The following is a 57,671-nucleotide window of genomic DNA, read 5'->3' as shown; positions in this document are numbered from 1 at the left end:
GTCCTTTTTCGTTGAGATGTCCATCATGCTCATATATCATCGAATCATCATATTGGAAATCCGGAGAAATAAAAGAGATATTATTTTCTGTCAGATGTTTTGCTATTTCATCATCGAGTCTCAATGGCCATACAATCAAATCAATGTTATCATTTTTCAGAGAAATACGTAAATCGGATAAAATTTTGATTGACGTTTGTAAAGAGTAAGAATAATCAAGTATATCCGGGGTGCTGGCACAATTGTTTCTATAAATGCCAATACTTTCAGAGAATTCACCCCAATGGGTTTCATTATACCTTTTGCAATATGCCCGAAAGATGTAAGAGATGTCATAAAAAAATCTAAATGACTTCTCCCCATATATTTTTTCTACTTTTTGAATAGCGTCTTCTCTTGATCCCTTTGTATCCTTTGCGTAGCGAATCATATAACCACGATAATTCTCGCGCACTTCATTATCGTTATGAAACGGTATTCTGACATGGAACAAGATTACATCTGGATGAAACTTTAGAACATTGTGCTTAATATGTAAATAGTTTCTATAATCTTTATTTTCACCACCCATAGAACAATTTATCAAGTTTACATTCCTATAGCCATTGCTTTCAAATTGTTTTTGCAGCTTCATTACATAATTTTCCTCTGAATTATACCAAATACTTTCGGTGAGTGAATTTCCAACTATCGCTATCCTTAGTTCACCGCTTGGTTTAATGATGGAAAAGTCCTTACCAATAAAGCCGTGATTATTTAGATGAAAGCGCTTGTTTATGCTGGGCCGGCGAATGTGTGAATCGATATTGGGAATATGTGAGTATCCCATAATCGAATCGCTTCTATATATTAACGGGTAGATCTGTGTCTCCAACTGTTCATTATACCCCACCCTCAAGATTATTTCAGCAAGTGCTATTATGCCCAATAAGAATACAATCAAATATTTAATAGTCGATTTGAACTTGAAACGGGACAATGGATTTCTCATAATGTTATCTCGGTAATCCTCGATGTGAAATGAGTTCAAACACGACAACGCTATCGAAAGGATTCGGGCATTTCATTCTTGGCGGGATGAGACCGATCGTAAAAATTACTCAACTCTCACTGCTTTAAGAGGATTACCTCTCGCAGCTTTTAATGTGTGGTAACTGATGGTAATCAATGCAATGGCCAGCGTGATACCGGCTGTAAGCAGAAATAACCACCATGATATTGTGGTTCGGTATGCAAAATTTTCAAGCCACCTGTTCATCGCAAAATAAGTTACAGGGCATGCAATGACGAAGGCAATCAGTATCCATTTTATAAAATCCTTGCACAATACAAAGGTTATTTCTGTTACGGAGGCGCCATGAATCTTACGGATACCGATTTCTTTAGTCCTTCGCTCCATAATAAATAATGTTAACCCATAAAGCCCGGAACAGGCAATGACAATGGTTAGTATTGTGAGCACTGTTAAAACTTTGCTCAATCCGATTTCTGCAGTATACAATGCATTTATCTGATCATCTACAAATGTATATTCCAGTGGAGCCTCAGGAGCAAATTTTCTCCACGTATTGTCGATAACTCCAAGTGCACTACTGATATCGCCTGATACTCTGACATTAAAAAGCTCGCCATCTCCGGTAAGAAACAGCGCTACCGGCCTGATCTTTTTATGAAAGGATTCGAAATTGAAATCTTTCACGATTCCGATAATCTCGTATTCAGCTTGATTAACGGTTAACCCACTGAGATTTTTAGTAATAATTCTGTCATTGACGGGGTTTTTAAGTCCAAGCTCCCGCGCTGCCGCTTCGTTCAGGATCACACGCTTTACATTGATAGAATCCAGTTCCTTCATAAATCCTCTTCCATCAGCAAGCTGGATATCAAAAGTTTTCAAGAAGTCATACCCTACTTTAAAATTTGTTAATATATGATCACTGCTCTCTCCTTTTTTAGAAGCTACTATAGGCAACAGATAATTTCCACTTCCCGGGTAGTCGGTAGCGACATTAGCACTTATGACGTTGGTATTTTTATACAATTCATCGATAAACTCCTGCGCTTTCCCCCCGATCCGCATAGAAGGATCTTCAACAACAACTATATTCTCTTTATGAAACCCGGGAGATTTCTCTCGCAACAACCTGAGCTGCTGATATACGAGTATAGCACTTATAATTAATCCCGTGGAAACTGTAAATTGGGTAATAACAAGTATGTTTCGAAGCTTTATGGTATTATGCCTGGATTTAACTTTCCCCTTTAACGCCTCAACAGGGATGAGCGATGATAAATAAAGACCGGGATATAAACCGCCCAACAATACAACCAATACAAAGAGCAGAAGAAACAGAAGAATGGAAAAACCGCTCCTGATAATGGAGATGTCTGCGTCAATCCCCATCACTGAATTAAAGTATCCACTTACAAAATATACCAGAACACTGGCTACAATAAATGATATCAGGGTGATGATGAATGATTCAGTAAAGAACTGTAATTGCAGGAGTTTTTTACCGGAGCCAAGTGTAACTTTCACACCTACTTCCTTTGAACGCTCTTTAGCTTTCGCAGTGGAAATATTCACATAATTGATGCAGGCAATCAGCAGGATAAACACCGCCACAATACTGAGAATATAAATGCTCCTGATGCTTCCATTCGGTTCTATTTCTCTTTCATAATTAGAGTAGAGATGGATATCTGTAACCGGTTGAAGATAATAATCCCAGTAATTGCCATTTGCTTTTAGCTCATCATAGCTTGTGCTGTAGTTAGACCGGAGCTGAGGATCCAGAAAAGGTTTGACCAGAAGCGGGATTTTCTTTTCAACAGCCTTCGGATCGGTTCCCTGCCGCAATAAGATATAAGTATAGTATGTATTGTCTGTCCATGTTTGTGATTTACTCCAGGGGTCTGATAAACTTGAAAGAAGGATATCAAAATGAAAATGTGTATTGGGAGGAGTATCTTCGGCTATTCCAGTTACACGACATTCTATTCCATATCCACCGAGGGTAAGCTTCATTCGCTTGTTAATCACTTCTCCGCTTTCTACTTCTGATTTAGTGAAGTATCGAAGAGCGGCCTTTTCGCTTAACACAACGGTCCATGGTTTATTGAGTACCGTCTCTGCTTTTCCCTGTTTCAGTTTATAGTGAAAGAAATAAAAAAAGTTGGAGTCTGCTTCGAATACTCTTTTTTCATTAAATATCTTTTGAGTCTTACCATCATCGTAGCTCATGGATATATTCGCCCAATTCCATATTCTCGTGCTGGCCTCTACTTCCGGCAATCCGCGATCGAAGGCTTCTGCCAGTGGCGGGGGCGCCATACTGGAGCTGAAGTCGTGACCGCTCATATTTATTTTTGAATTCACCCTGAAAATTCTGTCTGCATATTTAAGATCGCGATCATAGCTAAGTTCAAACTGCACCCAAAGAAATATGAGGGTAGCACAAGCCACACCGATGGCCAGCCCCAGAACATTCACCACAAAATATACTTTATTCTTTAAAATACTTTTTAGAAAAATCTTAAGGTTGAGCTTGAACATAGCTGGTGTAATAGAAATTATTTAAAATTTTACTAGTTCTTGAAAGAGTCCGTTTTCTTGTCTTTGTGCGTACCCTGCATGTCTTGTATACCAAGTTCAAAAAGCACCGGGAACACTAACTAAATGAATTCATATTTTCATCATTTCGCTTACCGCGTAAATGTGCCCATAAGTTCGCCTTTTGCAAGAATATGTCCTTTCATGGCGGCTTCCAGTTTTTGTTTCGTCATATCAGAAGCACTTTCCAGCACGGTATCCAATGCATAAAGTTTAAATATATAGCGATGCTGCCCGTTAGGCGGGCAAGGACCTCCGTAACCAGCAGAACGCCAATCATTCAATCCATATATAGCTTTGATATCTGCGATCTTGAGATCTTCTTTCAGGGTCGTGACATTCGCTGGAATATTATACAATACCCAATGTACCCAAACGCCCATAGGAGCATCCGGATCATCCATAATGAGTGCAAAACTTTTAGTACCCGCCGGTGCATTACTCCAGCTGAGCGGTGGTGATATATTCTTCCCTGCACATGTAAACTTTTCAGGTATTGAATTACCTTCTGTAAAGGCTGTACTTGCAACCGTAAGTTTACCCTGACTGATAGCGTTGATATTGATGGCCATAAGAATAATGAGATAGAGAAATTTGAGAAGTCTTGTAATAGCTTTTTTCCTGATATTCATAATTGAAATTTATATGTTTGGCATTAATAAATCCTGAATACTTTCTTTTTCAGCTACACGTATGTTGCTGCTATGTGGAGTCACCTCCCAGTTATTTTCAAGCAGCCATGTTTTTATTAACATGATGAGATACTCCTGCGACCACACCAGTGTGCAGGTATGATCGGCATCTCTGATCAACGTATAACCTATCTTTCCGGATTGTATATAACTTTGCAGGCGCATAGCGGCTGTAAGCACGAAGGCGTCATACGCATCGCTGCCTTCAGAAAATATGTGATATAGTTTTGTGTTTCGCTTGAGCAATATGTCCCAGTTATCTATTTTAAATTCGGGCTGATTCTTTCTGACTATACCTGATCCAGCGTATGCTGCAGGCTTAAACTTCTGCTTTGCAATGTTAGTAATGGAATTCAGTATTCGGGAAAGATTTTTCAGGCTTAAAACGCTGCTCCTCCCACGCACGATCTTTTGCCACCGCGCTATACTGAACATATTCTTTTTGTAATATCGAAGAGCCACTGCCTCATTTGCTTTTTTCACAACGTCATACATTTCTTCAAGTTCATAGAAGTATCCGTTAATCGGAATTACGCCAACAACCCGGGTATCCTTTAGTGCTGTATGAAAAGCAACGTCTGCCCCGGAGCAAATTCCCATCAGGATAAATTCATGTATTCCATACGTCAGTGCAATAAAATCCATCGCTTCCTTTGCATCATGAACGTCATTTCCGGATTCTGACTGCTGCCATGCCGTTGCACTATCTCCAAGACCTGACAGATCGAATCGAAAGGAAGTCCATCCGGCTACACCCAATGTCCTTGCTAATTTAACGTATAACCTGTTTGGTCCAACGCGATGAATAAGCCCCCCGTTTATCATGATCATCACCGGGTAATGTATATTCGCGTGCGCTGGCCTGTGAATAATACCCACCAGATTTTTTGCTTCTCCAAATATGAAAGCTTTCTCCATACTAATCCAAGGTTGCATTTTTACTGAAGACGCGCTGCATTGCTGGCAGCCGTATATCCTGTGCTATCAAATCTGTAATCATTTTAATGGTTGCTGCAGGCACCATACTTTGATCCTTGACACCTTTTACTTTAAACCAAAATTTATACCCCTCACCTTTTATAAACTTTGCATGCATGCGCAGCTTTGCTTCTAATGGTTCAATTCCATCACTATTTTCTCCATCAACCACATAGATAGCTGTATTCTCCCTGTATTGGAGATTAAGAAGGTTCACCGCATTTATCTGGTTTGCCAGTGAGTCTGAAATAACAAACCCCATATTCTCAATCTCACTTTTATCCTTCTTTCTGCAACGGGCAAAGGCTTCGCTTAGCCATTTACGCTGAAGCCGTTCAAGCTCTTTCATATACATCTCCCCATGGATAACCGGGCTCCAAAGAATAAGTCCGTCAATATAGTGTTGGGAAGAATATATAGCTGCCAGGGTACCTCCTAACCGCACGCCAGCGAGATATACTCTATCTATACTAAAACTGCGTTTCAATTCAGCTATAGCGGTGTGGATGTTCGCAAGCCAATCTTCCATGCTGGCATCTTCCTGGTTTCCTGCTGAATCGCCTGATCCATAAAAGTCAAATTTGAGTACGTGCAATCCGGCTTGCGAAAGTCGCGAAGCCAAAGCGCTATAAGCGCGATGACATCGGATATATTCCTGACCGAAAGGGTAACAAAGAATCACTCCGGCATTAAGCTCATGCATACGATCGGCTGGATAGATCATACCAAAAAGTTCATGCCCGGCACTTCCAAAATACAGTGGTTCCATCATGCAGACTTTACTCTATTCACTTTTTCTGAATTTATTTTCTTTTCAAAAACTCTTGCAAATTGACCGAACGGGAGATTCATAAAATCCAAAAAAGATGGTTCTTCTCCAAAGACCTGTTTTAGTTTGAACCTGGTTTTAATAACCAACAGCGAGTGGCCGCCAAGATCAAAAAAATTATCTGCCAGACCAACCCTTTCTATACCGAGGCTCTCTTGCCATATTTCCGCCAGCTGCTGTTCAAGTTTTGTTGAAGGCGGTATAAAATTATCGCTGGAGGTAATGTCTTTCAGATCCAGCAGTGCATTTCTGTCTACCTTTCCCACTGCGCTCAGAGGAAATTTTTTCAATTGTAAAAAATGCGCGGGTACCATGTAATCAGGAATAAGTTCACGCAGATACTTTCTCAGATCATTGATTGATATCGTTTCTTGTGCAATAAAATAAGCTACCAGTCGCTTATCAGATTCTGAGATACTTTTTACCATAACGATCGCTTCTTTAATCCCATTATACTTTAGCAACAGGCTTTCAATTTCTCCAAGCTCAACACGATAGCCACGAATTTTTACCTGAAAATCTTTCCGCCCTAAAAATTCCATATTCCCGTCCTCAAACCACCTGGCCATATCGCCTGTTCTGTATAGCTTATCCCCATTCAAAAATGGATTGTCTATAAATTTACTTGCCGTAAGCGCTTCGTCATTAATATACCCCTCCGCAAGACATTTACCACCTATATACAGATCGCCGGGTATACCGATAGGGCTAGGGAGTAAATGATGATCGAGTATATAATATTTCGCATTTTGAATCGGTTTGCCATAGGGAATGCTTTTCCAGGAAGGATTTACTTTCTCTACAGGATAATAGTTAGACCAGATTGTTGCTTCCGTTGCTCCACCAAGGCTTATAACTTTTACATTGGCAAATGTATCTTTAAGTGCATCCGGCAGCATGACGGGGATCCAGTCGCCACTTAGAAAGACGAGCCGGAAACTAGTACCCCTTCCTTTTACTTTGTCGAAGTAAGGCGTTACTTGCTGAAGCACTTCAGGGGCAGAGTCCCAGAATGTGATGTCTTCATCAAGAATAACATTCAGTAAATATTCAGGCTCCCGGATCTTTTCACCGGAAATTATTCTGATCGTTCCTCCCGCAGCCAGTATCCCGAAAATATCATAAACTGAAAGATCGAAACTCAATGAAGCCACAAACAGAATCTTGTCAGCCGAACTTACGTGGAAGGTCTTGTTTACCCATTCGATCACATTGATAACGGGACGATGCTTTACAACTACACCCTTAGGCGTCCCTGTTGATCCTGAAGTAAAGATCACATAGGCTATATCATCGGAAGATAATGCAAGCGATGGGTTTGTATTCTGTTTGCTTTCAATATCCTCATAGGTAACAATTCTTTTGCCGGATTTCTGTGCACGCAGATTACCATCCACACGTGACGTCAGGCAATAGATGGTTTTTAGTGAAGGCAATTGATCACCAGCAGTATATATTTTATCAAGTTGCAGGCTATTTGTTACCATGCTGCCGACTTGCAGGGAATCTAAAATATAAATGAGCCTTTTTTCAGGAAGATATGTCTCCAGTGGTATATAGATGCCTCCGGCTTTGAGTACTCCCATCACGGCAATGATCATCTCCTGAGATCTGTCTATAAAAATGCCTGCGTATTGTCCTCTTTTAAATCCATTTTCGATCAATGCATTCGCAAGCTGATTGGCACGTTCATTCAACTGAGCATAACTTAATTCGCCACTGTCGTCAATCGCGGCAATAGCATTAGGAGTTAACACGACCTGCTCCTCAAACAAACGAGACAATGTTTTCTTGTCTTCATAAGCTGCATCTGTATTGTTAAACGTCTCTAAAATTTCTCGCTGATCTTTTTCATCAAGTATCGATACCTGTGAAACAGGTTGTTCAGGATTTTTGTGAATACTTTGAAAAAAAACAACAAACTGGCGCAACATTCTATTGATCAAACCCCGGGTGAACAAACTACTATTATACACACACACCATTTCACTCCCTTCTTCCGGTATAATCAATTCAAGTTGCAGCTTTTCATTTTCATGATTATGGGAAACATTTTCTATACGCTTCACCAAAGCAACGGATAAAGAAAGTGCGTCAGCCAGCGTGCTTACCTTCTTAGACAACTGCGGGTATCGGGCCAACACATCGCGACTATATGTTTTATGTTTACGCACTGTATCTATAACTTCACGTGCAGAAGCCTGAAATACATTGAAGTTTACCGTTTGATTAACGTCAATATGCAGAGGTACTTTATCAGCAAAGACCGATTCGGCATACTGTGTTAAAAGCTGTAAAGATTCATCACGGAATCCTATATTAAACAAGAATGTATTGGTAAGCCTCGCCAGGTATGCTAAAAATGAAACAAGGAGAACCTCGCCTTCAGGCTTCTTATCTTCTATAAAAAATTCTTTTATACTAATCGCGATTTCATCACGCTTACACACCGTGGTATTCAATGCGTTCAAGGTGGTATAAGGAAGAATAAGCGGTTGCAGGTCATGGAGCCTGTTGACCCAAAACGCTTCACTCTTGTATGTATACGTGTGTATCTGGCTTATCTTTTTGATAAACTCTTCATCGGGGTCTTTGAGCTTCATTCCTTTGAACAACGCTAACTCGTCAACCACAGAACGGATTGACACATCCTGTCCATCAAGGGATTTTAGCCTGGTAATTCTTACGTCATGGGTCCGCGTGGATACCATCAGCGAATCCGTTACCGAAGAAATTGTGCCCGGAGGCAAATCAGAATGATTCTTTTCTATAGCGGCATCACTTACGATAAACAGTTTTTCATTGAGCAAAATTTTGGAAGTGACAAATGGATTCTCATAGTTACCAAAGTTTGCCGCCCGTACCAGTGCATCAATTTGCTCTGCGTTACTATTCCATGAAATTATATCCTGAAGCTGCGCACGTTCGGAAAAACCAAAATAGGTACGCTTATTCAAATCTTGCTTTGTAATTGTAAGAGGTCGATCAGACGCAAGATGATTTACAAACTCTTCGAAAGATTTAACGGCAGCTTCGTAGCATTTAATATTAAGTGAAAATGCAGTTTCGTCTTCATCAACTGATACCCGGGCCTGCTTTACAATATCACCTGTATCGAATGATTCATTGAGTAAGTGCCAGCTGACACCGTGTTCATTCTCGTGATTGACAAGCGCCCATGATGTAGCAAACCTTCCTGCATATTTAGGTAGCAGCGCGTCATGGTAATTTATGGCGTATTGCTTGGGAAGCGATAGTACTTCCTTCGATACATAATGTGGATTGTTAATACTTAAAAAATAATCAAATGAAGCCTGATTGCAAAAATCGAAGATGTCCTCTTGTCTAAAATGGCAGTGTAAAATGTTATTCTCCTGACACCACGTTTTCACATCGCGGTCGTCTGAAATAACCCCAAAAATCTCATTGCCGTTATCGAGCAGTATTTCTGCACATCGTATAGGAAGAGTAGAACCTCCGATGATGAAACAATCAAACCCGCGCTTTATAAAAGTCTTTTCAAAATTTACCTGTGATAGCGATGTGTTGACATTAAACAAAACAAAAGAAAGTAATGTTTTAAAGTTCTCACTGATCAATTCAGCTGTAACCTTCCTGTATAAAGATGTATTATATTCCAGGTAACATTCGAGGTGCTCACTCATTTTCTTAAATACAAACCGGATGTTGGCATTTGTATAGGAGGTATTTTTTTCATGTATACCTTCCAATAATACAAGTACATCCGTGCTGGCTTCCTGATTATTCTGATCCGTTTTTTCGATGGCACCGATAATCGTTTGTCTCATTTGAAGCAGACATTCCTTGAATGACTGGCTTTCGGTAAATTGACATCTGATCTTTATTATTCGGGGTTCATCTCCATTCTGGCGATATTCCGGCATGCTTACTATAACTTCACTCCTCTTTGAATGCTTTCCTAATTGAATGGCTGCTGCAGTCATCAGGATCATGTGCAGAGTATGATCAATCCCATTACTGATCTGGTCAATCCGGGCAAACAACTCACCGGTAATTTCGACTTTAATTGTATTGAGAAAATACGCACTTCTCCTGGGGCCTCGTTGATCGTATGGAAAATGACTTTTAACGGGCACACTTGCTTTATGTGATTGAATTATAGGTAGAGAAATATCTTCATTCTTAATGTTCATTGCGTTACGCATTAACAGTGGTTTTGCAAATCGGTCAATCAAAATTCAGATCAAACACAGGTGAGTTATTTATCGAAGCTCTCCACGATATATTAATGTCCCCAATGGGTATATGTTCGTTTTGAGATATTGATGAAATGATCTCTTTTATATATAGGCTGATATCTTCAATAGTCGCTTTCTTAAATAATCCTGTTTTATAGCGGATCATACAGCTTATCGTGCTCTCCAAATCATCAACCAATAAGGAGATATCATTCGGCGCAGGACGTGATGCAGTGCTGTCAAGCAGATCATATTGTATTGTGTTTTTATGATGAACCTCGTTCCGGTAGTTTTTGAAAATGATCGTTGTATTAAACAACGGGTGTTGTGTTGAAACTTTTTTCATTCTTAACTTCTCCATTAGTTCTTCAAATGAATAGTCCTGATTCTCGAAGGCCAACAGGGTTCTTTCCTTCACCTCGAGCAAGAACTCTCTGAAAGATTTTTCCGGATGAGGATAGTTTCTCAGTGCGAGTGTATTCAAAAACATACCGATGATGTTTTCAAGCCCGGCATGTCCGCGGCCTTCAACAGGTGTCCCAATGATGATATCATTTTTTCCCGAAAGCTTATGCAGGAGAATAGAATAAACAGCAAGCATCAGTATAAAGGTGGAAGTGTTGGTTTCTCTTACGATTCGCTTCATGGATTGCGTTTGTAAACTGTCGATAACAAATTCTACCGTACCGGATTTTGAAGAGGGATCTGCATTGGTATAATCCCATGGAAGTTCCGGCTTAGGCAAGGGAGGCGAGAGTTCTCTCAGCCAAAATGCTTCTTGCGAGGCAAACCATGGCTCACTCTTCTTGCTGTTCTGCCATTCGGAAAAATCTTTATACTGAATCTTCAGATCAGAAAGAGTATTGCCATGATACTCGCTGAAAAGTTCATTGATCAGAATGTTCCTTGAAGTGCCATCGAATATAATATGATGCGCATGGAAAGACAGAATATAGCGAGTGCCTGACGATCCTTTAATTTTAAACAATGCTGTTCTGAACAATGGAGCTTCCGCGAGATTAAACTTTTCAGAAAGTGACGCGATCATCACCTTTGCCGTTTCTTCATCCGTCTCATAAGAAGGCAAGGTGATTACAATTTTTTCATGAATCTTTTGTACCAGTTCACTCTCCATGATGTGAATGGAGGTTCGCAAACTTTCATGTCTTTTCACTAATTGATTAATAGCCTGCTCCAGGCGTTTTTGATCAGGCATTTGCTCGAATGCAATTAATGTATCAATACAAAATCCCTGCGAGTCGGGCGCCATTTCTTCCATGATAAACAACCGCTTTTGAGCAGAAGACAGAGCGTAATAATCTTTGATAGTAGCCCGCTGAATAGATTCAAATTCTTCTGTTGCTGAACTCCTGATATATTCAGCAAGATCCCGCAGACAAGGTGTTTTGAAAACTTTTGTCAATGGCACTTTGCAATGGAGCTCTTTGAAAATCTTCGAAGTAAGCGCAACAGCCTTCACCGAGTGTCCTCCCAGATCGAAGAAATCAGCATCGATACTAATAGAATTCTCATCCATTCCAAGCACCTGCGACCATATCGCTACAAGCGCTTTTTCTGTGGCATCACGCGGAGCGATGTAATGGTCTAACGTTTTGTCTTGCGGCTTCGGCAATGACTTTCGGTCTATCTTTCCATTGGGCGTTGTGGGAATCTTATCAACAAACAGGAAATAGGAAGGGATCATGTATTCCGGAAGACTACCCAACAGGAAGGCGCGCAGATCACCTCCATCAAGAACGCGATCAGCAATCATATAAGCACAAAGATATTTATCGCCGGTTTTCTCATTGCTGTTGACAAGAACTACGGCATGTCTGATCGCCTCATGTCTGAGCAATTGATTTTCAATTTCCTCCAACTCTATCCGGTAACCTCTGATCTTTACCTGATGATCTATCCTGCCAAAAAATTGAATTGTGCCATCGGGAAGCCATCGGGCCAGATCGCCTGTGCGATATACTTTTTCCGAAGTACAAAAGGGATTAGCAATAAATTTTCTCTTTGTAAGATCATCGTTAAACAGATAACCTCTCGCCAATCCTTCCCCTGCCACACAAAGCTCTCCAGACGCCCCTATAGGAACCAGTTGCCGGAGTGTATTAAGGATATAAATTTTATTGTTGCTGATCGGTTTACCAATCACTGGCGTTTTTTTATACCTGGAGAAAAGATTACGCTCTATTGTGTGGGTCACCGTGCCAATGGTAGTTTCGGTAGGTCCGTAATGGTTAATCACGGTTACATCCGGACAATATCGGTAGATGACCTCAACATCCGCTACATTAATCTCTTCACCACCTATCAGTATAGTATGAAGTCCGGATAATTTCGCTCCTGAAAATTCTTCGCTGCTTACAATAAGCTTGAGCAACGTTGGTGTTATTTTAATATAGGTTATCCGATGGTCCTTTATATAATTCAAAAGGTTGAGCGGTGATAAATACGTTTCGCGCTCAATGATATGCAGCGTACCGCCTCTAACCAATACCGGGAATACAGCAGTGTAGCCAAGGTCGAATGCAAACGAAGATGTAAGCACTGCCCTATCTGATTCGCGAAGGTTAAGTTTTTCAGCAATAAAGCATACATAATTAACCAGACTCTTATGCTGTATGAGAACACCTGATGGTGTGCCGGTTGTACCTGAAGTAAAGATGATATACGCTAAATGATCCGGCTTAACATCCACTTCGATCCTGGATGATGACTGACTATTTAATGCGCGCAAGTCAGCCTGAATTTTATTTTTTTCCCTTGGAGTAATCGGCTTGAGCTTATCAATTTGCAACAGCACGTCATACCTGTATCGGGTCAATTCATTTTCAATCGTATATATTTTATTTGTGATCTTAACTTCAGCAATCTCATTAAGTTCTGATGTCAGATCTGCAAAAAAATCCCTGGAGATAAATAAGTCTGAAGACCAATCTGTTTTTGTTTTGTAACTATTGTTTCTATTGGCTTGTTTAAACGATCGCATGTCTGCGAGCATATCTTCTTTTAAATCCTGGTCTAACACATCACCTATAAATATAGAGCCGCTGTCTTTCAATAAGCGTGTGGCTTTTTTCAATACCTGGCGAAGGTAATTGTGACCATGAAAGGATTGAATGACGCTGTTAATAATCACGAGATCAAACCCGGCTTCATTGATCTTGTCTATCTCATCGGCAGGCAAGCATTCAACAACAATATTCTCATACTGCTCCTGCGCTATTCGCTGTTTATTTTTTTCAATAATGACATTGGAAAGATCAACCCCATAGTAAAATGAAACGTAGGGCGCGATTCTAAACATGGTTATTCCAGAAGCGCAACCTATTTCAAGAACGCGCATATCCTGGCGCAAAAGAGGGGCAATCTTGATAAAGACATTATCAGCATATTCATGCATCTGCTCGGCAGGAAAAGGTTGCCCGGTATAGCTTGTGAACCAGCCGCCTCCCGTTATTTCATCGGTGGCGGTTTCACCTATATATTCCCAGAGCTTTTTATCCATCTTTTCATTCTTCTCTCCTTCCTCCTCAGCATACACATCTTCACTATCTATACATAAGAACGTGTGAAATGAAGGGCATTCCCACTGCAGCTTGTTCAGTACTTTTATAAATGATCCCTCAGAAATTATAATTCCGATCTTAGCATTATTAATAATCGCTTTGATCCGGTCTTCCGGAATGGTTGACTCGATCGGAACATATACACCCCCTGACTTCATAATTCCCAGGATCGAAACAATGTAGTCAGCAGAAGGATTCATTAATATACCAACAGGTGTTTCCAATGTTATTCCCTTCGTGTTATACAGGTAATGCGCTACCTGGTTGGCCCTCTGTTCCAATTCCTGGTAAGTCAATGAAGTATACTCATCCGTTACGGCTACATTACCGGGTGTTTTCTTAACCTGTTGCTCAAACAATGCGAAGAACGTGTACTCGCTGGGGAATGGTGCTGCCGTATTATTGAAATCATTCATCAAAAGAGACTTCTCTTCTTCTGACACGACATTGAGTTGACCGCACAGAACATCTACATTCGTCAATGCATTTTTTAACAGCGTTTGGAAATTGAGCCAAATTCTCTTAATAGTAGAATTTTCATAACGGGCAGGATTTGATTCCAGTGTAACCGTAACAGATGTATCCTGCCTTTCAAAAACAATATTAAAATTATAGTTGATGTGCTGGATATCCTTTTTATCCTGAATGTTGTGCATAACCACGGCTACATCGAACAAAGGGAACTCATCATGCACGCTGGTGAGTTTAAGGAACTGCGGGAGTGTCTGTATTGGAAAATTCTGATGTTGAATACCTTCGACTATAGCTGTCCTGACCTGTAATAACAAAGCCTTAAAAGAAGTGTCAGGTAAAACGTGGCATCGAACGGGGAGTATCGTATTTATAAGTTTTCCTTTTGAAGTATGTCTGTACGTTGGTGTTCCGATAATGATATCTTCATTACCGGTATATTTAGCTAACAGCACAGCCATGGCTGTAGTCAACACTATATGCAATGTTTCATCCACATTACGGCTGACTTTTAGCAGGGCGGAAGCAATGTCTTCAGGCAACTTAAATTCTATAGTATCTTTTTTGCTTTCATAAGGAGTGTCATTGTAATCAGGAGGAAAAGCGCTTCTTACAATGTCTCCCGAAAACTTTGAAAGCCAATAGGTGCGCTCTGTTTCCCGCTGGCTGGCTACGATCAATGCTTCCCCGTATGATTTTTTTTCATTCATAATGTAGGCGTTATTCTGTAACGGTAGTTGTCGAATCAGAAAACTCAAACTCTATTGTGGGCATTGCAGGCTGCACTTCTACAAAATCATGCTTTAACCTAAAATCTTTAATGGCAAGTCGTTCATTTCCCAAGGCTTGTTTAATGACACTTATATAGCGCTGCGCGAAATCCATGATGGTAGATCCTGTAAATAGATCAGACCTGTATTCGAAGTAAAAATATACCTGGTCTTTTACCTCAAACACCATTAGTGAGATATCAAACTTTGCAGTTCTGTTTTCAATATCATACATAGCGGATTTGAAGTATCTGCTTTCTGATCTTGGCTTTTCAAAATTTTGTACTACCAGTGAAATATCAAACAAGGGATTTCTCGACAAGTCTCTTTTCAGTTTTAATTTATCTACCAGATCTTCAAATTGCACTTGCTGGTTATCAAATGCTTTTATTGAATTTCTTTTTACCTCCTGCATAAATTCAATAAATGTTTTTTCGTGAGCAGGAAAATTCCGTATTGCCAGCTTGTTCACAAACATTCCAATAATTCGTTGGAAGTCAGCTTCCGGTCTGCCAAATATGCTGCTGCCTATAACAACATCCTCCTGTCCGGTATATTTATGCAATAAGATATTTATAGCAGATAACAGATACATAAAGAGTGTCACTTCATGTTTTTTACAACATGTTCGTAAAGCTTCTGTATCCCCTGCATCCAGGTAAATACCATATCCTCCTCCGGAAAAGCCTGGTGTTTCTGATCTCAGGTAATCAGTAGCAAGCGCTGATGAAGGAATACCGTCTGCATAAACAGACAGCCAATAATCTAATTGCTTTTTATAGGCAGCAGAGGCGAACAGGTTATTTTGCCACGCAGCAAAGTCCTTGTACTGAATCTTCATCTCCGGAAGAGACCTGTCTTCATAAAGATCCATGAGGTCATCCTCCAAAATACTTTTCGAGGTTCCATCCGATACAATGTGATGAATATCGTGCACCAATAAATATTCTTCCGCATTCAACTGAATAAGCCCAACCCTGAACAATGGAGCGCATGCTATATCAAAGGGTCTGACAAATCCATTGATCACTTCACGGATTTTATCAGGAGTATGCGTTCCAAGCTCTTCGATTATCACCGGAACTTCATCATGCACAACCTGCACAGGTTCATTGTTGACAAGGTGAAATGATGTTCGTAAGGTTTCGTGACGCTGAATTAATTTTCTGTAGGTATTTTCAATTCGCCCGCGGTCCAGCTTTCCCTCGAATTTCAGAAGGAACGGAGAATTATAGCTCGTACCCACTCCTTCAAGCTGCTGGAGGAAAAAAACTCTTTTCTGTGCTGATGATAGCGGGTAAAAATGTTTTTTTGCTAATGGAACGATCTGTATAGAATCTGTTTTTGATGCACCCGTAACAAACAAAGCAAAGTCTTTAATGGTCGGGGTTCTGAATATCTGAGCCAACGGTATATTGACATCATGCATTCTGTTGATCCTCGATATCATCATCATGGCTTTCAACGAATATCCTCCCAGTTCAAAAAAACTATCATTCGTACCAATAGACTTTTCTTCTATGTCCAGAATCTCAGCCCAGATTTTAAGGAGTGTTTCTTCCATTGCTGTTGCAGCCGGCGCTTTCAGCACCTGGCCCCGTGCATCCGGCTTCGGCAAAGCCTTCAGATCAGTTTTTCCATTGGCAGTAACAGGTATATGATCCATAAAAATAAAAAATGCCGGGATCATGTACTCTGGAAGTCTTGCCAGGAGAAAGCTTCTGAGGTCATTCACATCGGGCGCTGGAGAAGCAACCATATAGGCACACAGATATTTATTATCCGGATTGCGCTTGTGATGGTCCACCTGCACAATCGCTTGCTTCACGCCATTATAACCGAGTAAGTGAATTACAATTTCTTCCGGTTCTATACGATATCCCCTCACCTTAACCTGGAGGTCTCTTCTACCCAGATATTCTATTTTTCCATTGGGCCTCATTCTGGCGAAGTCACCCGTCCGGTAGGCTTTCCGTGATGTATCAAAAGGATTACTTATAAACTTTTGCGCTGTGAGTTCGCGATTGTTTACATATCCTGCGCCAACACATTCTCCACTGATTACTAACTCTCCGGGAATACCTTCGGGAACCAGTTGCCCGTTCTTATCCATGATAAATGCTTGTGTATTATAGATCGGATTGCCAACGGTGGGATATTTTTTATACTTATGAAATTCCCCGAAATCTATAAACTGCGCTATCGTGCCAATGGTAGTTTCTGTAGGGCCATACTCATTCATGAATCGTATCTGTGGGCAAAGACTATGTGCCTTCTCCAGATCATTACAATTTACCTGCTCGCCTCCCAGCACCACCCGCGTAAGCGATCTGCCATTCACAGTATTGAATTCTGCACTGTTAACCAATGCCGAAAGAAGCGTGGGGGTAATTTTAATATACGTTAACCGATTGTCAGCGATATACTGAAGAAACACAGAAGGTGATAGAATCACTTCCCTACTTACCAAATGCAGCGTTCCACCTGTTATCAAAGTAGAAAAGATATTGGTGTAACCCATATCAAAAGCAAAAGACGATGCTAAAACCGTGTTGTCGTTTCCGGTAATTTCACAGGTGCGTATAAACCAATTCAGGTAATTGTTAAGATTTGCATTCGAAATGCGCACACCCTTCGGATTTCCCGATGTGCCAGAAGTATAAATAATATATACACTGTCTTCTTCATCGTTCTTCGTCTCCGCGTAATTCTCTTCGTTCTTATACTGATAGGTGCTGATGCCAATAACAGGAACCGGGCAATTCAATCCGGCAATTTCTTTTTGCACCAACAAAAGGTCACAAACGCTATCCCTGATAATATACTCTATTCTTGAAGGTGGATAAGCCGGATCAATGGGAATAAAGACACCGCCAGCCTTTAACACTGCAAGGATCGCTATGATCATATCAGGATGAGGTTCGGTAACTATACCGACAGCATTTGTTTTCTTCAAACCTGCTCTGATGAGACGTTCTGCGAGCCGGTTTGCCTGGGTATTCAGTTCACGATACGTTATTTTTTTTCCATCACTCACCAGTGCGATATGATCAGGAGTTCGCCTGACTTGTTCTTCAACTCGGGAGATGACAGTTTTAGATTTCGGAAAATCAACGATCAGACCCTCTGCTTTATCAAGAATACCATTGACCTCGCTGGCAGAAAGCATTGGAAGCGTCCCTATATCTGCCGTTGGATCATGCAGCACAGCATTGAACAGATTTTTATAGTGCTCTTCCATCCGTTCGATGGTAGTCTTCGAAAACAAGTCTGTGTTATATTCTATATAGCCCTTTATAGTATTTTCATCTTCCCACACAATGAAAGTGAGATCCATCTTTGAAGTATTCCTGGCAATTTCAATTTCTTCTGCCGAGATACCGGGGAGTTGTAATGTTTGCTGCGGAACATTCTGAAAAACAAACAGTACCTGGAAAACAGGATTGAAGCTCAAACTTCTTTCAGGCTGAAGTTCCTCAACAAGTTTTTCAAAAGGTACATCCTGGTTGGTAAAGGCATCCAGTGTAACCTTTCTTATCCGGTGCAATAATTCCAAAAAGGCAGGACTGCCGGATAAGTCTGTTCTGAACACAAGGGTATTTACAAAAAAACCGATCATGTCTTTAACTTCGTCTCTATTCCGGTTAGCAACCGGAATCCCTACAACGATGTCTTCCTGTGCACTATAGCGATATAGTAAGATCTTGAATACCGTCAGCGCAATCATGAAAGGCGTTACTTTTTCCTTCTTGCAGAGCGCTTGCATCGAGGGAATGGGAATATCTATAAAATGCCTGGCACCGCAATAGGTTTGATAGGCCGGTCTGTCAAAATCGGTGGGTAGGTTTAATGTTGTTAAATTCTTTAGCTGCCTACGCCAGTAGTCTAGCTGTAATTTAAAAAGGTCAGTAAAAAATGGTTGTCGTTGAAACACAGCATAATCACTATACTGATATTTTAAATCTGCCAGCGATGATGAGGTATGCGAGGAAAAGTCTCTGTATAGTGTGGTGAGCTCTTTATTAAAAATTTCCATTGACCAGCCATCCGTAACGATGTGGTGCATGCAAACAGAAAGAATATAGCTTGTATCGAAACAACCGATCAGCTTAACATTAATTAAGGGGCCGGTAGTTAAGTTAAACGAGCCAGAGATATGTGCTGCGAGAAAATCATTAAGTTTCTTCTCATCTGTTATTCCTGCAACCAGTCCATCAATATACTCATAGTACCCTGTTGCAAATGGTTTTACTACCTGCACAGGCTTATCACCGGCCAGCAAAAAAATCGTTCGCAAAGAAGCATGACGCTGAACAATCTCATGTATACTCTTTTCCAAAGCATCTTTGTTCAAGACACCCTTCAGGCGATATACTTTATGTTCATTGTATACACCGCCCTGTGGAAGTAATTGATTCAGTACACATAATTGTTCTTGTGCGTAAGAAAGCGGAAACTGCTTTACACCCTGACGCATCTTTTCCTTTAAGAGTAATTTTAACGACTCCTGTTTGCTTTGTACTGAATTTACTTCCGCACTCATTTTTCAATTTTTATTTACACCTTCCTAAAACCTGTCAAGCAACTTCTGAATTTCTTCTTCGCTCATATCATCAATTTTATCTTCTTCCAATTGCACATAATCCACCACTGCCAGCGGTGCTAAACCTCCTATATCCAATGCTCCCCTCGCTACATTGGTTTCAAACTTCCTGATGATAAAATCCGTCAGTTCATCAATGGATTGCAGTTGCTGAAATTCCTTCTCTGTTATTTGAATGCCTATATCATCTACCAACACACGCATTCTGTCAAACTGGATTGGTATAGGGTCGTTATCCCTTAATACCTCTCCTGATTGTCTTATCAAATATTGTGTTACTATGTTTTTTCTGTCTTGTGGGAAAGCTCCGAGAATGCGCTTTCTTATCTGGTTATGTTCATCACCTGCATGCCCCTGTCTGCTTTTTGTTTCAATAATATATGCAAGCTGTGCAATGGAGGGATTAGCAAAAACATCGGTAAGCCCGATGCTATAGGAAATAGTTTTTTCGATATGAGCAATTAAATACGTTGCCAGCAGTGAAGTCCCTCCTAATTCAAAAAAATTATCGTGAAGGCCGATTTTATCATGCCCAAGAAAATGTTTGAAAATTTCAGTCAGTTTGTCTTCTATAGCGGTGCGCTCATTCGATAAAGGTGTTACGAGAGTCTCTTCATGAACTATCATTTTTTCCGGAGTGATACTGCTATTTGTTTTTTCTGTCTTGACACTCTCCTTTATATCAATCATGTATTTTTGTTTCTCATAAGGATATGTAGGAAGAGCAATTCTCTGTCCTTCTTTTCCTTCATAATAATTACGCCACTTCATCGTTACTCCGGCCAACCAAAGTTTACCGGCGCTGGTAAGCACATGCTCGTAAGAGGATATTCTATCTTTTGCATGTGGCGATGAGGAAACCTTTATTCTTGATTTTACCGGATCACGATGACTGTTAGCCAATGCAAGCAATGTTACTCCCGGGCCTGTTTCCAAAAGATGGCAAGTCGTTTCCTCCAGCACGCGTTGAATGGCCATGGAAAACTTCACTGGCAGGCGGAGATTATTAACCCAGTGTGTTGCACTTGTTGCCTCATCATCCGTCAGCCATTTGCCTGTGACCGATGACATGATGCGAATTTTAGGAGCGGTAAGTTTTATATTTTCAAAGGAGGCCTTGAACTCATCCAGAGTCGGATCCATCGCCTGCGAATGGCTGGCAACGTCAATATGCAGGTAGTGTGCCTGAATACCGTCCGCTAAAAGTTTAGTTCGCATGATTTCCATTTTTTCCGGTGAGCCGGAAACCACACAATCAGAAGGCGAATTGACAGCTGCAAGATATACACCCTCTTCCAGCATGGGTGTTAACCTTTCTTCTGCTAACGGAATTGAAAGCATTGCGCCCACAGCAGTTTGTTGCATCAACCGGCCTCTTTTTGCAATGATCAGTAACGCATCTTCCAGCGACATTACGCCTGCTATACATGCAGCGGTGATCTCTCCGAAACTATGACCTAATAAAACCTTGGGTGATATACCCCACCGCATCCATTGCTTTGCCAAAGCGATTGAAATAATAAATATAGCAGGCTGTGCGATGGATATCTGCCGGAGTATCACAGCTGCCTGGTCTTCGGCATCTTTATCAGGGTATATAATGTCTTTTATGGAGATATTCAGATACGGTTCGAGTATTGCTGAGCAGTAATCTATATTTTCTTTAAAGTAAGGTTCAGCTGTATAAAGATCAAGGCACATGTTGATATGTTGTGTACCCGATCCCGGAAACATAAATACAACCTGCTCTTTTTTACTGGTCGCTATTCCTGAAGGAAACGAAGCGCTGCCAGCCAGTTTCAAAATAGCATCAGGTATATCCTTGCAAACCACAAAACGCCTGTAATTAAATTCAGTGCGTCCGGTGTTTAATGTATAGCATACATCATGTAAATGTATACCTGGATTTACGCTCAGAAATTGTATCAGATTTTCTATAGTCTTCCGAAGAGCGTTTTCGGTCTTGGCGGAAAGAACGATGGTTTCACAAGGAAAAGTTTGCTTCGGATAGCTGTATTCAGGAGCTTCTTCAAGAATGATATGTGCATTGGTTCCTCCCATGCCGAGAGACGTAACACCTGCTCTTCTTGGTGATGTATCCGATTTCCACGGTATAAGTTTTGTATTGACGAAGAAGGGGCTTTCCGAAAAATTGATTCGCGGATTTGGATTCTCAACATGAAGTGTAGGAACGATCTCCCTGTTATAAAGCGACAATACCGTTTTAATAAATCCCGCAGCACCCGCAGTTGCACCAAGATGACCTATGTTGGATTTCACCGAACCTATAGCACAGAATCCTTTCCTCGCAGATCTGAAAACTTCTTTCAATGCCTGAATTTCATAAGGATCTCCAATGCGTGTACCGGTTCCGTGCGTTTCTATGAAGGTGATTGTCTCGGGATCAACGTTCGCTTTCCGAAGGGCTGCCGTGATCACTTCTACCTGGCCTTTCTTGCTGGAAGCAGTATATGTAATTTTGCCACCGTCATTGTTCACTGCAGAACCTTTAATGACCGCAAGGATTGAATCTCTATCACGAATAGCGTTGACCAGGGGTTTTAATACAACGATTCCTACGCCATCACTCCATAGTGTGCCATCTGCTTTTTCATCAAATGCCCTGCAATGACCATCGGATGATACGAGCGAGTCTTTAACGTATAGATAACCCGTTTTAGACGGGCTCGATATTGAAGCGGCCCCGGCAATGGCTACATCACATTCACCATACAGTAAACTCTTGCATGCTTCGTGGATCGCTACAAGCGAAGTAGAACATGCAGTAAGCAACGTGACGCTCGGCCCCTGAAGATTTAATTTATAGGAGATCGTTGTAGCCACGTAATCTCTTGTAAAAAGAAATTCATTGAACTGCTGTTCTGTGCCCCGGCTTTTGTTGAAATCTTTGACCCGGCTGACCCAATTATAATTAGGCTCAGCCCCGACATATACTCCTATCTTACCCTGATAATCTTCCGGACTATACCCGGCACGCTCAATAGCTTCTCTCGAACATTCGAGTAAAAGTCTGATCTGCGGATCTGCTATTTCGACTTCACGTGGAGTATAATCAAAAAAGCCTGCATCAAAGTATTCAGAATTGTCAATATAGCCCTTTGCTCTTATATAGTTTGGATCCGATAACACTTCAGGGTCTATGCCAGCCTCTTCCAACTCCGCTGCAGTAAAAAAAGATATCGACTCAACACCGTTCCTTAAATTGCTCCAATATTCGGCAAGATCACTAGCTCCCGGAAATCTTCCGGCCATGCCAATAACAGCAATTTCGCCAGCATAATTATTATTATCGTTTTGGGTGTTGTTCATGCTTCTGTCACATTAGAATGCCGTCTGCTTACACTTGCTTGCTGTTGTATATATACTTTCCATCAGGTTTACTCTCACTTCATATTCAGATAAGGGAATGTTTTTGATTTCACCCCGAATAACACTTGCAAAAAACTTCAACTGGTTGATATAGTAATTCTGCGGAGGAAACACGATCCGTTCTTTTTCACCTTTATGTATTATATCCATTATCAATTTTGCTTTACCGAAAATCGGTCTGAAAAAATTGCCAATGTGGATCAATGCTTCTTCAAATTGTATGCGGTGACTTGCTTCGAAGGGACGATTATAGGAACAATGAAAATTAGCCACCATTGAACCAGGAAATATCATTTGCGCCTGGAACTCGTCATCTATACTATTAGGGCCGGAAAAGTCGGATTTGCCTTCTATCCCTAAAGGTTGCTCATGAATTATACTTTGCACAAACTGGATCCAATAAGAAGCAGAATCGTAAAACACTCCTCCGCCCATCTTCTTATAAAACCGGTAATTATTTTCATCATGCTTTAACTCACAAAAAATATTCGTCTGTATCGAAACGAGTTTACCATATTGATTAGCGTCAATGATTTCCTTCAATTTCTGTTGCCATGGATGATGGCGGACCATAAGTGCTTCTGTCAGATTAACCGCATTTTCTTCCACTACAGCTTTTATTTGCTTGAACTGACTGCTCTTGATACATAGTGGCTTCTCAACGAGAATGTGTTTTTTTGATTTGGCTGCTCGGATAATCCATTCTTCGTGCAAATGATTCGCTAATGGGATGTAAACAGCATCCACTTCATCGCTTTGAATTAAAGCTTCATAATTGTCAAAGATTTTAATGCGCGAGCCAGCGGAACCCGCCACGCTCTCCGCGCGCTCCCTTGTACTCGCAGCTATACCTTGAAACACTATATCCCCGATTTCACGTATAGGCTCAATAATGGCCTTCGGCAATATTGTTGCCGCGCCTAATGCTCCTATCCGCAAAATTTCATAATCTCTCGCCCTCATTAAACTGGTACGCTATATTGTTGGACAACTTTCTATCCGCTATTATATTCCGAACAAATTCCAATTGTTCTATTTTCTTTTCCAGACCAATACACCAATTGGCATGGTGAAAAACAATTTGCTCGGGAACTGTCAACTCGTTTACTGATCGATAAAAAAATCCCGGAAGCCAGAATAACGATGGAGGAAGTATACCCCATCGCACATTGGGTTGCAATGATGGACTATGAATGAAAGTAGTTTCCGGATAATTTGATTTCAGCACGGCATGATCTATTGCAATCGCACCATCGGCAGCCGCAATATCACTCTCAAGTCGCGCTTTACTCCCCCCCACTGCCATGCCCAGCATCATATTTAAATAAGATTGATCATCTATACCCTTTATATCATGGATCAACGTTTCATACAATTGTTCAAAAAGTGAAAGTGTATTGGCATTGCAGCGGCCAATAAAAAATCCGGCGCATACAAGTACTTTTCCCCCATTCCATTGAAAAAGAATGTCATGATCTTTTAAAAGGTCATTAACAAGACTGGGAGTAAGATTAAAAAACTGCGCATCAACGTCTGACCCGATAATCACTTTGCCTTCGTTTTCCCTGATCGTTTTGATCCAATAGACGATCTTTTTCAATTGTGTATCTCCCCACCCCGGACTTTTAAAGGCAGCTGTCGTACAGTCCTGCACATCACTCTGTAAAGGCACTACCGAAAAGCCTTCCGGAATAGAGGGCAGAAAGAAATTCTTATAGAGGATTTCATGTGAAGGTGTGAAATAACAATATATGTTGATCATATGTATTTGGTTACTGGTATAATTCTATTTCAACCATATAAAGCAGACCGGTTTCTGGTCTATCCTTCCGTTGAAATAATATTTACTCGCTCCAATACGTAATCAGCAAAACTGGAAATGCTTTTAAACAATTCTTTGTTCAGATCTTCATCATCAATGGTTATACCGAATTTCTCTTCAGCACGCAATAAAATATCCAGCGCTTCAATAGAGTCCAGGCCTTGCTCTGCGATCAAATCCGAATGCTCAGTTATACTCTCCGGTTTGATCCTTCCTCTTGTACCTTCATGGAGGATTGTCTTTAGCGATTCTACAATTTCTTCCTTTTTCATAAGTACCTAATTTTGAATTTAATTTTTACAGAACAGTTTATCCACCAATTCAATGAACTGGCTTTTTTCAATAACAAAAAAGCTTTCAGCCAACTTCACATTGCTTCTGCGGAATAACTCTGCACGGTAGTGGTTAAGCCGCGTATTTATAGCTTTCAAATTATATCGCGTTACCTGGCTTTCATATTTATCGATAAGCATTTGCTTCTCATCAGCGTACGCGGAAATATTTACCGTATGGTTAGCAATCAGCGGAAGCATGATTTCATAAAGTGATATGCATACTTCTTCGGTAATTTCTTTCAGTGCCTCGGTCAATATCAATGACGTTGCTTCATGATCCGGATGCCGGTCAAATAACCAGGGCGAAAGAATAAGATCAGGTTGAAGTTCCGTGATAACCTGTTTAAGTGCCAACTGAATATTTAGCATATTTTCATAAAGAGCGCAATCCGGAAAATTCCAGAACAATTGTTTAACTGTGGGAAGAATCTCCTTTATTGATTCTGCTTCCGTCCTTCTGGTTTGTATATCGCCGGCATCAATACCATACCGGCCATCGGTCAGGTAAATAATAGTTATATCAGCATCTGATTTTGTATAGTGCAGCAACGTTCCACCGCACCCCAGTACTTCATCGTCAGGGTGTGGAGCGAGGACAAGCACCGTACGCGCGTGAAGAGGCTTCCCCATGGAGACGTTTACGCCAAGGGGCATTCGTAACAACTCTATTATGCTTCGCTCTTTAGTTAAGCTCAATTTTTTCATGTGCATGAACCAGCGCTAAATATTCATTTACGTTTTTTATTTCTCCGGATAATAATTTTCCGAGATGGTATATTACGGCATGGCTATGCTTTTTGTAAAACGCATTCATCGAAATACTCAAATCCGACTTAAAGTCGCAGCGGTGATGTGCCATGTGATAATTACAGGCGTTCTCATTATACCTAAAGCTAACCCCACTTAGAAAAAGCCGGTAACCCATTTCAAGATCCTCACTCCCCCAGACAAGCCCAAAGTCTTCATCAAACAATCCAGCTTCTTTTATCGATTGCCTCGATACTGATACATTCCCCCCGGTAAATCCAAGAAATTTCAATTCCGCTATATTCTCTTCATAAATAGTTTTAATGTTCTTTTCAAACTGCGTAATCTTTCGTTGGGCCTCAATATTCTTATATAGCTCACTCTGCTCCTGCGAAAGCAGCATTTTTTTTAAAAACACCGGATCGGTTTGAGGCTCTTTTACTTGCTCATATAGTACTCCTTTTACAGGATCTTTGAAAAATTTCAAATACGGCAGATTATATATCATGCCATGCACTACGTGATGATCTTTATCATGGTGCGCAGCAATATGCGCAGCAATAAAACTCTTTGATGGAATGGTATCATCGTCACAAAATATCAAAAGAGGATGCTCTGCCAGCGCAATCCCGGAATTTCTTGCTGCAGAGCGTCCACGGTTCTTCTGATAAATGTGACGAAACGGATAATGCATCGGAGTGCTGTCTATAACTTCCTGTGTTGCTTCGGTAGAGCCATCATCTACAAGAATTACTTCAAAATTCTCTTTGGGAGTATCCTGGTAATTAAATGAACGTAGCACAATCTGCAGTCGTTCTTTTTTGTTGAACGTTGGTATGATAACACTGGCTTTGTCTGATCTCATGGCTGGGTTATTTTACTTCTGTTCTACAAGATCGCTTACACCTTTTTCATATTCGCTTACTATATAGTTTACCGGAAAATCAGGGAGCTTTACCTTCAAACATTTCCCGGCAGCTGACCTGGGAATTTCAGCCAGCAAATGAAACCGCACCGGAACTTTATAATCTGTTAAACGATCATAACAGTATTTTGTCAACGCTGCCACATCAGGTTGCTTTCCATTGGTAACAATGGCGGCCTGAACAAATTCTTTATCTTCCTGCAGCAGCCCCGGGTATACAGCAGCATCAATAATATCAGGATGCTTTAGCAAGACTTCTTCAATTTCTTTAGGATCAATTTTACTTCCACCGGCATTGATAATATCCTTCACTCTTCCGGTGAGATGCAGATAGCCGTCTCGATCAAAAAATCCAAGATCACCGGTAGACCAGGCATGAACGTTTTGTGTAAAATGTGTATAGCCCTGCATCATGGAAGCAGAATTCACATTGATCTCTCCGGCATTTTCATGAAACGCTCTATATATATTCTTTCCTTCAATATTGACTTCAACATTTTTTAACGGTCGGCCCGCACCCGGTAGTATACCTTCCGGTGAGTATGAGGTAGAAATGCCGCCGGTTTCCGTGGTCCCATAAATCTGATATAGCCTTGTGTTGAATACGCGCTGAAAATCTGTGCTCACCGATTCACTACAGGAAGAGCCAGCATAGAAAACATGCGGTGACATTCTATATCCGGATGTTTTAGCCAGTTGTATCAGCGACACTAGCATAGGTGGTACAACAGTAAGTATATCGCCAGGATGTTCTTTAAGGTCTTTCAATAAAATTCTGGGATTGAATGTCGGATAAAGCCTTACGGTGCTATTGGTCAGCAGTGCGGAAGCCAGTCCAAATCCAAAAGCAAAAGCATGGTGCAGGGGCGTTGTAAGTGTTATTGTTGCGTGGTTGTAAACGTCTATACTTTCAATATAATTTCTGGCTTCTGAGACTGCGGCAGACTGCGGACGAATGCAAAATTTAGACTTACCGTAAGTGCCGGATGTAGCATGCAGAATAACGCCTTCCTGCTGCAATGTATAGTGGCCTCTCAGCTTTTCATCCACTCTTAATAATGTTACAGAAGCTGTGCCCATGGAAAAGGTGAATACTTGCTCGGTTCTTCCATATAAAAGTCTGGAGGTAACAAAATCATGAATCAGATAATGTACCTGAAATGACTTCGTAATTTCATCGACTTCAGGCTGAGGACTTGCCGGATTTAAAAGCAATGGATTGCATCCTATTGCAAGCAATGAAAAAAGTGTTACCGGAAATGCAGCAGTGTTCGTCAATGATAATGCAACGATATCACCGCTGCATATACCTGCCTGGCGAAGCTGAATACTCAGTTGTTCTGACGCTTGCTGAAGGTGCAACGCAGGCCATACCTGTTGCGTGAAGTTACATTGAATAACTCCCTTCCATTTCAGCCAGGATTGCAGTAACTCATTATTCATTGGAAGCGGTACTAGGGTTGCGCAGGTACTTGAATTTTTTTCTTTAGTGTTTTAGCTGAGACTTGAATCCTGTCAAGTACATCGCCAATGACTGCCTCGTTATGTGCTGTTGAAATAAACCAGGGCTCATAATGATTGGGATGAACATATACACCATTTTGCTGAAGAATATGCTGGAATTTTACGAACGTATCGTGGTTCGTTCCACGGTATACTTCTCTGTAATTTTTAAATCCGCCATCCTCATCATAGTCCGTCAGAAACCAGAAATTCAACATTGCTCCCACGTGCTGAACTGAGACCGGAATCTCCAGGTCGTAAAATATTTTTCTGATACCCAACGCAAGGTTGGTTGAAGCGTTCTCCAGTCCAGTATATATTTCAGTGTGGTTCTTTTCATACTCCTGCTGGGCAGCAAGGGTTGCTGCAATACACATAGGATTCCCCGAATATACTCCACCGTGAAATACTTCGCGATGGGCGATTAAATCTGCTACTTCTTCTCTTGCGCCTATAGCAGCCGTTGGCACCCCACCATTCATCGCTTTTGAAAGCAACGTTATGTCACTTTGTACACCATATCGTTCCTGTGCTCCACCACGTGCAACTCTGAATCCGGTGATGATCTCATCAAAAACAAGAAGTGCTCCTATCTCTGTGGTTAATTTTCTGGCGGCTTCCAAAAAACCTGGCACCGGAGGAATAGTGCCTGCATTACCCATTACCGGTTCCATAATTACAGCCGCAATTTCTTCGCTATGATTATAAAGGAACGATTGAAGGAGTTCGGCATCATTCCACGGAAGTACATAAGCATTATAAGGTGCTCCCCCCATCCCCTTCGTGCCCGGAAGCGGAATATAATTTCTCCTTTCAATCTCATCAACGGGTGCGTGATAAGCATGGAATACAGAATCACTTGACCCATGATAATGACCTTCGAATAATACAATGTGTTTTCTTCCTGTAAACTGTCTGGCCAGTCTTATCGCGGTTTGTACAGATTCGGTACCCGTAGAGCTAAACCTTAATTTATTTATAGAGGGAAAACTCTTTTTAATAAGTTCTGCAGCCTGATGCGATAATTCATGCGGAAACCCAAGCGTTGTACCACGAAGCTTCAATTCATTTTCTATGGCATTAATGATAATAGGACTTCGGTGACCAAATATCAGTGGGCCATATCCCATGTTCATGTCAATCAGTTTATGGCCATCAGCATCCCATATATAAACGCCTTCTGCTTTTTGAATAACAGTAGGAAGATGATATTTGAGAACGCGCATAGAGCTGTTCGCTCCTCCGGCTATACTTTTCCGTGCCTGCACCAGTATCTTCTCTGAGATGGGGTTTATTGTAGCATCCAATGTGAATATTGTTTAGTTTTTTAAATTAATTCCTCATCAAATATTTCCGAATGTCGGGTTGCCGCAGCTGTTTCATCTGCAGTAACTTGGATTCTTTATATATATTTAGCAGAGTGCTTTCGAAATCAGTAAAATTCTCTCTGCTGCTTGTCAAATCTTTTTTTACCATAACATCACTGAAATATGACAACAAGGTTGTGTGCAATTTTGATTTGATGCTATTCACTTCAGTCATAATATCTTTCATACCTTCCGGAAAAAGTGCCCTGAGCCAGTTGCAGAGGTAAACGAAATTGTGAAAGCTGAAATCTTCGTGTATGATCTGTGATTTACGGATAACGTTCTGGAAAAAGTTATCCACTTCAAAAAAATAGGGCTCTTCAAACGCGTATTCGAAAACATCTTTGTAAGTATAATCCGGTTTTAAAAGCTTCTTCTCCCGGCACATAAGGTATAGGTCGCTGCCATAATATACCGGTGCCTTATATATAAAATAATCCAGCACGTATGCTTTCCTTCTGGTAAGGAAGTGATAATTATTTTCGAAAGACTGAAGCGTGCTAAAGGGTGTATAGCTGAAAAACTCCAACATCACCTCTACATCATTCGCCTCAAACAGATCGATTGCCGATTCCTTAAGTCTGATATTTCTTTGTTTCTTTAAAATATATTCATCATGCTCATTACCGGATCCTATCAGATACATGATCTGGCTGAATCCGGCCTTACGCATTTTTTGTATCAATGGAACCGAGTTCTCGTCAATGAACTTTCCATCAATCATACACTCGAATGAAAAAGGCTGATCGTGGGAAAGCAAAAGATCGCAGAATTCTTCTACACGCTGAATACCCATCTCGCCTGCATCATCAAACGGGCAATCGTGAATCATAAAAGCCTTAAACCCAAATTCACGGTTCAATTTTAAAACTTCATGAAAAAGATCATGCATTGGCCTTCCTGAAAACTTCTTTAGTTTTTTTTGAGCCTTACTGGGAAGGAGGCAGAAGGAACAGTAGCAAGTACAACCTCTTTTCGAATAAAGCCTGGCTATAGCCGATGGCCGGCCGAATGTATTTCTTGCAAAGTCATGCGCTGTCGGCCAATGCCCGTTTTCAAAAGCAACCCTGGAAACATCTTTATGGTTTACCTTGATTGACTCTCTGGTCTTGATGTTTGTGAGGTTTGTTATCGTATGAAGATCAGGATAAGCCTGTGCTACTTCCAGTAATGGAAACTCGCCATCTCCCAATACTATAAAATCAAGATCATGACATTCATTCAATATAAAGTCAGCCGCTTCTGTTGCAAATTTACTTCCTGCACAAACGATGGCCTTCGGATTTTTTTCCTTGATCCTTTTTGCTGCCGAGAATACAAATTCAACGTTTTCATGAAACAACGAAAATCCATATATATCATAGTTGGATTCTAACTTATCGATTTGCTCTTCAACGCTTTTACACGTATCGAAAGAACACAGATCAACCGAAATGTTTTTTCCGCGCAGGAACGAGGCAATACTTGCAAGACCGAGATTTTCGGACTCCGTGAATTCACGTTTATCCCGTGAATCCACCAATGAAACAGAAGGGCCTTTGACCAGTACTTCAAGCATAGTGATGTGTAAAAAGTTCTTTAAGCTCTAGTAATCGCTGCCTGGCTTTTGGACGTTGTAGTATCGGGCGGCTGCAGATCAGATCATCAAGTTCGATCACTCCGTTATAATACAACGCGAGTGCATGTGTATCTGTAAAGCACGATTTGCAAAAAGGCGCACGTGGCGGGTCTGTCGTTAAAAAATCATACGTTCGGGTGTTGCCATAATTACTCACCACTTCCTCCGGGTTTTGCGAAATATTTCCCACCTTATCGAACCACGCATAAGGACATGGCGTGACGGTGCCATTATGAAAACTTTGAAACATCAGAAATGGCGTAAGACACCGGATCTTTCTTTTTGTGCTGGTACTTATGAAATCATAAAGGTCCGTGAGATAAGCCAGGGACGGAACGATCTTCTTATAGTGTTCAAAATTATCAATCAGTCTTTTTATACCTTCCAACTGATCGGGTTGTGGACCGTATTTTGGAGCGGCATGATGCCTTACGGGAAAAGGAGTTAACCCAACATCACCATTGTATTTATCCAATAAAAAATCTGCGAACTCGTCAATAACCGGAGTATTTTTATTGTTCAGCACACAATATATCTCTACATATATACCCTCGTTGACAACCCGGTCAAGATTGGATATCAACTTTCTATGGATGGACTGTGATCGCACACGGTACTGATTCATCTCGTGCGTATGCCCATCAATGGATACAATAATTGAAAGATTGGGTATATTCCTGAATGATTTAAACAGATCTTCAGTGAAAAGCGATCCATTGGTAAGTATCTGAACTGTTTCGTACCGTTCAGATTCTTTTTTTAATAAGTGCTCCACATTTTTTACCAGCATTACTTCGCCTCCGCTGATCTTCAGAATGGGTGCATCAAAACATTCGTGATAATTATCCAGGACCTTATCTACATTCTCTTTGAATTTATGATCATCATCGTAGACCATCTCGGGTAATTTTGACAAATCCCAGACAAACTCTTTGTCATCATAAGTATCTTCCTTTTGAAAGGGGGAGCTGGGTGTCATGCAGTAATTGCAATTGAAATTGCATACATCTTCATATACAACAAGGTCATGTATGAGTTGCGCAACTTTTCCTTCTATTTTTAAATTTTCAGATTGTATTTTCATCAGCGATAGTTTCAAAAAGGTGTTTAATACCAATATCACATCTGCGAAGCATCCTGTGCTGTGAAAAATCCATCAGCACCAAGGTCAAAATACATAACAGTAATCCAATAGCGATTCTGCCTCACTAAAATATCGAGACAAGATTCATTGTACTTAGCGTTATTAATTGGAGTGATCCAACTCCGGCACAATTCATCGTTACTTTAGTCAAGCCTCTCTTTTCAGCATTTGCACGCGAATAATATCCTGATGCCGTTTCACTCTACAGATAGATAATATCCGTATGCAGGCCGTTTAGGTAATTGTAAATCCGTATAACTTAGTGATGCTGGCGCCAGTATCATTTTTAAACGGTACTTCAACATTCGCTGGAATCAAAACCAGTGAATATTAAGAATACGATGCGTGATAGCATTTTAACGTTCTTGTAGTGCCTCCAATTTCACAACTCAAAACTTTTATTTCCATTAAGCCAAACCCGCTACTTCACAATTCAACTCTATATTCCATTAAGCCAAACCTTCCGCTTCAAAAATTATCACCAACTATACCTTTGCGAAAGCGATGTATTCATATACTTATGAATTGAATTGAAAAATACACATATAACAAATCTAGTATCAGATGATGTTTTTGTTTTTGCTCTTAAAAGACTTTTTTTTGTCTAAATCCGACTTTTTTTAAAAAGCCTAAAGCGCAATCATCGGAAAAAATTATAATGGCATAATTTTATATAGTCGATTTTGAGATGTTAAATCGAATAGCAAGCGAAACTATCCAAACGTGGCTCATCTTATTTTTTGAATCCACTATATCTCAAGGAGAAGATTATTTTCGAGTAGAAAAATAATGTTTAGACAACGGTATCTCTAGAGCAGGTTTATTCAATATGTAATCCGAAAGATATTTCTTGCTTCTTATTTATATAAGTATTCAAAGTATTATCACGCACTGGCAATAGGATTTTCTTCCTTTATAGGTTTTAATCTAATTTGTAATCCCTAAATTTCACCTGAACTAATATTGTTCAGGTATAATCAATCGTTAAGGTGAAATATATTTAACCCATTATTCAGTGGAACACGATTTAATAAAGAATAGTGATCATCATTCGCTTATTAAGGTTTACGCATTTCCGTTTGCAGGCGGAAACCGTTATTCTTATAACGTGTTTAGACAATATCTATCAGAAAAGATAGATTTTACACCGGTTGAAATACCAGGCCGGGGAAGGCGAATTAATGAACCGCTCTTAAGAAACATCCATAGTATTGTTGATGATATTTATGAACGTATTGCGCCTGAACTTACGGCGCAATACGCAATTTATGGACATAGCATGGGCGGTCTTATCGGATATTTACTGATAAAAAAGCTGCAGGAGAAAAGCGAAATTTTGCCCACACATCTGATTGTTTCCGGAAGCAAGTCTCCTTCATCAAGAAATCTCCAAAGGACACCAACCTACCGGCTACCCGCTAATGATTTCATCAACAAAATAAAAGAGCTGAATGGAAGTCCAACAGAAATTTTGGAGAATAAAACATCCTGGAATATTTTCGAGCCCATACTGAGGGCGGACTTTGAAGCGGTAGAAACATTTTGTTATCAGGAAACAAAACCTTTCAATATTCCGATCACCGTTATGATGGGGCTGCAGGATGAAATTGCGGAAGATGATATGCGTTCATGGCAACGGGAAACCGTTGCCCCTATAGCGTTAAAGAAATTCAATGGAAATCATTTTTTCATTTTCGAGCATGCCCCATCCGTTACAGCGATAATCGAAAAGGCATTGTTCAATGTAAATACAATGATCAGTTCTAAACAACTTTGAGTATGATCGAGATCAAGGATGTTACGATGCAATATCCTGTACCTAAAAGGTACATTGACATCCTGCGAAATCCTTTTAAGACCGAAAAATTCACGGCGCTGGAAAAATGTAATCTCACGATCAGTGAGGGAGAAAAAATAGCTTTCCTGGGTTCCAATGGAGCCGGAAAAACAACGCTTTTAAAATTAATAGGAGGATTACTATATCCTTCACAGGGAAACATTTCCATCCATGGATACAATACGCAATCTCACAATGTTGAAGCACGTAAAAATGTAGGCTTCGTTATCAATGAAGAAAGGAGTTTTTACTGGAGATTAACCGGAAGGCAAAACCTTGCTTTCTTTGGAGCACTTGATAACCTGAAGGGCCAAGTGTTACACGAAAAAATCAGTCAGCTCATTGACCTTGTTGGTCTCACCAGGCATGCAGATAAATTATTCGCCGGCTATTCTTCGGGGATGAAACAAAAACTGGCTATAGCCAGGGGATTATTGGCAGATCCCAAAATCCTTATCCTGGATGAGCCTACCCGCACACTGGATCCAATCGCAACCGAAGAAGTAAAGGAACTGATCTTTAAAAAGATTCATTCAGACCGGGAAAGAACACTGCTTATTGCAACACATAACCTTGACGAGGCAAAAGCATTGTGCAGTAAAATATGTATTATGAAAGAAGGTAAGGTACTTCACTACAAGTCCAAAGAAGAAACTTTACGTACGTACGCCAACCTATTGGAATGTTATAACCATGTGATAACAAACGGGAAAGAAAAGATAGCTCACTATACAAATGGTGTTTATTAATATGAACGCGTGAACCAATATTGCTATGGTCTTCAATTTCAGTAAAGCACTTTCGTTTATCAAGAAAGATTATTGTATAGAGTCAAGCTATAAAATGGCTTTTTTAATCTCTGTTGCCAATTCATTTCTACCCATTATATCTTTTTTCTTTGTCAGCAAACTTATAGAATCAAGTCAGGCTGAAAGCCTGGCACGATATGGTGGCGAATATTTTCCCTTTGCACTGATCGGAATTGCTTTTACACGCTTTTTTCAGCTCGCTATATTGACATTTGCAGATTCTATCCGCAGATCACAAATGGCCGGATGCCTCGAGGCTGTTCTTTGCTCACAAACAAATCCTAAGTCAATTGTATTTATGTCTTCCTTTTACAGTTTTATTTCTGCCGGAGTGCAATTGATCCTCATGTTCGTTGTCGGTATTCTTTTTTTCGATTTTGATATATCGCGCATGAATGTTCCGGGTACACTGGTAGCTATGGTGTTATCGTTATTTACTTTTATCAGCCTCGGAATTTTTGCAGCGTCCGGCACAATACTGTTTAAAAAAGGAGAACCGTTTGGCTATGTGGCCAGCACCCTGAGCTCAATATTAGGAGGAGCCTATTTTCCAATTGCCATTATGCCAGCATGGCTCCAGCTTGTTTCAGTTTTTGTGCCCATCACGTATTCACTGGACGCATTGCGGTTAACGATGTTGCAAAATTACTCTATTGGCATGATTTCCGAACAACTGCTGATACTGGCACTTGTCTCTGTGGTTTTGTTTCCGCTCAGCCTGAAGACTTTTGAATGGGCGGTAGAAAAAGGTAAAAGAGATGGCACGTTAGTTCAGCACTAGATGGATTGCAGAATTATACTATAACAAGGTCTGATATGCATGCCTAAAAGAAAACATATTCTAATCCTGAATATCGTATCAGCCATAAGCGGTGCGGAGCGAAGCTTGCTTGCTTTACTGGAAACTATAGATGTCAGTAAATACAATGTCACAATCCTGTTACCTCAAAAAGAAAATCTTTTTTTTCAGTTACATGACCGGTTCAATATAAAGGTTCTGCCCCTGGTAAATTTCAGAAAAAGCTATTCGCCATTCTATATCCTGAGAACTGCCTTTAACCTGATATGGGTTTCAATAGCTATAGCACGTTTCATTAAAAAAGAAAATATTGATATCGTTATTGCGAATTCGTTAAAAGCCAATGTATACACTTATATTCTAAAAACTCTTACCGGTATAAAAACCGTTTGCTTCGTACGGGATAATATTTCAACAAAAAAAATTTACAGGGTTCTGCTATCCTCCAATGATCAGCTTGTATGTGTCTCTGAATTTATCCGGAAGCAAATTCCGAATAGGCGAAATAACGCTACCGTCATATATCCGGCAATCAGTATGCCTCGGCAGGTAGCAAAAATGTACCGTATAAGACAAAAATTGGAGTTGACCGAAAATATCAGGTTGGTAGCCGCCATAGGCCAACTGACACCCTGGAAAAATCTGATGGAGTTTATTACGATAGCTGAACTTGTATTATCAAAAAATCAAAGCGTCCATTTTATCATCGCCGGAGATGCAATGACTGCGTCAGATTCAGTCTATAAGAAAAAAATTGAGCGGCGTATAGCTGAAAGTGATTTTAAGAAGCATTTCTCAATGCTCGGTTTTAGAAATGACATCGAATCAATCTTTAAACAAATTGACATCCTGGTACATTGTGCGCTCAGGGAACCCTTCGGCAGAAGTGTAGCCGAAGCCATGTTCTATGAAAAACCTGTAGTAGCTTTTGATTCTGGTGGTCCAAGAGAAATTACTCTCCCCGAGGTCTCGGGATTTCTTGTACAACCTGGCAATCTGACTGACATGGCTAACAAGGTGTCATTGCTACTTTGTGATGAAAAGTTACGAGCTTCGATGGGAAAGAATGGCAAAGCGCATATACAGCAAGCCTTGAACACAGATCAGACAACCTTCAGAATAGAATCCATACTGGACGCACTTAATTAAGCCAATACTATAGACAGATTTATTTAACATGACAAACGTGCTCATCAATTGTCTTTCTCTTAATAGTCAATTCTCAGGAATTGATTATTATATGAAAAATCTTTTGGATGAATTCAGCATGCGTGCTCATCAGGAAATTAATATAAGCGCCCTGTTGTCGAGCCACAGCAAACTTCAACTGCGGGAGTCGCCACAAGGCTTATTGAAACAAAATCGGCTGCGTATCAATACCGCCAACAGATTCAGGAGAATTTATTTTGAAAACTTTTTACTTGCTGCATACCAGAGAAAGCACGGATTCAATATATACCATAGTCCTAATTATGTACTGCCATTTTTCACCAAGCAGCCATCTGTGCTTACAGTCCATGATACAATCTCATTGGACTTCCCCGATTATAGCCAGACTGAAACAGCTATATATCATCGCCTTGCTTTCATGCGCTCGATGCGTCACGCTTCCAGAATCATAGCTGTTTCAAATACTGTGAAAAATGATATTCTAAAAAAAGTAAATATCGATAGTGACAAAATCACAGTGATCTACAACGGTGTTCACAAACATTTCAAAAGGGAACATTCCCCCGCAAAGCTTTCAGAAATCAGACATCGATATAGCTTGCCGGAAAGATTTATACTTTTTGTCGGCAACCTCGAACCCAAGAAAAACCTGGAACGTTTGATCAAAGCATTCCACATCTTTAAAAAAAATAGCGAACATCCGCACAAGCTTGTTCTTGCCGGAAGGTGCGGCTGGAAATATAGCTCTGTTTATCAAGCAGTAGAGGATCTAAACCTTAGATCAGAGGTTATCTTCACCGGATACGTGAATGAGAACGAACTTCCGGCCATGTATTCGCTGGCAGACCTTTTTGTCTTTCCATCGCTGTATGAGGGTTTTGGCATTCCTCCTTTGGAAGCAATGGCCTGCGGCACTCCAACATTAACATCAACAGCCGGAGCCCTTCCGGAAGTTACCGGAAATGTTCCGCTGCAAGTAAACCCTTTGGATATAGAAGATATAGCAACCGGTATGCATACGCTTCTGCAAGATGAATTGTTAAGAGCACGAGCAATAGAAAAAGGCATAGCGTGGGCCAGCCAGTTTACATGGTCTTCAACAGCTGATAAAACGCTTCAGGTTTATCAATCCCTCGTCAACGAATGCAAAGGCAAATAAAATTATTCGCATCAAATGATATATTTAAATCCTCTGCAGGATTATTAATCATTACCCTTCTTGCGAAAATTTTAGGCTATGGTGAAAAATTACTCCTGGCATATTTTTTCGGTACCAGCTTCCACGTAGATGTGTATACTGTCGTTGTTTCACTGGTGACGAGTATATTTATTCTGTACCGTGAAGCGATCGAGCCGGGGTTTTTAAATGTATTTCTCTCCATTAAAAATAAAGGTAAGAAAGAGGAAGCATGGAGCCTTTTCTATTTCGTTGGCGGTATAATACTCCTGACAACAGGGTTGTGCTCTCTTATTGTGTATGCTTTTCCGGCGGATGTTATGAAAATTCTCGCCCCAGGGTTTTCCTCCCATGAATTATCTGCCGGAACCAAATTATTGAAGATCATATTTCCGGCTTGCATTTTCTTAGCGCTTTCAACACTGACGGGCATTACGCTAAACGGAGAAAAGAAATTTGTAGTGCCTGCTTCCGGAGAGCTGATTTCTAAAATCTTTATCATCATCTGCCTAGTGGCTCTATACACCTTGTATGGCATCGAAGCTGCTGCCCTCGGTGTATTATTTGGCGCCGTTGCCAAAGTAGGAGTTCATCTGATCGGAATCATTAACCAACTGCCACGAAATATAGCAGCTCCTTCGAGGGAACACATTGCAGATATGTGGCATTTAACGTGGCCGCTGTTGATTGGAGTTGTATTTTCTCAGGTGAGAGATCTCTCGGATCAGATTTTCGCATCGTTTCTGAACGAAGGCTCTATAGCCTCATTGAGTTACGCCAGGAAAATTTCTGATCTGCCTATAATCATTCTTCCTTATACGGTTAGTGTTGTACTGTTCCCTTATTTTTCACAACTGGCAATCGAGCAAAAATCAAATGAGCTATCTGATTTGTTCAGATCAACATTACAATGGGTAGCTGTTGTGTTTATACCGCTTTCAATCTTCTTTTTTACCTTTTCAACTTTGATTGTCCAGGTAATTTTTCAGCGGGGTGCTTTTGATATCGAAGCTACTATTATGACTGCCCAACCACTCAAGGTTTATTCTATCGGTTTGCCGGCCATGGCTATTGAAGCCGTTGTAGTCATCTTTTATTATGCTAATGCCAATACAAAGATTCCTATCTTCCTGGGAATTGCCTACTCCATACTTAACGTACTGCTTGCATTTGTTTTGATACGCTATCTCGATTATACAGGCATCGCAATCGCATTTGTTATTTCCAAATATCTGAAAGGAATTACACTGCTTTTCCTTTTAAAAAGGATCATTCCGTTTAACTACAAGGAGGCGCTTAACTATATTATTAAACTTTTCCTGGCGGCAGTATGCTTTACAATCACTTTGTGGCTAATGCTCAATTTTCTTCATGAGCAGGTTTCGGCAGATGATCTTATCACGAAAATTTTTGCAGCTTGCTTTATTCTTTTTGGCAGTTCATCGATTTATATAGTGGCTATTCGTGTTCTAAAAATAAATCTATTGACCAAACCTGAAAACATGGCGTGATGCGTTTGAAGATAGCCTATATTATTCCCGAGTTTCCAACCTTAACGGAACACTTTATTATCAATGAGATTATCGACCTCAGAAGAAAAATCGACATTGAAGTTTATGCAATAAGAAAAGGAGACGCTATCAACAACCCATCAACAGGTGTTGATGTTTGCTATTGCCCAGGCATTTTTTCAACACAGATCTTAGGTGTTCATATTGCCGCTATAGCGAATAGTCCGCGCAGGTATATTCAAAAATTAATTACATGCATTAAATTCAATAAGTCACCTTTAGCCATACTAAAAAATATAAGAAATTTTCTCCTTGGGGTTTATTTGTCGAGCGAGTTTAAACGCAAAGGAGTAAAACATATCCATTCGCACTTCGCTCTTCTGCCCACAGATCTTGCTATACAGGCATCTATCATTTCATGTATACCTTTCAGCTTCAGCGCACATGCACATGATATTTATGTGACCCCTCATAAAATCATAAAGAAGATTCATGCTGCATTATTTATCATCGTCTGCACCAAGAGTAATCAGATTTTTCTGGATCGTATTCTTCAGGAGACGGGATACACCGCGGAAAAAAAAATTTATCATATTTATCACGGTATAGATCCCTCCCGCTGGATATCGCAACGGACAACCAAACCTTTTTGCAACAAAAGTAAACTGAACATCCTGTGTGTGGGCCGGCTCGTAGAGAAAAAGGGAATCACTTATCTTATTGATGCAGTGAAGTTATTGAACACGGGTGGTATTGTAACAGCGTGCACAATAATCGGAGATGGTCCTTTGAGTGGTTCTTTAAAGGAAAAGGTAAGCGACTCTAAACTTCAGGCGACTGTTACCTTCACAGGCATGCTCTCGCACGAGGAAATTAAATCCTATTACGATGCCTCCGATGTATTCGTATTGCCGTGTATAACATGCGATGATGGAGACCGGGATGGGCTTCCCAATGTACTACTCGAAGCCGCAGTCATGGGATTGCCAATTATATCCACGGCGATTTCTGCAATTCCGGAACTGATAGAAGATCATGAAACGGGATTACTGGTGCCTGAGAAAGATGCCTCGGCTATTGCTAAGGCCATCCGGATTTTAGCCACCGATGCTCACTTGCAAAGCCAGCTGATAATCGCAGCACGAAATAAAATACAGCAGGCTTTTTCCATACAACAAAGCACATTGATGCTGGAAGAATTATTTTTCGATTACACATCATCTTCGAAAAGATGAATCAGGAAAAACGGTTCTGCTGCTTATATAATAATTCATGCTCTCTGATAAACAATTCGAATGAATAATTCTGCATGACTACATCATATCCTGAACCTCCCATTGTTTTGCAGAGGGAAGCATTCGCTATGAGTAAAGAAATATTATCTGCTATACAATGGTAATCTCTCGTAGGTGACAGATATCCGTTCATTCCTTTTGTTATAACGCTGGAATATCCTATATCGGTTGCTACAACCGGTTTTTTATAATACATCGCTTCGAGCAATACATAAGGGAATCCTTCCCATAGAGATGTACTTACAAAAATATCCATAACAGCATAAATCTTTTGAATGTCTTCCCTATAGCCAATGACTAATACGCGATCTGCAATATTCAATTTATGGACGAGGGTATTAAGCTGTGTCCGCAGTTCACCTTCTCCAACAATTAAAAAAGTAACATGAGGATAAGTCTTAAGCACTTCATTTGCCGCATAGATATAGGTTATCCAATCTTTTTGTTCTGTAAGCCTTCCAATGCCACCGATAACCAATCGTGTTTTAATTCCCAATGACTGCTTGATGCCCTCTATATTTTTGTACTGTTTGTATTGATTAAAGTCTATGGCGTTGTTGATGTTTTTTAGCTTTTGCGCCGAAGATATTTTATAGCTAAGCGCTGCTTTCCTTTCATTATCAGATACAATGATATAGTCGGTAATTCCGGAGGCTAATCTTTCAATGAAGGAAAATACCTTTTTCCAGACTCCTGACTTTGCCTGAAAATAAAAGCAATGAGGTGTATATACGATCAGGGGTACGCGGTTAAACCAGCCCGCCAGCCGGAAGAATATTCCGGCTTTTGAACTATGTGCGTGTACAATGTCATAACTGTTCCTGCCAACATGATATACTATCTTTACCAGTGCTATAAAATCTTTTACCACATTTATCTCCCGTTCCATTGGCATTGTTAAAACTCTGGCCTTATTGAAGATCATGCGTTTTATTTCTTTATCGAGTGATTTTTTTCTTTTATCCGACAGGATTACCGTAATATCAAAATCCGATGAATTTAGATTCTCAACCAGATAAAGAAGATGTTTTAATGCACCGCCATCTGCCGCCTCCAGCCCAAATAATATTTTAATTCTTTTCATCAGTTTATCTTATATCTTTTTGGACCCTGAATGAAGGAAGTAATCGATATACGCGAACGGATATAGATGGGGCTCTTGTTTTTGGATGAAAGCGTATCCATTCAGCCGCTTTTATCCTCCTCTGAGAATAGCTTTAACCAATATTGTTTTTCTACAGGCAACGTGTTCTATATTTATTGATAATACAACTTAAAGGGTTTTCAAATATAGCAGCTTCCAATATTTAAAAAATCATCTCATCCACTTTTCCCTGGAGAAAGTCAATTCTATTTATCGTTATTGGTTTGTCGATCTCGACATCCGTTGCCAGATGAGAGCAGTAGTCATCCGAAATAAATATTTCTTTAACATACCAGTTTTTTCCTTCAATGCTTATTCTATCGATAGTCGCATTAATTTTATTGAGTGAAAGACTCAATCCCTTCCCATTGGCCTTAATAACAGCTTCTTTTCTGGTCCAATAATTATAAAATTGCCTCAAGCTGTCGTCTGACCTGCGGATATTATCCAGCTCTTGCAGCGTCCATTGAGATTCAAAATCGCTTAAGTCAACCGGCCTGACCTGCTCAATGTCTATCCCAACGCTACATGTGGTGCTTAAAGCACATAAAACATATTCACCTGAATGGGAAATATTAAAATCAATCGGACAGTTGTCGAGGTATGGCCTGTTATAAATTGTATACTTTAGATTTTCAAGGTTCATACAATATCCCATGTCTTTCAACCCTTCCTTTAATAGCAATTTTCCCATGAGCGCCGCATGGGCATCTTGCCAGCGTATGAATTTTAAGAACTTGTCAGTAATGGCACCAGGGAGTGTCTGCGAGAGATTTTGAAACTCCTCAACTGTTAGACGGGTTTTAAAATTGGCACAATAAACTTTTAACATCTTAAGTTGTTAAATAACACTGATCATATTGCTAATATCATTAAATCTCAGTCAAGAATCGGACTGTAATTTCCTTTATGTTCGAAGTAAAATTCCTTCAGCTTCTTAATAGTCAATATTGATGTTGCTTTTGATTGCCTGCATTTATCAATCAGCTTCTCCTTTTGTTACTTGCATATTCCGATGGAAGTACCTGGTAAATTTCCTTGAAATATTTCGCGAAGTACCTTGGGTTATTAAAGCCCACCTGATAGGCAACCTGTGAAACTGAAAGCTGACTTTTTTCCAGGAGCTGCGCAGCGTGTTGCAGTCTGATATGGCGGGTAAATTCCATCGGTGATTTACCTGTAAGAGCATATACTCTCTTAAAGAATCTGGAACGCCCTACCCCGAGTTCATGGCATAAATATTCTACACTCAGCTGCGGGTTTGACACATTCTTTTCAATCGCTTTTACAATTTTTTGGAGAAACTGTTCGTCATGGGATGTGACGTTAAGTTCGGTAATGTGTATACCTAATTTCTTTATTAGCGCGCTCTTTAAATGCTCGCGCTGCGCAATAAGTTTGCGTATCCTCGATTCAAGAATTTGGAAATTAAAAGGCTTCTCGATATAGTCATCGGCCCCGCTTTCGATTCCTTCCAGGCGATCTGCATCCTCTGTGCGCGCGGTTAATAAGACAATTGGAATATCTCCGAATTTCTCGTGAGCCTTTAGCTTAGCACAAAGTTCAACCCCGCTTATGCCAGGCATCATAATGTCGCTTACTACAATATCGGGTGGGTTTGAGAGTATTTTATTCCATGCTTGCTCGCCCGAGCTCGCCTCAACAATAGCATACTCACGTTTCAGGTTATCCTTGAGATAGAAACGGGAATCATCATTATCCTCCACTACCAGCACCACAGGTTTCCCGGTGGACACCGTCCAATCCCAGGCCTCACTCCTGTCCATCGGCCCGGCAACAGTTTCTTCTACCGGAATAAGTTCAGGCTGGTGACTTATTTGCTCCAGGGGAAGCTTTACGATAAAGCATGAACCGTTGCCCGGTTCACTCTCAACATGAATTGTTCCTCCGTGTATACGAACAAATTCCTTTGTTATCGACAACCCTATTCCGCTGCCTTGATTCGTCAATGTTCGAGGGAGGTCGCTTTGAAAAAAGCGTTCAAATATTCGTTCCTTTTTTTCGGCGGATATACCGATTCCTGTATCCTTTACATTTATCTCCAGGTATTTCTTTTGGTCTGCTTCCGGGAAATTCAGCGATACAAATACTTCACCTTGTGCCAACGTGAACTTAAACGCGTTTGACAAGAGGTTAAAGAGTATCTTCTCAAGTTTATCGTGATCAAAAACGGTTTGGAATGAGGTAATGGGAGAATTAAAATGCAGCCGTATACCTTTCTTTTCAGACAGATCGGAAAAAGACCAAACGGTATCGTGAATGAAGGCAACGATATCTCCAGGTGTTGCCTGCAATTTAATGTCGCAGGCCTCGAGCTTTCGGAAATCAAGGAGCTGATTAACGAGGTTCAAAAGACGTTTGCCGTTTCTCTGCATAAGTTCAAAATACCGCCGTTGGTCATCATCGCGCGTTTGTTTAATCATTGTTTCAAGTGGTGAAAGAATGAGGCTAAGAGGCGTTCTGAATTCGTGACTTATGTTTGTAAAGAAGTTTGTTTTCATGTTGTCTAACTCACGGGCTCGAAGCGTCTGTTCTCTCTCCTGCTTTACAGCATACTTCATCCTTTCGCGCTCCCGGATGATCCAGTGAATTGCAAACAATAACATGGCAACGGCCAGCACATAGAGCACGAATGCTGTGCTGCTTTTCCAGAACGGAGGAAGCACTTTTATTCTCAGGGAGGCGCCTTCTTCATTCCATATTCCATCATTATTTGCGGTCGTCACACGAAATATATACTCCCCGGCATCCAGGTTAGTAAAGGTGACACTGTGCGACCTGTTGTCTGCCGGCAGCCACTGCTCATTAAAACCTTCCAGCTTATATCTGCATATATTGTTTTCCGGCTGAATAAAATCCAGGACAGCAAACTCGACTGAAAAAACATTCTTGTCTGAAGGCAGTACGATGGATGGCTGCTCCGTTACAGACTTGTTCAAAATTACTTGCCCATCTATGTTTTCCAACGGGCGCACTCGCTTATTGAACAATTGAAAATCGGTTAAGATTACCTTGGGCTTTCGTTCACTCTGTTCAATTTCTGCCGGGCGGAAAATATTAAAACCATGGGTTCCCGCAAAAATCAATTCACCTGCCCGTGTTCGCAGTGCAGCCCTCTCATTGAACTGTTTGCCCTGCAGTCCATCAGAGTCTGAATAATTACGAATTTTCAAACCAAAGGAAGCGGAGTCTGTGATCGTCAAGTGACTAAGCCCATTGGGTGTGGCGAGCCAAAGGCTTCCAGTGGAATCGTCCAGTATCGAAATCACTGCATTGTGCGGGAGTCCATCTTTTCGGGTAAAAGTCCGGAAGGTTTCCGTAGCCTTGTCAAAAAGGCTTAACCCTCCCAGTGTTCCAACCCATACTCTATGCTTCGAATCCTGGTATATGCACAGAACACTGTTGTCAATCAGCGTTGAGCGATTGCTTTTTTCTGCGTAATAGTGGACAAATTTTTGGGCGGACTTTTTTAACCTATATAGGCCGTCTGATGAGCCCACCCAAATATTCCCATCGGTATCTTCAGTCAGCGCTGATATATAGGGGGCATACGAGATCGGATCATCGTGTTCGTTGAAGCGGTGAAAGACTTTTGTTTCGCGATCGAATATACTCAAGCCCCCGTCAAGCGTGCCGATCCAAAGGCGTTTCTGTGAATCTTCCATGATTCCCCATACACTGCTTCCCGAAAGGCTTTTGGGATTTGCCGGATCGTTTTTGTATCGCGTAAAATTCTTTCCGTCAAAGCAGTCAAGGCCACCGAAAAACGTCCCAATCCAAAGTTTTTTCTGATGATCCATGCAAAGACTAACAATGATGTCACTACTCAGACTGTTCGGGTTTAAAGGATTATGACGATAGGTTGTGAATTTTCCATTCTGCCGGTTGAAATACACCAGTCCTCCCCCGTTCGTACCAATCCATAAATTACCGAGGTCATCTTCAACTATACGGTTGACGTCCTCATACGGCAGACCATAGGGCTCAGAATACCGGTTGTATAATGGAAAACGCCTGATGCTCTCATGATAGTAACTTATTCCGTTCTTAAATGTGCCCACCCAGATGATGCCTTCATCGTCTTTCATCATTGTAGTGATGCTGTTGAGGGAAAGACTACTTTCATTCTCAGGATGGTTCTGAATATTGCGAATGCTGAACGTGTTTTTGTCAATTACATTGATCCCTCCGTGATCTGTAGATATCCAAATCATTCCTTTATTATCCTGTATGATGGCGGAAACAAAATCATTAGTCAGCTTTGGCCCGGCAGACTTTGCCTGAATATGCATGAACTTTTGAGTCTTCAAATCGAAAAAGAGAGCTCCAAAAGGGCGGTTAGCAATATAAATCCAAAGGTCGCCATCGCTGTCGATCAGAATATTGCCCGATAGATAAGCGCTATTGCTGTCTTTTACTTTTTCGAAGGTACGCTTGCGGCCGGCAACCCGGAAGCCGGATTTAGTTCGTACAAGCTTTTCAAGTATCCCGTTTGAATGAAACAGCCAGTAGGATTTGTCCGGATGCTGAGCAACAGCCGTGACAGCATTGGACGATATTGCAGTATTATCCTTGGGATTGTGCCTCAGATGTATAGTACGCTTTCTTTCAGTATCATAATACACAACGCCCGAATCACGAAGCAGGAACCAGTAATTCCCATCATTGTCTTTTATAATCTTATTCAAATTTTCGGACGGTAATCCAAATGAAGTTTGGAGCTGCAACGGCCCAGACGAAAATGTTTCGTCATGGGGGTTATAAAAACAAACACCTGATGCGGTGACTACGCACATTCTTCCGTCAGGGCTTTCAAAAAGCCCCCGAATATCATCGTGAAGAAGTGAGGTGGAGTCATCCAGATCATGCCGATAAACCTTAATGGTGCTGCCATCAAAACGATTCAGTCCTGCAATTGTAGCAATCCATAAAAAGCCTGTCTTGTCTTTGTAAACACTCGTAACACGATTGTGCGAAAGTCCATGGGACATATTGATGTGTGTAAACCTGTAATCCTGTCCACATACCAGGGTACTCCTGCAGATCAATAAAACTGCGACAAAAAGAAGCGTTGACAATCTCATGCTATACCCCCGTTCAAATGTTCCATCGTTAAAAAAGCACTGTAAATGGGGTAATCTCAACTCGTTTGCAACGGTCGCGCGAAAAAACCGGCGAATAGAAACTAGCCCGGCATTGTCGTTTAATCCATTTTCCATAACCCAGTATTTCCCATCCAACGGTTATCCAACCAAACTAACAGCTACCACTCGGCAACGGATTGCAGTATGAGACAATTTACCTGTACACAATCTCCGTCATCGATGGTAATCTCAAGACTTGGAAAAGTATAAATATCGGTTTGCAATCGTTATTGCACCACTTTTTATACACTTCTTTTGGACTAATTATAATCGCGGTGGATTTCTTATGTAGGTTTTCGGGCTTGCTTATCCCCCTCTTTTCAGGACAAAGATCATAATTTTCGAAAACGATTTCGACCCGGAACTGACCCCACCCGGAAAAATGAGATCGGGACATTTTCTTCACTTAAACCTTATGTATTATGAACAAAAGCCTGACTCCACGCTTCCAAAAGCATGCAAACTTAAGGGGGCTACACTTTCAAGTTCTGGTTACTTTTCTTTTGATTTCCTTTCAGTCACTTGCACAGACTTACAAGTGGAATAACGCCCCCGTTGGTGGCGGTGGATTTGTGACTGGAATCGTTACCCACAAAACATCGGGCGACAGGTACTGCCGCACGGATGTAGGCGGGGCCTACCGCTGGGATGCCACGAACAACAAGTGGATTCAACTGCTCGACTGGCTTAATGAGTCGGAAAATGGATTTATTGGCGTAGAGGCGTTGGCACTTGATCCGCAAAATGCGAATAATGTGTATATGCTTTGCGGTACCTCATACATCAACGGCGGAAGAACGGCCATATTGAAGTCTACCGACAAAGGAAATACTTTCACGTACACGGATGTTACCTCCAAATTCAAAGCACATGGAAATGGCGATGGACGAGGTAACGGAGAACGTTTGGCAGTAGACCCCAAAAACAGTAACATATTATTCTGCGGAACGCGCGCCAATGGCTTATGGAAAAGTACAGATGCGGGCGTTACCTGGAATCTTGCCTGGAGCGGTGTAACGACCACAGCTAATGGCAACGGGATATGCTTTGTTTTGTTTGACCCTGCCAGCAATACAGTAAACGGAGCCAGTCAAACCATTTACATTGGTGTTTCCCGCACCGGAAGCGGCAATGTTTATAAAAGCACCGATGGAGGGAACACATTTACAGACATTACCGCCACCACCAGTTTTATGCCACACCGGGCTGCATTGCAGGGAACTACCATGTATGTTACCTACTCGGATAATGCGGGTCCGCAATCCACTAATGGAGATGGAAAGTTATATAAGCTCAATACGGCCAGCGGTGCATGGACAAACGTTACACCCGCTAGTTCGAAGGATTATCCGTATGGAGGGGTAAGTATAGACCCAACCAATGTTAACAGGGTGATAGTTTCTTCCTGTGGTATGTATTGGAACAACCAGTTTGGTACAGGCTGGGGCGACTTTATTTTCCTTACTACCGATGGAGGATCAACCTGGACGCTTAAAAACGGAACAAATGCCACCTACGATGCTAACGGCATAGGATGGTCAAGCGGGGGTGCGGTTAACTGGATGGATTGTATCGAGTTCGACCAGTCCAATCTTTCGAAAGTGCGGGTAATTGGCGGAGGTGGAGTATATACTTGCCCGGATATTACAGCCGCCAATCCTTCCTGGAAATATGATGTGATCGGAATTGAAGAAACAGCATTGCTCGATGTAACAAGCATTCCCGGTGGTCCGGTTATCTCTTCTTTTGGTGACGTGACAGGCTTCGTGCATGAGCCGCTGACTTCCTATCCGTCAAAAAAACTTTCTCCTTCAGACGGCAATAACCAGAGCATTGACTATGCCGCAACCAATACAAACAGAGTAGTACGAGCTTCCAACGATGGAAGCGTTGTTTACTATTCCAACGATAAGGGTTCATCATGGACAGGAGCAGCCACGAATATGGGTAAAAATGGAAGGGTTGCTATCAGTGCAGACGGGGGTACGATCCTGCACTGCCCGGGAGGCTCTTCAACGACTTACTATACTACGAACAACGGAACAAACTGGTCAAGCTGCTCCGGTGTTTCCTTGGGAGATGCCATTCCTGTAGCCGACAGGGTAAACGCCAATGTTTTTTATATCTACAATCCAACCAATGGACAGATGCTCAAGAGCACCAATAAAGGCGTGAGTTTTTCTGTTGCCGGTACACCCGGTTCAACAACGGCAAATTATCCCTGGGAAGCAACGTTGGTCCGCACGGCTCCTGGCCTGGAAGGTCATATATGGGTGCCACTTGGAAACAATGGATTAAAATATTCTACCAATGCTGGTGCGACTTTTACGGCTGTTGCCAACGTAACATATTGTAAAACGGTTGGGATAGGAAAGACAATAGCCGGAGCCAGCTATCCTACAATTTTCATTTGGGGAACTGTATCAGGCGTCACTGGTCTTTTCAGATCTACAGACCAGGGAGCAACATGGCTCAGGCTGAATGATGATGCACATGAATTTGCAGGCGCGCCATTACTTGTTGGCGATATGAATGTTGACGGAAGAGTATATATGAGTGCCGGCGGAGGCAGAGGTCTGCTTTACTGGGAACCTGCTACCTGCACACCTACTACCATTACTCCTTACGTGCAGATCAATGGAGGTAACTGGCAACAAAGTGCCACTGCTACGCTTGCACAGGGAGGTTCGGTAAAATTTGGACCACAGCCCGTAACAGGGGGATCATGGTCATGGTCTGGCCCGAACAATTTCTCTGCAACGACAAGAGAAGTTACGATCAGCAATATTCAAAGCGCACAGGCAGGAAACTATGTAGCCACCTATACAAATGCCAACGGCTGCCGTAGCACACAAACATTCACTGTAACCGTTACAGCATCAATTGTTGTGCGCGCACGCGGTACACAAGGCAGTGAAACCATCGAGCTTCGCGTTAACAATTCCACCCTTGCCACCTGGACGCTGACCACAGCCTATCAAAATTATTCGGCAACAGGTAACGGTACTGTTTCGGTTTATTTCACGAACGATAATGGTGCAAGAGACGTTCAGATTGACTACGTCACGATTGCAGGAACTACCTACCAGGCAGAAAACCAGGCTACAAACACGGGAGTATGGATGAACAATACCTGTGGCGGGTCAAACAGTGAATGGCTAAACTGCAATGGCTATATTAGCTTTACAACCGCTTCCAGTGCGCGGATCGCTGCAACGGAACAATCCGTGCAAGAGGAGTCATTCGCCGCGTATCCCAACCCGGTAACAGATCGCATAACGATAACCCTGCCGGCTGAAATGAAAGCCGCGTCAATCAAGGTCATCAATGCATCAGGATCTGTTCTCATGTCGGAAAAAGCATCGGGCACCTCGCATACACTTGATCTGGGCCATCTTCCTGCAGGTTTCTATCTGATCAGGGCAAATGAAGGCGCGAGAAACCGGACGCTAAAGGTTATTAAGCAGTAGACTAAAAAATGATACATTCAAAATCGCAGTGCTTGAGCACTGCGATTTTTTTTATAGCCGCTTCAGGTTGCCCGTCAAGCTCACAAAATTATGCCTGTTGAAGCGTTCAGAAAGCTTCCAATCTCTCTCCCTCATTAACCGAAATACACGCCTTCATTAAAGAATCATTTGCCGATTGAAGGGTTTCACTGTGTTCTTCTATAAAACACAAATATTGTTCTATGTCTGCCGGTATAGGAGACACACTACTCAATGCTATAATTTGATTTGCCGCAAATTTATACTCAAGCCAGATTTCTTTAATAGCTGAGATATCAGGGTGTAAACTATCCTCGGCAGGAGATATGGGGTGACTTGTTGACAATCCCAGTGGCACTCCTCCAAACTCTATTACCTGCAATGAATGTTCATGAAGGGTGATGGCTTCCTCGAGTCTGAAAACGTATTGCCTCTTACCTCTGCCAAGGGCCAGACAATACAGGCCGATCTTTTGTGAAAGCATTCGCTGCCTTCCGACAAGATCAAGTAATGCATATCGACTGCTAACCAAACGTTCCTGGTATAAACTGCTTTCAAGTTGACGCTTCTCGGTTACATCTATTGAGACACCAAGTATATTCTTTTTACCTGTCACATCATTTATGAAAGGTATCTTTGTCGTCTTAAAAGTATGTTGCTCACCGTCTGATGTGGTGAAAGACTGCATCGGCAGTTCCAAAGGTTCATCGGAGTTTAGAACTTTTTCGTCCGATTCTTTAATCAATGATAACTCACGAGGATCTGTTATGAAATGACGATCATCTTTTCCTACAATGTCTTTATCTCTCAAATTCAAGAGTCTGGCTTCTGAACGATTGACGAGTGTGTAACGACTGTGTTCATCTTTTACAAAAATCGGAAACGGTATATTGTCAATGATGAATTTCATAAGATTGCTTTGTCTGGCCAGCTCGGCTTGACTGCGCACCATCTCCTCTTGCATGGCGCGCAACTCTTCCAAATTCCGCTTTAAATTTTCTTCGCTCTCTTGCAAGGTGTTTGCTCTTACTTCTGCTTCCTGTAGCAGTTGATCCACCATACGTGCGTTCCGCATATTAACGGAGACCGATGCAAGGTTCTCCATTATCTTCTCGACTAAATGAATTTGGTAAGTCTTGAGCTCCCGAAACGAAGCTATTTCGAGCACTCCCAGAACTTCATCATTATACTTCAGTGGCACCAGTAGCAAGTATCGTGGTGTTGCCTCACCCAACCCTGAAGTAATGTGAATGTAATCAGGAGGAATATCTGTAAAAACGGCGGTTTCTTTTTCTAAAAAAACTTGCCCCAGAATACCTTGACCAATATCGACACGCTTTTGTAGATGCCGCTTTCTAGAATAGGCATAACATGCTCTTAGCTCCAGGAATCGATCGGACGAATCATCGCTGTTCAGAATGAAAAGACCACCTTGATTTGCTTGTAAATAATGCACAAGAAATGAGAGAACCTTGTCGTAAAAGTTTTTTTGTGAAAGTGTATCGCCTTTCAATAAATTCATAAACTTCGACAGGCCCTCTGCAGCCCATCTGCTTTGCTCGTCCTTTGCTGCATATCGACGAAGCTCCTCGGAAACGCTAATTAGGATCTTGTCGAACCTGCTCGTGCCCTTGTTGTTTCCTTCAATACCGTGTTTGAAATCGAAATTAAAATTTCCAGTGGAAATTTGCTCTAAACATGTAGTAGCAATGTCGAGTTTACTTTTCAGATACTTAACTTCTTCACACAGGTTTGGCGATGGAGATTGGCGTTTAAGAAATCGCTTGTACAGCATTGAACAAAAAATTGGTTGGTTTCAGGTGTAGTAATAATAACACGAAACTTTTTTTCATTTTATACTATAGAATTATATATAAATAAGACAGGCTACTTTTAGAAATTTACTAATTAACGAAGTTATGAAAACGAATGCGACTGAATATTTTTTAAGTATACCTGACCTGCTAAATTACCCCTTATTCAGGTTTAGATGGAAGATCCAAAACTCAAGAAATAACAAAAGTTTAAGTTCAGGTATATACTATATTTCAAATCACTACATTGCTTTAGCATATATTCTTTAATACCAAGCACATAGGAAAACGTTGATTGTCGGATGAAGTGATGCGCACCCTGGCGATCATCTGTGCTTCTTACTTGAGCTGTGCATATTGTTCTCATAAGTTATTTGTGTAGAAACATTAGCATCCTATTCCATCGCGATCACAATTTTTCCCATCACCTCTCCTGCTGCCAGATAATGATAAGCATCCCGTGCAGCGTCAAATGAAAATGTTTTCGCAATGAGGGGATGCAGGTTGTGTTGTTCGATGGCGCGGTTCATCGCTTCAAATGCAAGACGACTGCCTACAAACCGCGGTTGCAGTGTGATGCAACGAACAAACAACGGTGTGAGAATGGCCCGTGCGTCAACCACATCAACTTTGCCCAGGGTGGTGGCAGGACTGAGCAACGCAATCTCCCCGCCCATAGCCACGGCCTGCACGCTTTGTGCCACGGTGTCGATGCCCCCGGTTTCCACCACGAGGTTCACGCCGGTGCCGTGCGTTAGCTCCAGTATGGCTTTGCTCCACGTGCTGTTTGTTTTGTAGTTCAACACATGATCGGCACCCAAGGCCTTCAGCTTTTCTATTTTCTCCTCGCGCGAGGTGAGAACAAACACTTTGGCGCCCAACGTCTTTGCAAATTGAATAACAAACACCGACACGCCACCACTGCCGATGGTGAGCACGGTGTCGCCCGCGCGCACGTTGGTCAACGCCGACCATGCAGTGAGCGCCGAGCAGGGCAAGGTAGACGCTTCTGCATAGCTGAGATGGGCCGGAACCTGCACGACCGAATCTTCGTGAAGCACGGCATACTCTGCCAGCATGCCATCGCGTGTACAGCCCAACTGATCCATGATATCCATGCCGATGCGGCCAGCGCGCCAGCGAACGAAATAATTTCCCATCACGCGATCGCCCACAGCAAAGCGCGTCACATCTTTCCCTACGGCCACAACTTCTCCTGCACCATCGCTTAAGGGAATGATGTCTGCCCGGGCGGGCAAAGGATAAGTTTGGTGAAGAATATACTGATCGCGCCGGTTGATAGACGCGGCTTTGATCTTGACCAGAACATCGTGCGCTTGCAGGGCAGGGATGGCTTGTTCGCGCAGACGGATGCCGTTGATGCTGCCAAACGATTCGAGGTGATACGCTTTCATCAGGTTTGTTTTTGTTGATGCAACAAAGGTATCTTTGCCTCACGGGCCTCAATTGATATTTTACGACAAAATGAAAATCCTGGCCAAACACCTCAGTTGTTTTGTAGACTACGGCCAACTGCGCGGTATACCTGTGCGCGAATTAAGAAAGGTCATGAAATCGCCTCCCGACTTTGCCGATGCCAATGCCAAGGTGAGCCTGGCTGATTTCTATGCCGTGGTACAGCACCTGTCGTTGACGCTAAACGATCCATTGCTGGGCATTCACGTGGGCCAATGCCTAAACCTGAATACGTTGGGGGCCATCTATCGCATCTCGCTAAAGGCCACCACCAATGAGGAGGCCCTACATTATTGTCAATCCTATCTTCGAAAAACATTCCCTAACCTCACCATACACAACGCCACCGCCGGGCGCACGGCCACAACTTCCATTAGTCTGCCACCGGGCCATGAAACCATCACACGCTATATTCTGGAAACCATTTTAACAGTGATGGCCCGCGAGATCGCCATCATCTCGGGTGAAGACATCAACGTGAAATTATCATCGCCCCACCATACGAGCGACTATCCGCCTGAATGGAAGAAGGGGACCACGTTCGAAATAAAATTCAACCAAACCCTGCTTAAAGCTGCCATGCAGGACAATACCCGGTGGGGCCTTGACCTGCTCATTCCCGAATACCTGGCGCTCATCGAAAGCATGGAGGCGCAACCATCGTTTGGCAGCAAGGTGAAACTCACGGCGCTGCGCATGGCCAAGCCACGCCTGCCAGCGCTTGAAACATTGGCTGGATTTTTTAACCTGAACGCGCGCACCTTTCAACGCCGCCTCGTGGCCGAAAACACTACCTTCCGCCAGATAACCGATGACCTGAAGCGTGACATCAGCAACCTGCTGATGCTCCACGACCGCTTCTCCATCACCGACATTGCTTCAGTGCTGGGCTACTCCGAACCGGCGGCGTTTATCCACAGCTTCAAAAAATGGCATGGCCATCCGCCTCAAAAAATGAGAGACTTCGAACGCGTGGCGCGCTAACTGATTTTCGTCCGCGGGCTAAGGGTAACATTGCCAACCCTACGCCTATACGAAATACAGGGACGACTAATTCCAAAAAGAGCAGGTAAAGGAGTGCTTTATACTAAAGCGATATTGAGTCATTTATTGCATCCTTCGACAATAGCGATAAAACTAATGTTAACAGAGAGAAAGCTATGCCTAACGCAGCCAGAAATCTTTTAAGATTCTGGCTTTTTGTGTTCGAAGAAATCCTGGTCATCACATCCTTAATTTTAATAATTTCAAGGATCCCGATTTGGACTGACCAAGATCGTTCGAACCTGAACTCTACAAAAGTAATTCGGCTCAACATCGTAAAACTATATATATACACTATATATACCAGGTGGAGATTCCGTGCACCTGTTATTGTGCAATCGAACAGTATTTCATTACGTGAATCATCGCCAGGTAATCGTTTACTGAAGAATTTAAGGTGGCAAAGCAGCCAGTTGTGAATATTCGATAACCTGTCTTCTTATTGGTACAGCCTGAAATGATAGAGTCTCCCGTTTAGTCCGCTTCTGGGAAAATCGTTCACAGAATTTTGTCGGCGGTAAATAGCCAAAATCCGGTGATGGAAATTGGTTCCCTTATTGAATGGTTGTGAAAAATAGCTATGCAAACGATTTAAATAATTCCTTTCGAAAAACAATGGCGGTTGAAATTTTCGATAAACTAATCTGAGATTTTGAAGTACCGCCAGCGTTTTTGACAGCCTTTATTTTTGGGCACATTTAAATTCAAACTATGCAACACATTAACCATTGTTTATCGGTTGCTGCCACAATCATCTTTTTATACGGCAGCACTCCGCATGAAGGTTCATATCCCGAAAAACCTCCTTGTCCCTTAAGAATCAAATGACATCTCCTCGTTAGCAAAACATTCCGCCTGCATAAAAATGTAAGGCACCGTTGTGATCTGCTTAGTGAATCGTTACAGACGACCAACACAGATTTATATAGTCAATGATAGTCACAACTTAAATGTTTAAGAAATGAAAAAATTGATACTTAATGATGCTGGAATTTGCCTGATATGGGCCTTGTTATTCTTTGCAACCAATGCAGTATTTGCTCAAGCTGTTACGGTAACAGTTGACGCCACTCAAAACAAACGCCTCATTTCTCCATACATCTATGGGAAAAATGAATCTTTTGATAATAGCCATACTACGCAATTTTATAAGGATGCAGGATTGCGCTTCGCGCGCTCAAATAGCGGTAATAATGCAACCGGTTATAACTGGCGAAAAAAAATTACCGTTCACCCGGATTGGTACAACAATGTTGGTTCTGTAGATTGGGATGCAATAGCCCAAAATATTAATAATAACTTTTCCAACATGCAGGGCATGTTTGCCTTTCAATTACTAGGCAGAGTGGCATCCAACAGAGATAACAACTTCGATGACTGGTCTTTCAATCATGCCCAGTATTGGTCTGGCGTATGGCAGAATTTAGCCGGTGGCGGTAAACCCGATCCAAATGGCGGAGGCAAAGCACTGGTAGAAGGAAATATTAATTTATTTACACAACCATGGCCGGCAGATTCGTCAGTGGCAATTCTTAATCACTGGTTTGGATCAAATGGTATAGGACTTAACAAAAACAAGTTCGTGTACTGGAATATGGACAACGAGGTGGACATATGGAACGGTACACATGACTATGCAATGCCAACGCAAATAGCAGCTTCTGCATTTATGGATCGCTATATAGAATTAGCGAAGAAAGCAAAGGCATTATATCCGGGCATCAAGCTTTTAGGACCGGTTGCAACCGCTGAATGGCAATGGTACAACTGGTCAAATGAAAGCATTTACGTTGACGGCACGTATTATCCCTGGATCGAATATTTTATAAAGCGTCTTGCCGATGAATATAAAGCGACCGGTGTTAAGCTTGTTGATGTGGTAGATATTCACAACTATCCTTCTTATAATAACGATGATGCTGCAGCCCTGCAGGGACACCGGATTTATTATGATGAAACATATGACTATCCAGGCTCAAACGGTATTAAAAAGAGCACTGGCGGATGGGATAACTCACTAACAAAGCAGTATATTTTCAAACGCATAGAGGGCTGGTTAACAAAGCACTTTGGAGCAAACCATGGCATTACTACCGGGTTGAGTGAATGGGGTACTATGTCCAGCAGCAACCCAAGTCTTGAATCTGTAATTTATGCCTCGCACCTGGGTACGTTTGCCAATAACGGAGTTGAAATTTTTTCACCTTGGAACTGGTCTATCGGTATGTGGGAAACTTTGCACCTCTTTAGCAAGAATGCAAAGAAATATAGTGTATCCAGCACCTCTTCGCTTGAAAATACAGTGTCTGCCTATTCTTCTATAAATGAAAACGC

The 57,671-nt window shown here is 41.5% G+C and carries 33 protein-coding genes (1 of these 33 running past the window's edge); 10 read left to right on the top strand and 23 right to left on the bottom strand.

The window, feature by feature from the left end:
• The 18 genes from V7Q33_RS13570 to V7Q33_RS13485 all read right to left on the bottom strand — a co-directional run.
• Positions 1 to 829, bottom strand: partial view of an SGNH/GDSL hydrolase family protein gene (locus tag V7Q33_RS13570; protein ID WP_333820191.1) — the 5' portion only. Its footprint begins 71 nt before the window's first position; the window shows 829 of its 900 coding nt (coding positions 1–829); it begins with the start codon at positions 827 to 829; its stop codon lies beyond the left edge, outside the window.
• Positions 830 to 1,096: 267 nt separating this feature from the next.
• Positions 1,097 to 3,556, bottom strand: coding sequence for an ABC transporter permease (locus V7Q33_RS13565; RefSeq protein ID WP_333820190.1), 2,460 nt, complete (start codon positions 3,554 to 3,556; stop codon positions 1,097 to 1,099).
• Positions 3,557 to 3,705: 149 nt separating this feature from the next.
• Complete coding sequence (locus V7Q33_RS13560) at positions 3,706 to 4,245, bottom strand: YbhB/YbcL family Raf kinase inhibitor-like protein (protein WP_333820189.1); 540 nt, start codon at positions 4,243 to 4,245, stop codon at positions 3,706 to 3,708.
• A gap of 9 nt (positions 4,246 to 4,254) precedes the next feature.
• Positions 4,255 to 5,223, bottom strand: coding sequence for an alpha/beta fold hydrolase (locus V7Q33_RS13555; RefSeq protein ID WP_333820188.1), 969 nt, complete (start codon positions 5,221 to 5,223; stop codon positions 4,255 to 4,257).
• A gap of 1 nt (position 5,224) precedes the next feature.
• Positions 5,225 to 6,055 carry a serine aminopeptidase domain-containing protein gene (locus V7Q33_RS13550; protein WP_333820187.1) on the bottom strand — a complete coding sequence of 277 codons (831 nt, stop codon included), beginning with the start codon at positions 6,053 to 6,055 and terminating at the stop codon, positions 5,225 to 5,227.
• A complete protein-coding gene (locus V7Q33_RS13545) occupies positions 6,052 to 10,299 on the bottom strand; it encodes an amino acid adenylation domain-containing protein (RefSeq protein WP_333820186.1) in 4,248 nt (1,415 codons plus the stop codon). The genes V7Q33_RS13550 and V7Q33_RS13545 overlap by 4 nt, the downstream gene beginning before the upstream one ends.
• Positions 10,300 to 10,321: 22 nt before the next feature.
• Positions 10,322 to 15,094 carry a condensation domain-containing protein gene (locus V7Q33_RS13540; RefSeq protein WP_333820185.1) on the bottom strand — a complete coding sequence of 1,591 codons (4,773 nt, stop codon included), beginning with the start codon at positions 15,092 to 15,094 and terminating at the stop codon, positions 10,322 to 10,324.
• Between the two features lie 10 nt (positions 15,095 to 15,104).
• Positions 15,105 to 19,697: an amino acid adenylation domain-containing protein gene (locus V7Q33_RS13535; protein WP_333820184.1), complete on the bottom strand. Its 4,593-nt coding sequence runs from the start codon at positions 19,695 to 19,697 to the stop codon at positions 15,105 to 15,107.
• Between the two features lie 24 nt (positions 19,698 to 19,721).
• Entirely contained in the window at positions 19,722 to 23,087 is a 3,366-nt protein-coding gene (locus tag V7Q33_RS13530) for a type I polyketide synthase (RefSeq protein WP_333820183.1), read from the bottom strand.
• Positions 23,088 to 23,099: 12 nt separating this feature from the next.
• Positions 23,100 to 24,110, bottom strand: a complete 1,011-nt coding sequence (locus V7Q33_RS13525) for a Gfo/Idh/MocA family protein (protein ID WP_333820182.1) — start codon at positions 24,108 to 24,110, stop codon at positions 23,100 to 23,102.
• Positions 24,091 to 24,909 carry a putative nucleotide-diphospho-sugar transferase gene (locus V7Q33_RS13520; RefSeq protein ID WP_333820181.1) on the bottom strand — a complete coding sequence of 273 codons (819 nt, stop codon included), beginning with the start codon at positions 24,907 to 24,909 and terminating at the stop codon, positions 24,091 to 24,093. The genes V7Q33_RS13525 and V7Q33_RS13520 overlap by 20 nt, the downstream gene beginning before the upstream one ends.
• Before the next feature lie 59 nt (positions 24,910 to 24,968).
• Positions 24,969 to 25,241: an acyl carrier protein gene (locus V7Q33_RS13515; protein ID WP_333820180.1), complete on the bottom strand. Its 273-nt coding sequence runs from the start codon at positions 25,239 to 25,241 to the stop codon at positions 24,969 to 24,971.
• Positions 25,242 to 25,259: 18 nt separating this feature from the next.
• Positions 25,260 to 25,934, bottom strand: a complete 675-nt coding sequence (locus tag V7Q33_RS13510) for a PIG-L deacetylase family protein (RefSeq protein ID WP_333820179.1) — start codon at positions 25,932 to 25,934, stop codon at positions 25,260 to 25,262.
• 52 nt (positions 25,935 to 25,986) lie between these two features.
• Positions 25,987 to 26,916 (bottom strand): glycosyltransferase, encoded by a 930-nt coding sequence (locus tag V7Q33_RS13505; protein ID WP_333820178.1) that lies wholly within the window; start codon positions 26,914 to 26,916, stop codon positions 25,987 to 25,989.
• Between the two features lie 12 nt (positions 26,917 to 26,928).
• Positions 26,929 to 28,419 (bottom strand): class I adenylate-forming enzyme family protein, encoded by a 1,491-nt coding sequence (locus V7Q33_RS13500; protein WP_333820177.1) that lies wholly within the window; start codon positions 28,417 to 28,419, stop codon positions 26,929 to 26,931.
• Positions 28,420 to 28,430: 11 nt separating this feature from the next.
• Entirely contained in the window at positions 28,431 to 29,786 is a 1,356-nt protein-coding gene (locus V7Q33_RS13495; protein WP_333820176.1) for an aspartate aminotransferase family protein, read from the bottom strand.
• Between the two features lie 25 nt (positions 29,787 to 29,811).
• On the bottom strand, positions 29,812 to 31,404 hold the full coding sequence (locus tag V7Q33_RS13490) for a B12-binding domain-containing radical SAM protein (RefSeq protein WP_333820175.1): 1,593 nt from the start codon (positions 31,402 to 31,404) through the stop codon (positions 29,812 to 29,814).
• Entirely contained in the window at positions 31,397 to 32,548 is a 1,152-nt protein-coding gene (locus V7Q33_RS13485) for a radical SAM/SPASM domain-containing protein (RefSeq protein WP_333820174.1), read from the bottom strand. Before V7Q33_RS13485 ends, V7Q33_RS13490 begins: the two co-directional genes overlap by 8 nt.
• Positions 32,549 to 33,623: 1,075 nt before the next feature.
• Here V7Q33_RS13485 and V7Q33_RS13480 point away from each other — a divergent pair.
• From V7Q33_RS13480 to V7Q33_RS13450, 7 genes are read left to right on the top strand one after another with little or no spacing between them, the layout of a single operon-like run.
• Complete coding sequence (locus tag V7Q33_RS13480; protein ID WP_333820173.1) at positions 33,624 to 34,385, top strand: thioesterase II family protein; 762 nt, start codon at positions 33,624 to 33,626, stop codon at positions 34,383 to 34,385.
• Between the two features lie 2 nt (positions 34,386 to 34,387).
• Complete coding sequence (locus V7Q33_RS13475) at positions 34,388 to 35,194, top strand: ABC transporter ATP-binding protein (protein WP_333820172.1); 807 nt, start codon at positions 34,388 to 34,390, stop codon at positions 35,192 to 35,194.
• A 25-nt stretch (positions 35,195 to 35,219) separates the two neighbouring features.
• Positions 35,220 to 36,035: an ABC transporter permease gene (locus tag V7Q33_RS13470; RefSeq protein WP_333820170.1), complete on the top strand. Its 816-nt coding sequence runs from the start codon at positions 35,220 to 35,222 to the stop codon at positions 36,033 to 36,035.
• A gap of 39 nt (positions 36,036 to 36,074) precedes the next feature.
• The gene (locus tag V7Q33_RS13465; protein WP_333820169.1) at positions 36,075 to 37,202 is read left to right on the top strand and encodes a glycosyltransferase family 4 protein; all 1,128 of its coding nucleotides are present in this window, start codon (positions 36,075 to 36,077) and stop codon (positions 37,200 to 37,202) included.
• Positions 37,203 to 37,230: 28 nt separating this feature from the next.
• Positions 37,231 to 38,382 carry a glycosyltransferase family 4 protein gene (locus V7Q33_RS13460; protein WP_333820168.1) on the top strand — a complete coding sequence of 384 codons (1,152 nt, stop codon included), beginning with the start codon at positions 37,231 to 37,233 and terminating at the stop codon, positions 38,380 to 38,382.
• A complete protein-coding gene (gene murJ, locus V7Q33_RS13455) occupies positions 38,367 to 39,911 on the top strand; it encodes a murein biosynthesis integral membrane protein MurJ (RefSeq protein ID WP_333820167.1) in 1,545 nt (514 codons plus the stop codon). Before V7Q33_RS13460 ends, murJ begins: the two co-directional genes overlap by 16 nt.
• Complete coding sequence (locus V7Q33_RS13450) at positions 39,911 to 41,146, top strand: glycosyltransferase (RefSeq protein ID WP_333820166.1); 1,236 nt, start codon at positions 39,911 to 39,913, stop codon at positions 41,144 to 41,146. The genes murJ and V7Q33_RS13450 overlap by 1 nt, the downstream gene beginning before the upstream one ends.
• A gap of 1 nt (position 41,147) precedes the next feature.
• Here V7Q33_RS13450 and V7Q33_RS13445 read toward each other — a convergent pair whose 3' ends face one another.
• The 3 genes from V7Q33_RS13445 to V7Q33_RS13435 all read right to left on the bottom strand — a co-directional run bounded on the left by V7Q33_RS13445 (position 41,148) and on the right by V7Q33_RS13435 (position 47,362).
• A complete protein-coding gene (locus tag V7Q33_RS13445) occupies positions 41,148 to 42,290 on the bottom strand; it encodes a glycosyltransferase (protein WP_333820165.1) in 1,143 nt (380 codons plus the stop codon).
• Between the two features lie 223 nt (positions 42,291 to 42,513).
• On the bottom strand, positions 42,514 to 43,182 hold the full coding sequence (locus tag V7Q33_RS13440; RefSeq protein WP_333820164.1) for a 4'-phosphopantetheinyl transferase family protein: 669 nt from the start codon (positions 43,180 to 43,182) through the stop codon (positions 42,514 to 42,516).
• Positions 43,183 to 43,333: 151 nt separating this feature from the next.
• Entirely contained in the window at positions 43,334 to 47,362 is a 4,029-nt protein-coding gene (locus tag V7Q33_RS13435) for a hybrid sensor histidine kinase/response regulator transcription factor (RefSeq protein ID WP_333820163.1), read from the bottom strand.
• Between the two features lie 575 nt (positions 47,363 to 47,937).
• Here V7Q33_RS13435 and V7Q33_RS13430 point away from each other — a divergent pair.
• Positions 47,938 to 50,985: a T9SS type A sorting domain-containing protein gene (locus V7Q33_RS13430; protein WP_333820162.1), complete on the top strand. Its 3,048-nt coding sequence runs from the start codon at positions 47,938 to 47,940 to the stop codon at positions 50,983 to 50,985.
• A gap of 106 nt (positions 50,986 to 51,091) precedes the next feature.
• Here V7Q33_RS13430 and V7Q33_RS13425 read toward each other — a convergent pair whose 3' ends face one another.
• Together V7Q33_RS13425 and V7Q33_RS13420 are read right to left on the bottom strand one after the other, a co-directional pair.
• Entirely contained in the window at positions 51,092 to 52,798 is a 1,707-nt protein-coding gene (locus V7Q33_RS13425; RefSeq protein ID WP_331983350.1) for a GAF domain-containing protein, read from the bottom strand.
• A 414-nt stretch (positions 52,799 to 53,212) separates the two neighbouring features.
• Complete coding sequence (locus V7Q33_RS13420) at positions 53,213 to 54,232, bottom strand: zinc-dependent alcohol dehydrogenase family protein (RefSeq protein ID WP_333820161.1); 1,020 nt, start codon at positions 54,230 to 54,232, stop codon at positions 53,213 to 53,215.
• Between the two features lie 34 nt (positions 54,233 to 54,266).
• Between V7Q33_RS13420 and V7Q33_RS13415 the strand changes: the two genes are divergently transcribed.
• The gene (locus tag V7Q33_RS13415) at positions 54,267 to 55,277 is read left to right on the top strand and encodes an AraC family transcriptional regulator (protein ID WP_333820160.1); all 1,011 of its coding nucleotides are present in this window, start codon (positions 54,267 to 54,269) and stop codon (positions 55,275 to 55,277) included.
• Positions 55,278 to 56,298: 1,021 nt separating this feature from the next.
• Positions 56,299 to 57,671: glycoside hydrolase family 44 protein (locus V7Q33_RS13410; RefSeq protein ID WP_333820159.1), on the top strand; the 1,373-nt coding region annotated here is incomplete at its 3' end.

Origin of the sequence: Ohtaekwangia sp., from assembly GCF_036786105.1 — a bacterium.
In the GTDB taxonomy this organism is placed as follows: Bacteria; Bacteroidota; Bacteroidia; order Cytophagales; family Cyclobacteriaceae; genus Ohtaekwangia.
The sequence above is the reverse complement of the archived record's forward strand: the minus strand, read 5'-3'. Positions and strand labels throughout refer to the sequence as shown.

What these genes read in the sequence shown, in the direction of transcription:
- V7Q33_RS13565 (WP_333820190.1), bottom strand. Translation starts at nt 3,556, where the DNA reads ATGTTCAAGCTCAACCTTAAGATTTTTCTAAAAAGTATTTTAAAGAAT.
- V7Q33_RS13560 (WP_333820189.1), bottom strand. Translation starts at nt 4,245, where the DNA reads ATGAATATCAGGAAAAAAGCTATTACAAGACTTCTCAAATTTCTCTAT.
- V7Q33_RS13555 (WP_333820188.1), bottom strand. Translation starts at nt 5,223, where the DNA reads ATGGAGAAAGCTTTCATATTTGGAGAAGCAAAAAATCTGGTGGGTATT.
- V7Q33_RS13550 (WP_333820187.1), bottom strand. Translation starts at nt 6,055, where the DNA reads ATGATGGAACCACTGTATTTTGGAAGTGCCGGGCATGAACTTTTTGGT.
- V7Q33_RS13545 (WP_333820186.1), bottom strand. Translation starts at nt 10,299, where the DNA reads ATGCGTAACGCAATGAACATTAAGAATGAAGATATTTCTCTACCTATA.
- V7Q33_RS13540 (WP_333820185.1), bottom strand. Translation starts at nt 15,094, where the DNA reads ATGAATGAAAAAAAATCATACGGGGAAGCATTGATCGTAGCCAGCCAG.
- V7Q33_RS13535 (WP_333820184.1), bottom strand. Translation starts at nt 19,697, where the DNA reads ATGAGTGCGGAAGTAAATTCAGTACAAAGCAAACAGGAGTCGTTAAAA.
- V7Q33_RS13530 (WP_333820183.1), bottom strand. Translation starts at nt 23,087, where the DNA reads ATGAACAACACCCAAAACGATAATAATAATTATGCTGGCGAAATTGCT.
- V7Q33_RS13525 (WP_333820182.1), bottom strand. Translation starts at nt 24,110, where the DNA reads ATGAGGGCGAGAGATTATGAAATTTTGCGGATAGGAGCATTAGGCGCG.
- V7Q33_RS13520 (WP_333820181.1), bottom strand. Translation starts at nt 24,909, where the DNA reads ATGATCAACATATATTGTTATTTCACACCTTCACATGAAATCCTCTAT.
- V7Q33_RS13515 (WP_333820180.1), bottom strand. Translation starts at nt 25,241, where the DNA reads ATGAAAAAGGAAGAAATTGTAGAATCGCTAAAGACAATCCTCCATGAA.
- V7Q33_RS13510 (WP_333820179.1), bottom strand. Translation starts at nt 25,934, where the DNA reads ATGGGGAAGCCTCTTCACGCGCGTACGGTGCTTGTCCTCGCTCCACAC.
- V7Q33_RS13505 (WP_333820178.1), bottom strand. Translation starts at nt 26,916, where the DNA reads ATGAGATCAGACAAAGCCAGTGTTATCATACCAACGTTCAACAAAAAA.
- V7Q33_RS13500 (WP_333820177.1), bottom strand. Translation starts at nt 28,419, where the DNA reads ATGAATAATGAGTTACTGCAATCCTGGCTGAAATGGAAGGGAGTTATT.
- V7Q33_RS13490 (WP_333820175.1), bottom strand. Translation starts at nt 31,404, where the DNA reads ATGCTTGAAGTACTGGTCAAAGGCCCTTCTGTTTCATTGGTGGATTCA.
- V7Q33_RS13485 (WP_333820174.1), bottom strand. Translation starts at nt 32,548, where the DNA reads ATGAAAATACAATCTGAAAATTTAAAAATAGAAGGAAAAGTTGCGCAA.
- V7Q33_RS13475 (WP_333820172.1), top strand. Translation starts at nt 34,388, where the DNA reads ATGATCGAGATCAAGGATGTTACGATGCAATATCCTGTACCTAAAAGG.
- V7Q33_RS13470 (WP_333820170.1), top strand. Translation starts at nt 35,220, where the DNA reads ATGGTCTTCAATTTCAGTAAAGCACTTTCGTTTATCAAGAAAGATTAT.
- V7Q33_RS13465 (WP_333820169.1), top strand. Translation starts at nt 36,075, where the DNA reads ATGCCTAAAAGAAAACATATTCTAATCCTGAATATCGTATCAGCCATA.
- V7Q33_RS13460 (WP_333820168.1), top strand. Translation starts at nt 37,231, where the DNA reads ATGACAAACGTGCTCATCAATTGTCTTTCTCTTAATAGTCAATTCTCA.
- murJ (WP_333820167.1), top strand. Translation starts at nt 38,367, where the DNA reads ATGCAAAGGCAAATAAAATTATTCGCATCAAATGATATATTTAAATCC.
- V7Q33_RS13450 (WP_333820166.1), top strand. Translation starts at nt 39,911, where the DNA reads ATGCGTTTGAAGATAGCCTATATTATTCCCGAGTTTCCAACCTTAACG.
- V7Q33_RS13445 (WP_333820165.1), bottom strand. Translation starts at nt 42,290, where the DNA reads ATGAAAAGAATTAAAATATTATTTGGGCTGGAGGCGGCAGATGGCGGT.
- V7Q33_RS13440 (WP_333820164.1), bottom strand. Translation starts at nt 43,182, where the DNA reads ATGTTAAAAGTTTATTGTGCCAATTTTAAAACCCGTCTAACAGTTGAG.
- V7Q33_RS13435 (WP_333820163.1), bottom strand. Translation starts at nt 47,362, where the DNA reads ATGTCCCATGGACTTTCGCACAATCGTGTTACGAGTGTTTACAAAGAC.
- V7Q33_RS13430 (WP_333820162.1), top strand. Translation starts at nt 47,938, where the DNA reads ATGAACAAAAGCCTGACTCCACGCTTCCAAAAGCATGCAAACTTAAGG.
- V7Q33_RS13425 (WP_331983350.1), bottom strand. Translation starts at nt 52,798, where the DNA reads ATGCTGTACAAGCGATTTCTTAAACGCCAATCTCCATCGCCAAACCTG.
- V7Q33_RS13420 (WP_333820161.1), bottom strand. Translation starts at nt 54,232, where the DNA reads ATGAAAGCGTATCACCTCGAATCGTTTGGCAGCATCAACGGCATCCGT.